The organism is Ensifer sp. (assembly GCF_031989085.1).
Taxonomy (GTDB): domain Bacteria; phylum Pseudomonadota; class Alphaproteobacteria; order Rhizobiales; family Rhizobiaceae; genus Ensifer.
In genome coordinates, this window is record NZ_DALZXU010000002.1 from 228,709 (window position 1) to 286,379 (window position 57,671).

Here is a 57,671-nt window from a genome sequence, read left to right on the forward strand (position 1 = left end):
CTACAATTACCGGGTCCACAATCAGGACCCGACCACGATGGTGGGCGTCGGCCTCGTCGTGCTCTTCGCCTATCTGATTGCCGCTCCGATCGTGCTTTTGCTTTCGGATGCGTTCTTCGTCCAGTTCGCCGATCAGGCCCGCTCCGGCCAGTCGATGGGCGAGGCGACACTCTATTATTTCAATCGCGTCTTCCTGTCGGTGATTGCGACGGACGTGTTCTGGCTGCCTCTCCTCCACACGGCGACCATCGCATTCGGCGCGATCGTCGTTGCGTTGGTGATCGGGATACCGATGGCGTGGCTGATCAGCCGTACCGACCTGCCCGGCAAGCAGTGGTTCGCCACTGTGCTGATCATTCCCTACATGCTGCCATCCTGGACCTTTGCGCTGGCGTGGCTGACGCTCTTCAAGAACAGGACCACCGGCGGACAGCCGAGCTGGATGGAAGCGCTCGGTTTTGCACCGCCGGACTGGCTCGCCTATGGTGCCGTTCCGATCACCATCATCCTGGCGCTGCACTACACGCCGTTCGTCATCCTTCTGTTCGGCAATGCGCTGCGCCAGTTCGATTCGACGCTCGAGGATTCGGCTCGCATCATCGGCGCTGGAAACGGCGTGATCGCCCGCAAGATCATCCTGCCTCTGATGCTGCCGTCGCTGGTGTCTGCCTGCACGCTGATCTTTGCAAAGTGCCTCGGGGATTTCGGCGTCGCCTATATCCTCGGCGTTCCCGTCGGCTTCGATGTGCTCGCGACCTCGCTGTTTCGTGCCATCTCGACGAGCCAGACCGGCATGGGAGCGATCATTGCGCTCACCATCGTCGTGCTCGGCACAATCTCGATCATGCTCGACATGTATCTCCTGAAGGAAGCGCGGCGCTTTGCCGTCATCGGCTCCAAGGGCTCGATGAACCGCACGACGTCGCTTCGCGGCTACCGGATGCCGGCAGCGGGCCTCGCCATGCTGGTCTTCCTCGTCAGCGCCGTCATTCCGCTTTTGGCGCTGGCGCTGACCACCGTGATGAAGTCACCGGGCGTCTTCACGCTCGACAACTTCACGCTCGCCTATTGGATCGGATCCGATGTCGGCACCACGGCGCTGAAGCAGGGCATTCTTTTGACGCCCGAATTCTGGCAGGCGACCTGGAACACGCTCTGGATCGTCGGTTCGGCCGCCCTCGGGGCAGGCTTCCTCGGCCTGCTCGTCGGCTACGCCGTCACGCGCACGTCCTCGACCATGATTTCCACGTTCCTCAGGCAGGTTACGTTTCTTCCCTATCTCGTGCCGGGCATTGCGTTTGCCGCAGCCTATCTCTCGATGTTCGCAGTTCAGCGCGGTCCGGTGCCTGCGCTTTACGGAACGCCGATCATCCTGGTGCTGGCGATCCTTGCCGACCAGATGCCCTTCGCATCGCGATCCGGCATTTCCGCGATGATGCAGCTCGGGCGTGACCCGGAAGAAGCAGCGCGCATCGCCGGTGCCGGATGGTTGCGTCGTCTGGGCTCGGTCGTCGTGCCGATCCAGAAGGGGGCGCTCGTCACCGGAATTCTGCTGCCCTTCATTTCGGGCATCAAGGGCCTGAGCCTCGTGGTGGTGCTCGCGGTACCCGGCACGGACGTATTGACGACCTACGCGCTCAGGCTCGTCGACTACGGCTACAGCCAGGCGGCCAACGCCGTGGTGTTGATGATCTGCATCATAGCTTTCGGCGGCACGCTGATCGTCCAGAAACTCACAAAAAGCAAATTGTCCGACGGTTTGGGAGGCAAATAATGTCAAGCATCAGCATCCGCGATGTCAGGAAGAGCTACGGCAACACGGCGCAGGCCGCCGTCGAACGGCTCAGCATCGAAATTCCTCAGTCCGATTTTCTCTGCCTTCTCGGCCCCTCCGGCTGCGGCAAGACCACGACGCTGCGCATGATCGCGGGCCTTGAGCATCCGACCGCTGGCCAGATCCATCTCGGCGATCGCACCATCGTGTCGGTTGAGGACGGCGTCTATGTGCCGGCCGAAAAGCGCGGTTTGGGGCTCGTTTTCCAGAACTATGCGCTCTGGCCGCACATGACGGTCGAACAGAATGTCGAGTTCGGCCTGAAACTGCGCAAGGTTCCAAAGGCCGAACGCGAGGGGATCATCGGCGAAGTCCTGGAAAAGCTTGCCATTGCCCGCTACCGGAAGCGCCTGCCGTCGCAGCTTTCCGGCGGCCAGCAGCAGCGCGTGGCGCTTGCCCGCATGCTGGCGCTGAAACCCGATGTCATCCTGCTGGACGAGCCCTTATCGAACCTCGACGCCAAACTGCGTCTCGACATGCGGGCAGAATTGAAGCGGATCCATCAGGAACTCGGCTCCACCATCGTCTTCGTCACGCATGACCAATGGGAAGCGATGACGCTCGCAACGACCATCGCGGTCATGAGCGAGGGCGAACTGCAGCAGCTCGGCACCCCTGACGATATCTACGAGCGCCCCGCCAACCGCTTCGTCGCCGAGTTCGTCGGCAACCTGCCGATCAACATCATCGAGGTCGGCAAGGAGCGATCCGGCGCGCTGGTCGACTGGATGCGCGACACCCTGGCTCGAATGTCGTTGCCGCAGCCGGCGACGTCCGTGGGCATCCGCCCGGAATCCGTGCGCCTGTCGCGCACAAGCGTGGAAGGCAGCCGCAAGGCGCGGATCGTCGAGGTGGTGCCGACGGGCGGAAGCTGGATCGTCGAGCTTTCGGTGGAGGGCGAGCGCTTCTTCGCCATCGCCGGCGAGCTGCCGGACGCAGCCCAGGGTGAAAGCGTGTTCTTTCACGTCGAACCGCGGCACCTGCACATCTTCGACGTCGAAGGCAGGCGAATTGCCGCCTGACGTCATCCAACCCGTTACCGACAAAGCAATTGACCATAAGGAGGAAAAAATGCTGTCAATACATGAAGGTAGTTTGTCCAAGAGCGCTCGCCGCGCCATTCTGGCGGGCGTATCGCTGGTGGCGCTGGCCGCGCCCGCTACGGCGCAGGACGCAGCCGAAATCGGCATCGCCGATGCCGACTATTCGCTGGAGGCCTTGATCGAGGCGGCCAAGAAGGAAGGGCCGATCACCGTCGTCGACGCGACCGGCAAGATCGTCTCGATGGCCGAGAATTTCACCGCGAAATACGGCATTCAGGCGACCGGCGTGAAGCTGAGTGGCCAGGACCAGCAGCAGGTGATCCTGCGCGAAGCCACCGCCGGCAGCGTTCGCTCCGACGTCTTCAACATGAGCAACCTTCCCGCCGTCACCTCCCAGATCATCGAGCAGGGTGCTGGCGTCAGCTGGATGCCGCCGGATCTGAAGACCGTGGTGCCGGCGCAGTACCAGACGCCAGCCATCACCAGCCTCAATCCCTGGGTCTGGGCCTACAACACCGATGTGCACGGCGACAAATGCCCGATCGACAATGTCTGGGCGCTGACGACGGAAGAGTGGAAGGGTCGTGTCGCTATTCCGGATCCGTTGCTGCGCAACGAGACGATGTTCTGGTTCAACCAGATCGAGACCCACGACGACGAAGCGATGCGCAAGGCCTACGAGGCTTATTTCGGCAAGCCGCTGGAGACCAAGGAGGCAAGCGCCACTGCCGAATGGGTCAAGGGTCTCGCCAAGAACCGGCCAAGCGTCACGCGTAGCGACACGGATGTCGGCCCGATCGTCGGCGCTGCCGGCCAGGCAAAGCCGTTCATGGGCTTCCTGAGCTCGGCCATCTTCCGCGATGCCAAGAAGAACAACTACGGCATGGGCATCTGCGCAGATCTGAAGCCTTGGGTCGGTCAGCTGACGCCGCGTGTCGCGGTGATTGCGTCCGGCACGAAGCACCCGAATGCGGCCAAGCTCTTCGTTCACTTCATGATGACGGAAGAGGGCATGGCTCCGCAGCTCGCCGACGGCAAGATCTCTTCCAACCAGGAGGCAAAAATGCCGAAGGAAGAAGCTTCCGGTGTGATCGACGTCCTGCACCAGTTGCATGTCCCGCACTCCGAGACATCCCAGAGCGATTTTGCCAAGCTGCAGGATTGGCAGGATTTCTGGATCGTCAATTCGCGATAAGGTCAGACAAGGTGAAGGCCCGGCTCGCAGGCGTGCCGGGCCTTCATGTCGAGATGACAGCAGGGATGGCGCGCTGCTTCTGCACGCGTTTGATCCCGCCATGGCTCCGGCCGGGCCGAGGTTGATCACCGATCTCGGCCCACGTGCTGCCTCCTGCGCCGACACCGGCTGCAAAACGCCGGATGTCCCGCGACAGAGCCCTGACAGCATTCCCCTTATGCTGACGTGTAAGCCGTCTTGACGGTTGTGTAGAATTCGGCGGCATAGCGGCCCTGCTCGCGCGAGCCGTGCGAGGAGCCCTTGCGGCCGCCGAAGGGCACGTGGAAATCGACGCCGGCGGTCGGCAGGTTGACCATCACCATGCCGGCCTCGGCGTTGCGCTTGAAATGCGTCGCATGTTTCAGGCTGGTGGTGGCGATGCCCGACGACAGTCCGAACGGCGTGTCGTTGGCCACGCTGAGCGCCTCGTCATAGTCCTTCACCCGGATCACCGCGGCGACCGGTCCGAAGATCTCTTCTTGGCTGATGCGCATGGCGTTGCTCGCCTCGGTAAACAGCGCCGGCTGCAGGTAGAAGCCGGGCGTGTCGCGCTGCACGCGTTCGCCGCCAAAGGCGAGTTTTGCGCCTTCCTGTCTGCCAATGGCGATGTAGTCGGTGTCCTGGTTGAGCTGGCTCTGGTCGACCACCGGGCCAATGTGAGTACCGGCCTTCAGCGCGTCGTCGATAACAAGACCCTTCATGCGCTCGCCCATCGCGGCAACGAAGCGGTCGTGAATGCCTTCGGTCACGATGATGCGCGACGACGCGGTGCAGCGCTGGCCGGTGGAGAAGAAGGCGGAGTTGACGGCCGCTTCGACGGCGACGGTCAGATCGGCATCGTCGAGCACCACGAACGGGTTCTTGCCGCCCATTTCCAGCTGGTACTTGCGATTGTGCTCGACCGAGGCGAGCGCCACGCGCTTGCCGGTTCCGGTCGAACCGGTGAAGGTGATCGCCTGAATATCGGGGCTGTCGAGCATCGCCTGGCCGACGACCGAACCCTTGCCCATCACCAGGTTCAACACGCCCTTCGGCAACCCGGCGCGATGGAGAATGTCGACGATCGCCCAGGATGAGCCCGGCACCAGTTCGGCCGGCTTGAAGACGACGGTGTTGCCGTAGCACAGCGCCGGCGCGATCTTCCAGGCGGGGATGGCGATCGGGAAATTCCACGGCGTGATGATGCCGACGACACCGACCGGCTCGCGGGTGATCTCGACGCCAATACCAGGGCGCACCGAGGGGATGACCTCGCCGGCCAGCCTGAGCGCCTCGCCGGCGAAGAAATCGAAGATCTGGCCGGCGCGCACGGTCTCGCCGATGCCTTCGGCCAATGTCTTGCCTTCCTCGCGCGACAGAAGCCGCCCGAGCTCGTCCTTGCGCGCCAGGATCTCGTCGGCGGTCTTCCTGAGGATCGCATGGCGCTCGAGAATGCCCGAGCGCGACCAGGCAGGAAAGGCGGCCTTGGCGGCAGCAATCGCAGCCTTGGCATCCTCGGCAGAGGCGCGGGCATACTCCCCGATTACGTCGTTGGTGTCGGAGGGGTTGATGTTGCGGACGGTGTCCTGGCCGTTAATCCATTCCCCATCGATCAGGTTGCTGTGCATCATATCTGTCCTCCACGACGATCGCGCTTGAAATGTCCGTTCGCTTATCCGACGGGGGAGGGCCTCTACAAAGAACAATCTTTCGAGCCCGCCGTTGCCGAAAAGGCAAAGCCGCTAGAACTCTGTGTGTTGCCGTATCGGCAATGCTTACCGCTAAAAATTGTGCTTTATGAGATGCCAAATTCCATCATCATCGCTCCCATAACAAGCCAGGGGAACGATATGTCTCATTTCATGATGAACCGCCGGGGTTTCCTTTCCAATGCCGCCGCAGTCGGCGCGATTGCCGCAACCCACAGCCTGATCAACGTTTCGCCCGGCCGGGCGGCAGACCCGGCCACGATCCGCATGCAACTCGGCTGGCTGCCCTCGAACGGCCTTCTGGGAGAGCTGGTCGCGCGCAAGAAGGGCTATTACGCCGAAAGCGGCGTTGAGCTTGAGATCGTGCCCGGTGGCCCGAATGTCGATGGTGTGGCCGGCGTCGCGGTCGGCCAGTCGACGATCGGCCAGATTTCGTCGAGCCCCTCGGTGATGCTCGCCCGTTCGGCCGGTGCGCCGATCAAGGCATTCGCGGCCGGCTACCAGAAGCATCCCTTCGCCTACTTCTCCCGCAAGGCAAACCCGATCGCCAAGCCGCAGGATATGATCGGCAAGACGATCGCTGCGATCCCGACCTCGGTCATCCTGTTGCGCGCACTTCTTGCCAAGAACGGCATCTCGGAAGATCAGGTCAAGATCGTCAACATGGGCTCCGACATGAACCAGTTGGTGACCGGCCAGGCCGATGCCGTCTGTGGGTGGCTGACCAACGTCAACGCGCTGAAGGTCCTGGGCGACGACCGCGTCGACCTGACACTCTGGGACGGTGGCATCCGTCTATACGCCAACGTCTACTATACGACCGACGACCAGCTGGAAAACCACGCCGATCATCTCTCGGCCTTCGTGTCGGGCGCGGCACGCGGATGGAAATATGCGCGCGACAATCAGGCGGAGGCGGTCGACATCCTGCTCGAGTCCTATCCGAACCTGGACAAGGCGAGCGAACTCGAAGCCATCGGGCCGCTGATGAAGTTCGTATTCAACGAGACCACAGCGAATGTCGGCTGGGGCGGCATGGAGCGCGCAAACTGGGAAGAACAGATCAAGACCTATGCTGACCTCGGCCAGTTCACCGGTCCGGTTCCGAAGGCCGAGGACGTCTACACGATGGCTATCCTCGATGCCACCGCCGACGTGCGCAAGAGCGTAGGATAAGGCGATGCTGGAAACGCTTAACAGACCCAAGGCCGTCACGGCCGGCGCAGCCTCCGGCTCGGCGGTATCGGTGCAGAACCTGCATATCCGCTTCGGTGCGGATGATTCCAGCTTCACCGCGCTGTCGGATGTTTCGGTCGAAATACCGGCCGGTTCTCTGGTGACCATGCTCGGTCCGTCCGGTTGCGGCAAGTCGACGTTGCTGCGCACGGTCGCAGACCTCGTGCATATCAGCGACGGTTCGGTGTCCGTGCACGGCCAGACGCCACGCAAGGCACGCGAAGGGCGCGATTTTGCCTTCGTCTTCCAGGAGGCGACCTTGTTGCCCTGGCGCAACGTGATCGACAACGTGCGCCTGCCGCTGCTGGTGGGAAAGCGCGAGGCGGGTGCGACCTATGCCGACCCGGAGGAACTCATCGCTCTCGTCGGGCTCAAGGGACGCGAAAAGGCGATGCCGCACGAATTGTCGGGCGGTCAACGCCAGCGCGTTGCGATCGCCCGCGCACTGGTCACCCGTCCGCGCATCCTGTTGATGGACGAACCGTTCGGCGCGCTCGACGAGATCACCCGCGACAAGCTGAACGAGGAGTTGCTGCGGCTCTGGCAGGAAACTGGGACAACGATCCTGTTCGTCACCCACTCGATCCCCGAGGCGGTCTTTCTCGGTCAACACGTCCTGATGCTCGCGGCCCATCCCGGCCGGGTCAAGGAGTTCATGAAGGTCGACTTGCCCTATCCGCGAACGCTCGCGATGCGTGACACGGTCGAGTTCATCCGCGTGACCGCCCACCTGCGTACACTTTTGGGAGAATGTTGATGGCTAATGCCCTTCCTTCGCCGGCGGAAGGCCGCGTTTTGGTCGATGGCCAAAGGTTCAGGATGCTGGACACCATTGCAGCGGCTGGCCTGCGTCACCTGCCGGCAACGCTCGCGATCCTCGGCTGCATCCTCTTGTGGCAGCTCGTCGTCTGGGGCTTCTCTGTGCCAACCTTCATGGCGCCAGGGCCGGTCGACGTGATCAAGGCATTCGGCGAGAATGCCGGTATCCTCTGGTCGAACTTCCTGCCGACGCTGATGGAAACCGTGCTCGGTTTCATATTCGGCAATGTCGTTGCCGTCCTGCTGGCGGTCTGGTTCGTCTACAGCCCGCTCGCGGAGCGCGCATTCTATCCGATCGCTGTTATCATCAAGTCGATCCCGATCATCGCACTCGCGCCGATCCTGGTGCTTCTCGTCGGCAACGGCATTGCGCCCAAGATCATCATCGCCGGGCTGATCTGCTTCTTCCCGACGCTCGTCAACATGGTGCAGGGCCTGAAATCGGCGAGCCCGGCAATGCTCGATCTCATGCGCATCCTGTCGGCCAGCAACGCCGAAATCTTCTGGAAGGTTCGGCTTCCAAGCTCGCTGCCTTTCCTTTTCGCAGCGCTGAAGATCGCTGCGACGAGCAGCGTGATGGGAGCCATCGTCGCGGAGTGGATCGGATCGAGCTACGGCCTTGGCGCCCTCATCATCGAGGCGACCTATAATTTCCGTTCGCCGCTGCTCTATGCGACCGTCGTGATCGCCGCCTCGCTTGCCGTGGTTCTCTTCTTCGCGGTCTCATTCGCGGAATCGAAGATCGTCCGCTGGAAGCCGACGACGGACCACTGACCCCAAACCCCTTCCTTGCCGGACCGCTGACCCGGTCCGGCCAACCGATGATGCCACTGGCTGTGAGCCTTCTCACATTTCGCCGGACACGCCCCCTATGGAGGAAAGACAATGGAAACAATCAGGGAACCCTTGCGCAACGCCAGGATCGTCGACCGCTCGGATGTGGTCGTGGTCGGCGGTGGCCCGGCCGGTATTTCCGCCGCCGTCTCGGCGGCGCGCACCGGAGCCAGCGTCACCCTCATCGAGCGCTATCCCTATGTGGGTGGCCTTGCCGCAGGCGGTATGGTTCTGGTGCTCGACGACATGGTCAACAGCGTTGAAATCACCGTGCGCGGCATATGCATGGAGATGATCGAGCGGATGAAGACGCTCGGCCTCTGCGTCACCCCGACGGACGGCGACCGTCAACTCGATCTTCGCGATACGCCGGAAGCATGGCGCCGCTGGGCGCGCTGGGGACTGTTCGATTTCCACACGCCGTCTGCGCCGCATCCGATCTGCTACGCCGCGGCGTTTGATCCGGACGCCTTCAAGCGCGTCTCCTATGACGTCCTTCGCGAATCCGGCGTCAAGCTCAGGACACACAGCTGGTTCTCGTCGGCGATTGTCGAGGATGGCACGATCAAGGGCGTGGTCTGCCAGACCAAGGCCGGGCGCGAAGCCATCATGGGCGACGTGGTGATCGACGCATCCGGCGATCTCGACGTCGCAGCCGACGCCGGCGCCCAGCATACGGATGGCAACTTCATCCTGACGACCGTATCCCGCTGGGGCGGCATCGACACGGAGGCTGCCGAACGTTTCGAGTTCGAGGAGCCGGAACGGTTCAAGGCACTCGACCACGAGGCCAAGCGGCTGATTGGCGGTTGCTGGTCGTTCTGGTGGCTGAAGACGCCGCTGCCCGGCGTCATCTGGCTGAATTGCCCACACATGCCAAAACTCTCCGGCCTCAGCGTCGAGGATCTGACCTATGCGGAACTCGAGGGGCGCAGCCGGATCGCCCGCCTGCTCGATTTCGCCCGCGCAAATCTTCCCGGTTTCGAAAATGCCCATGTCATCGACTTCGCGCCGCAGACGGGCGTGCGCCAGTCGCGGCTGCTTCAGGGCGAATATGTCGTCACCAAGGACGACGTGATGAACCGCCGTCACTTCAGTGACACCGTCTGCCGCGGCCGGGACTATTACACCCCGTACCGGGCCATGCTGCCGAAGGAAATCGATCAGCTGATCGTGGCCGGCAGGCACTACTCCGCGACGATCCAGGCGCAGAAATCGAGCCGGGAAATCCCGCCGTGCATGGCCATGGGCGAGGCCGCCGGTGTGGCGGCCACCGTTGCGCTCAACGCCGGCGTGAAGGTGCGGGACGCCGATGTGCGAGCGATCCAGAAACAACTGCGCGCCCAGGGTGCCGACCCCGGGGACGTCCCATCCGAAAACGCAACCTATCTGGAGGCCGCAGAATGACGTCTCTTCCCCTCGACGGTATCCGCGTCGTCGATTTCACGCAGGTCATGCTTGGCCCCTGCTGCACGCAAATGCTGGCCGATTATGGCGCTGAGGTCATCAAGGTCGAGAAGGCCAAGATCGGGGATCTTTCGCGCTGGTCGCTGGGGTCTGATCCCGATGGCCTCAACAATCCGGTCTTCTCGTCGCTCAACCGCAACAAGAAGAGCCTGGCGCTCGACCTCAAGCAGGACGAGGCGCGTGCCGCGGTGCGCGCCCTGATCGACACGGCCGACGTGGTGGTCAACAACTTCCGCCCCGATGTGATGGAGCGCATGGGCTTCGGCTACGAAGAACTGAAGAAAACCAACCCGCGGCTGATCTACGCCGTCGGCACCGGTTTCGGCCTGGAAGGTCCCTATCGGCACAAGGGCGGACAGGACATTCTCGCGCAGGCGCTTTCGGGCGTCATGCGGCGGAAGTCTGATGAAAGCCACCCCTTGTCGATCTATGCGACGCCGCTTGCCGATTATTCGGCCGGCATGCATCTCGTCCAGGGTATCCTGCTGGCGTTGCTTCACCGGGGAAAAACCGGCCAGGGTCAACAGGTTGCGGTCAGTCTTTACAGTTCCATGCTCGCCATGCAGATGCAGGAGGGCACCACGCACATGATGCGGCAGAAGGATCTGAACTGGGGGGCCTTCCCGCTGACAGGCGTATTCGAAACCACCGACGGCGCCATCGTCATGGTCGGTGCCTTCAAGCCAAACCCGCTGAGGGACATCTGCGTCGCCCTGGAGATCAAGGACCTGTCCTTGCAGCCGCAGTTTGCCGATTTCGACGCCCAGATGCAGCGCCGCCCCGAGCTGCAGCGGATCTTTCGCGAGACCTTCGCGACGAACAGCAGCGCGCATTGGCTTGCCCGGCTCGAAGAGGTCGACATTCTCTGCGCGCCGGTGCGCTCGCTTCCCGAAGCGCTCGCCGACGAGCAGACGGCTATCAACGGCATGATCCTGGAGGCGGGCGAAACCAAGGCCGGTCCCGTGCGCCTGGTTGGCTCGCCGATTGCCATGTCCGCCGCGACCGTGGCCGTGCGCATCGCCCCGCCCAGGCTCGGCGAACACAACGACGACATCCTCTCGGCGCTTGCCGTCCGTCCGGGAGATGCGGCATGAGCGTCGCGTTTGTCGTGGAGGATCGCGTCGCGCGCGTCACGCTCTGCCGTCCCGACCGGATGAATGCGGTGGACGCGGCGACCGAGCGCGAACTCGAGGCGATCTGGCAGGAGATCGAAGCGCGCGACGACATCAGTTGCGTCGTGCTGACGGGTGCCGGCGAGCGGGCCTTCTGCGCCGGAGCCGATCTGAAAGGGGCCGAGACGAGCGGCCTCGACTACTGGAGCGAAAGCCGTCCGAACGGTTTCGGCGGCCTTGCCTTTCGACGCTCGCTGGATGTTCCCGTCATCGCCAGGGTCAACGGTTATGCGCTCGGTGGCGGCTTCGAGATGGTGCTCGGCTGCGATATCGTCGTCGCTTCGACGACGGCGGCGTTCGGCCTGCCGGAAGCGCGCGTCGGCCGCCTTCCGCTCGATGGCGGCATGGTGCTGCTGCAGCGGCGGATCCCGCACAATCTCGCGATGGGCGTGCTGCTGACGGGCCGGCGGTTCTCAGCCGCCGAGATGCGAGATTTCGGCATCGTCAACGAGGTGGCCGAGCCAGGCGAGCTCGACGCCGCCGTCGAGCGCTGGGTGAAAGAGATCGTCGCCTGCGCGCCGCTTTCGCTGCGAGCGATCAAGCAGACGGTCAATCGCACCGGGCATCTTTCACCCGCCGAAGCCCAGGGCCTGCGCACGCCCGCGCTCGTGAAGGCGCTCAAAAGCGAGGACGCGCTGGAAGGCGTCAGCGCGTTCCAGGAGAAGCGCGCGCCCGTTTGGAGGGGACGGTGAGCGTGCTATAGCTCGGGGCCTTAAGGGGAGGGAGGTTCCAACCGAATGCATGCCAGCATCCTGAAGTACTTCGTCGCGGTCGCGCGGTCCGGGTCCATTCGCAAGGCGTCCGAGGAGCTTCACGTGGCGTCCTCGGCGGTCAGCCGCCAGATCAAGAAGCTGGAAGACGAACTGGGAATATCCCTGTTCGAGCGGCTTTCGAACGGCCTCAAGCTGACCGTGGCCGGCGAAAACGTGCTGCGCCACGCCCGGGTCACGCTCGAGAATTTCGAGCTTCTGCGCAGTGACCTCGGCGCATTGCAGGGCAAGAAGACCGGCCGCGTGCAGATGTCCTGCCTCGACAGTCTGGCGATCCAGTTTCTTCCTGACATGGTCAACGCCTTCCACAGTATTCATCCCGGTGTGAGCTTCCATATCCATACCGCCGGTCACGGCAACATCAGCAGCCTGGTCGCGGAGGGCGATGTCGACATGGGCCTGACCTTCGATCTGGCAAGGCCCGACGACACGGAGATGCTTTTCCGCGTGCCGATGCCGCTGATGGCGTGCGTCGGGCGTGGGCACCCACTGGCAAGACAGCGGCAGGTGTCGCTTGCCGAGTGCGCGCAGTATGATCTTCTGCTGCAGCTCGACACCCAGCCGATACGGTCGCTTATCGAAATCGAGCTGTCCGTGTTCGAGCGGACCGGGCGACCGTTCGTATCCTCGAACAGCCAGATGATGCTCAAGCCCTTCATCATTTCGGGCCAGGGCGTCGCCTTCTTCACGCCGATCGGTTTCCTGGCGGAAATCAGGGCAGGCGATCTCGTCGCCATACCGCTCTCCGGCTCGCGTCTGCAAAACCTGCACGTCGGAATTCTTGTCCAGCGGCGTCGCCAGCGCACGCACGCGGCCGAGGCCGTGATCGAGTTCGTCGGCGCGGAACTGCTGAGGTTCAGCGATCAGATCATGGAGGCCATCGGCACATGAGCCCAGGTGCAGCGCCCGGACGCCTTCTCTTGCGTCCCGGTCATGAGATCGCGCGGCGCGAGACGGACCTCTTGCGCCACCTGCCGGATGGCGTCCCACAGGCGGCGATCCCGGACAATGCCCTCGTCATGCCGCCGCCGGTCAATGCCCATGACCATGGCTATGGTATCCGCACGCTCGATTTCGGCAACCTCGACGATGCCCTGGAAGTCTGGATCCCGGGCCTGCGGCTGAGGCCGCGGACCGATCCCTATCTCGAAGCGCTCGTCGCTTTCTCGCGGCTGGCCCAAACGGGCGTCGGCGCGACCATGCATTGCCACAACTCGTTGAACATCGACCGGCTGGTCGAAGAGGCCGGCGCGGTCATCCGCGCCGCGAACGACGTCGGCATAAGGCTCGCGCTTTCTTGTCCTCTGCTCGATTACGACCCTTGGGCCTATGACGGTGGGCCGCAGCGACTGCGGCCGTTCCTCGTTCCGGCAGACTGGGACGAGCTCAGCGCATCGATCCCGAACTATGCGCCACCGTCGGTCCAGATTGCCGCTGCTGACGCGGTCGCTGCCGCAAGCACCAGCGCGCTGGTCGATGTCCAGTACGGGCCGATCGGACCGCAATGGTGTTCCAACGCCCTGCTCGAAGCGATCGCCGAGGCTTCGGCTGCAAGCGGACGGCGCATTCACATGCACCTGCTCGAAAGCCCGAGACAGAGGCAGTGGCTGGACCGGCGCTTTCCGCAAGGGGTCGTGCGATACCTCGACGAAATCGGCTTCCTGTCGCCGCGACTCGCGGTTGCCCATGGCGTCCAGCTGCGCGCTGATGAACTGGAGCTGCTGGCTGGGCGCGGCGTGCAGCTCGTCTCCAATCCCTCGGCAAACTTGCGCCTGCGCTCGGGCGTGGCGCCGCTCGCCACCTTGCCGGAAAGCGGGCCGGCTTTCGCCTTCGGTCTCGACGGGACGGGGCTCGACGACGATCAGGATCTCTGGCGGGAACTGCGCCTTGCCCATCTCTTGCACGGGGGCAGGGGCCTGACACGGGCCTTTACCGCTGCCCGTGTGTTCGACGCGGCGATCGATGTCGGTGCTACGGTCGTGAACGCGCGAGGGAATGACGACCGCGTGCTCGTGGATTACGGCGCGCTGATCGCCGACAGTCTCATCGACGATCTGGACGAGGCGGAGGTCCTGCTTGCGCGGATGACAGGCGCTCACGCGAAAGGTCTCTATGTCGGTGGACAGGAAATCATGCGCGACGGCAAACTGATCCGTGTCGACGATGAGGGCGCCCGGGCCGAACTGTTGCAGCAGGCGCGCGCCGATCTTCCACGGCTGAGCGGCGAGCGTGGCCGCGTGGCCAAGCTCGCCGCAGCGACGCGGGCCTATTATTCCGGCTGGTGAAGCCGAGCCGCCAGAAGATCAAGCGACGACCGATGCTCTTCGGCGAGCAGCGGCTGTGGCGGCGCGGCATTGAGCCAGACCGGGTTTCCTGAGCGCTTCGCCACGAGATACTTGACCGACGGGATCAGCGGGTTGGCCGATATCGCCTGCCGCAGTTGAAGCACGCGATCCTGCAAGGGCGCATCGGCCTGGTCTTGCCAGAGCCTGGCCGACAGCACCGGCGCGATATTGACCGTTGCGGAAATCGTGCCGGCGTAGTTGTGAGCCCCCGCATCGGCGAGCGTCGCCTCGTTGCTGGGGAACACAGAAAAGTTGGGGATCGCCGCCAGCTGGCGAGCATAGTCGAGATCGCCGGAGCTATCCTTCGCACCCCTGATGCGGTCGGGAAACGCTTCGGCAAGTCGGGCGACGAAAGCCGGGCTGAAGGTGATGCCGGTCATCTGCGGAAAGTTGTAGAGATAGATGGCGATCGGGCTCTTGGCAGTGCTTCGGATGAGACGCTCGAACCAGGCGAAAAGTCCATCGTCGGAGGCCGGTTTGTAATAGTAGGGCGGAAGAACCAGTGCGGCGGCATAACCCAGGTGATGGGCGAGCGCCGTCAGCGCGATCGTCGTCTCAAGGTCCGGCGTCCCGGTGCCAACCATCAGGCGGCTGGTATCGAGCGCCTCGGCCGCGGCAGCCATGACTGCGCTACGCTGCTCGAAGGAGAGCGAGTTGGCCTCGCCGGTCGTGCCGAGGACATTGAGCGCGTCACAGCCATTGCTGAGGCACCAGCTGGCATGCTCGATAAAGGCTGCGGTGTCGATCCGGCCCTGATCGTCGAACGGCGTCGGCACGGCGGCAACGACGCCACCGAAATCTGTCATGGACATGTCTCGTTCCTGTTGCTGTGGTGGTGTTACGCTGCCGTGGCAGCTTTCTCGAAAGCGGCGACGAAGGGGTGATCCTGTACCGTGGAGCAATCCTTGCTCCATCCTCCCGGCGATCCCAATGCCGTGACGTCGGGGCCGAAGAACTCCCGGTTGACCGAAATGAAATGGCGCTGGTTTTCGGGGATTTCCTGATCCCAGACGATGGCATCAACGGGACAGATCGACAGACAGAGCCCGCAGTTGATGCATTCATCCGGATGGATGTAGAAAGTGCGGCCGCCCTCGTAGATGCAGTCCACCGGACAGGCCGCGGTACAGTCGCCGTCCTTTACATCGATGCAGGGCTCTGTAATGACGTAGGCCATCTTGCTTGCCTCCGGGGCGTTGCTTGATGGCAATCTCTCAGAGTTTTCCGTTGCGAAGAAGCAGAGATATTCGCCGCGACGATTGCCGAAAAGGCAACGTCAAGCGAAGGCCGGCACGACTGCGATCGCCGTCTGGCGCTGCCTTGACGATCGCGATCTCACGCTCGAACCGTTGCGCTCGGGTGCCGGCGAGGGCAGGGCGCAACGGTTCTTCAGGCAGCGCCATTCGGCTGTCGTGTTTCGGCTCGTCGCGCTCTTAATGCGCAAGGCCCATGGGCTTGAATATCATCCAGATCGCCATGGCGACCATCATCAGGTTCTCGGTGAGCGATACGAACCCGAGCGGCACATTGCTGTCGCCACCGACGCAGGCGCACTTCAGCTCGCGCCTGTCGATATAGACGGCCTTGAAGACGGAGATCGCACCGACGCCGCCGATGAAAAGCGCGACGGGGATCGACAGCCACATCAGTGCGCCAGCCATCATCAGGATGCCGGCGAGCGCCTCGGCGAAGGGGTAGATAGTGCCGTAGCGAACCCATCGCTGTGCCAGCAGGTCGTAGTTCAGGAACATGGTTGCGAAGCCCTCGACGTCCTTGAGCTTCTGCAGCGCCAGCAGACACATCGCGATGGCGACGAACCATTCCGCGGCCTGGACGGTCGCGACGTTGCCGAATGCGGCCCAGCTGGCAGCGATTGCCATCAAGGCAGCCATCGTAAAGAGCGCGATCACGGGTTTGTAGGTGACTGCGTCCTTGTCTTTGACTTTGCCGCCGAGGAACGCGACGAGATCGTCGTAGCCGCCGATACGCTTGCCGTAGATGAACGTCTGGGGCGTCGTCTTCACATTATGCCTGGCCTTGAAGGCATCGATGTCCGCGCGGGTCGTCAGCTTGCGATCGTCGACCTCGTATCCCTCGCGCTTGAGCAGGTCGAGTGCCTTCAGGCCATAGGGGCAGGTGTGTTCGGCCGTCACCATGCGATGAAGCTCGGCCCGTTTTATTGCATGTGTCGCCATGTCTGATCCTTTTGCCTTTAGGGTTTTGCCTTCTCGGAGGCCTTGAACGGTTCGTCGAACGTCCTGTGCTGACGGTCAGGGTTGCCGGATGATCGCAAAGTTCGCCTGTTGCGCGTCGTCTCCTTGTCGCCTGGCGCGCCTGCCCGGGCCGCCGGGCCATTGCCTTGCGCTTCAACCTGCAGGTACCAGATGTCGATCGGCACGCGCCGACCGGCAAGCGGTACGTCATTCTGCATCGTCCACAGCGCCAGGGGTGCAGGCTGACGCAACTGGTTGACCAGCGCCGAGGAGACGACAAGCGGCGTGCCCAAATCCTTCGTCAATGCCTCCAGTCGCTGGGCGACATTGACGGCATCGCCGATGACGGTGAATTCGCTGTGGCATCCGCTGTCGAGAATGCCGCCGACGACGGAGCCATAGTGCAGGCCGATGCCTGCGCTCATGGCGGGCAGCCCATGGATTGCACTTTGATGCTTCCACCTGCGCAGGGCATGGACGAGCTCCAGCGCGCACGCCAGGGCACGGTCCGCATCGTCCCTCAGCGGCTTGGGTTGCCCGAATACCGCCATGACGCCGTCGCCGATGAATTTGTCGACGGTTCCGCCGTGGTCGAAGATGATCCCCGAAACCAGATGGCGATATTGCGCAAGCACCGTTTCAAGCTCGCGTGCGGGTGCCGCTTCAGCAAAACGCGTGAAGTCGCGCAGATCGACAAACATGATCACGGCGTTGCGCCGTTCGAGTTCGAGGACCGCGCTTCCCTCCTGAAGATCGGCGACGACGAGCGGAGAGAAGAAGCGGGAAAGATTGAGGCGCCGCCGATTGGCGAGCAGCGCCTCCTTGCGCGTCCTGTCGTGATCCCTCGCGAGAAGGTAGGTGGCAAAGGCGGCAAGGCCGAAGCTCAGCGAGAGGCCAATCGAAGGACCGATCGGGGCGTTGGCCAACCATGCCGGGTCAGCCGGGTGACGGCCCGCCGCGGCACCCGCGAGCAATCCGAACCAGGCGACAAGAACGATGCCCGCAAAGGCGAGGACCAGCCGACGGTCGAGCGTCAGGCCAACATGACTGAGAAGGATCAACGCGACAGCGAGACTGGTGGTCGTAACACCGCCGGCACCAGGGCCGGCGAGAATGTCGCCGTGCAGGATCACGGCGACCAGCAGCGCATCGAGAAACACGAAAAGCCTCTCCAGCCAGGATGGGCCTGCGAGAAACCGCGCGCGCGCCGTCGATGCGATACTGACGGCGAGGTAGGTGACAAGGATGCCGTAACGTGACACCTCGACACTTGCGTCACCGTTGCGATGTAGGTCGGTGGCAAGGATGATGAAGCCCGCCAGCCGGAACAACATCGCGCGGATCTCCCGCTGAAAATCCCATTCGTTGTTGCGTTGACGTGTCATGTCCTTTTCCAGCTGCGCGCAGCGCTTCCGGCCTTTCGTGCTGGCCCGAGCTCGCTCGTTCCCGGTGTCATTCCATGACGATCACGCGCGCTCGGATCTGTCTTTCAGGGGCGGGCGGCTTCGCGTCGAAACGGTTGTAGGGATCGGTGTAGGGCTTCCAACGATGGTAAGGTCAAGGCCTCCATGCAAAGGTCGAAACAAAAACGGCGCGAGCAGCGGTGGTCGTGGGACGGCAATCTGCCCGCGGATTTACCAGTTCAATGACGAGGATAATGCGCGACTGCTATGGGTTGCGCGACCACGAAGGCTAAGCCACTTCAATCGTTGCTATCGACAATTGCGGGCGTTGCGTAGATGCTGGATTTCGTGCCGAGGATGCAAACCTGAAATGCCAAGATTGATTTCGAGCAAAGGGGTTAGAGCATGAGAAAGCTTATCATTGCGGTTGGATTGATTGGTACCCTGGCTTCCTGCACGCAGACGGAGCGGGGGACGGCGATTGGCGCAGGAACCGGCGCGATCATCGGTGGTGTCGTGAGCGATAGCTGGGGCGGCGCGGCGATCGGCGCCGTCGCGGGCGGCATCATGGGCAACCTTATCGGCCGCTCCCGTGAGCGCGAAGGCTATTGCATCTATCGTGATCGGTATGGCCGCCGCTTCGAAGCCCGCTGCCGATAGCGGCAACACAAGGAACCGAAGGCGCCGGTGGGCATCTGAAACGTTTCGTGAAGCGTAAGCGGCAGGATATTTCGGCCGTCATGTTTGGCGGTGGCCTTGCCACCCATCATGACGGACGGAATGCGCCCGTTCGCCCGCCAGAGACCGGCGGTGCCCGGCGCGTCTTTGTGAGTGGGCTCATAGCCAACCGCCGGTGAACCCGGCTTTTCTCAGGCCGGTGACGAGCGGCGGGCATCGGCGCATGATGTTCCACAACAGGCCCGTCCGGTAGTTCTCGATCATCAGGACCACGGGGCCCTGGTCGATCCCGAAGTGATAGGGGCTGACCCACCACCCGGTGTCGTTTCCTTCCACGACATAGGTTTGATTGAAGGACGGCCTGAAGCCGTAAAGCCGCGTCATGCCGAGGTCCATGCGAGCGAAATTCCAGATGGTCGGGATGACGATCTCCGGCGCGAAGGGCAGTGACGCCACGACGGCCCAGGGAGATACGGTTCCGTCGTCGGGACCGAAGGGCGCCCCGCGGGCGGAATAGTCGAAAAAGTGGCGCTCGAGGCCACCGATGGTGCGACTGTCCCATCCGGGGCCGTCGCAGGCCGTAAATCCCCAGCAGTGCTCGCCGTACCCGACGAAGTTCTGCGGATTGTGGATGGCGTATTGCTGCTGGACGAAGGTGGCATGCCGGCTGTTTTGAAAATAGTCGCTGTTGTGCTCGCGCATGAAAGCGTCCGTAATGCCGCGAAAATCGATCCACATGTGCGACAGCTGGTGCGTGAACAGCGGCCCCGAATAGAGCAGTTCGCGGCCATAGAGGTTTCGCCACTCGTAGCTTTCCGTATAGGCGGCATAGGATTCGGAAGGCAAAGGGTAGGTCGGCGAGCCGAGGCCGAGGATGTAAAGGAGCAGACCTTCGTCATAGCCGCGCCAGCGATAGGGAATGAAGCCATTCTCCGGGCGCCAGCCATGGGTCAGGGTCAGCCCATGATCCCGTGCCCAGTTCCAGTCGGCTCGCTCGTAGAGCGCGTTGGCCAGGCGACGAATATCGGCCTCCTCGTCTGTGCCGGCATCGAAATAGGTCGCAACCGTCAGTGCACCGGCGAACAGGAAGGCGGAGTCGATCGTCGACAGCTCGCATTCCCAAGTGCGCCGGCCGGTTTCGATGTCGAGGAAATGATAGAAGAAACCCTTGTAGCCGGAAGCGTCGGGCTCTGGTCCTTGCGGGCACTCCAGAAGAAATTGCAGCCGGCGACGCGCAATCTTTGCGGCAAACTTCCGAATGACGATGCCGCGCTCGACGAGCACCGGGATCGTGGCGAGCGCCATGCCGATCGCAGCGATGCTCGTCGGCGCATCTGCCTGGGTCTTGTCGCGCACGAGGCCGTTGTCCGGATTGGTGCAATGGAGATAGTAGAGCAGCGTCGTGAACTGCAGCCGAGCGAGATCCTGTTCGCTCGGCATCCGGTTCAGTTCTGGGTCCGTCGACAGCAGATCCGACATCCTATCCAACCCTGAGACGGTCACCTCGATCTTGCCCGTTGTCCCGAAGCACCATCATGGGGCCGGTGGCGCCGCGCCCACGCCCGCCGACTAACCAGACGATCCGTCGATCCGGACTATACGTTGTCACCTTCGGTCGACGTCGTTGCTTTTGCCCGTCCCGACGCCTTCACGCCCCATTTCCAGCCGGTGATCGACGGCATGTCGTCGCCATGCTTTTCGATGTACTCGCGGTGCTCGAACAGCTTGGCCTGAATGGCCTGCTTGAAATAGGCGGCCCGAGCACCGAGCTGCGGCAGGCGGTCAATGACGTCGCTGACAAGATGGAAGCGGTCGAGTTCATTGAGCACGACCATGTCGAACGGTGTCGTTGTCGTGCCTTCCTCCTTGTAGCCGCGCACATGCAGGTTGCCGTGGTTGGTCCGGCGATAGGTCAGCCTGTGGATCAGCCACGGATAACCGTGGAACGCAAATATGATCGGTTTGTCGCGGGTGAAGATGCCGTCGAAATCCCGATCGGAAAGCCCATGGGGGTGCTCTTCCGCCGGCTGCAGCTTCATCAAGTTGACGACATTGACGACGCGCACCTTCACGTCCGGCAGGTGCTCGCGCAGCAATTGCACCGCCGCCAATGTTTCGAGCGTCGGCACGTCGCCGCAGCAGGCCATCACGACATCCGGCTCGCTGCCCCTGTCGTTGCTCGCCCAATCCCAAATGCTGACGCCCATGGCGCAATGGCGCACGGCTTCCTCCATCGTCAGCCATTGCGGCCCAGGCTGTTTTCCGGCCACGACGACGTTGATGTAATTGCGGCTGCGCAGGCAATGATCCGTCACCGAAAGCAGCGTGTTGGCATCCGGCGGCAGATAGACGCGCACGACTTCCGCCTTCTTGTTGACCACGTGATCGATGAACCCCGGATCCTGGTGGCTGAACCCGTTGTGGTCCTGCCGCCAGACGTGCGAGCTCAGGAAGTAGTTCAACGACGCGATGGGCCGGCGCCACGGGATCTCGTTGCAGACCTTCAGCCACTTGGCATGCTGGTTGAACATGGAATCGATGATGTGGATGAAGGCCTCGTAGCAGGAGAAGAAACCATGTCGTCCGGTCAGCAGGTATCCTTCGAGCCAGCCCTGGCACTGGTGCTCGCTGAGCACCTCCATGATGCGTCCATCCGGAGAGAGGTGATCGTCCTCGGGGTAGATCTCGGCCATGTAGCAGCGGTTGGTGACTTCGAGTACGTCCTGCCAGCGGTTGGAATTGTTTTCGTCGGGGCTGAACAGGCGGAAGTTGCGGCTGTCCATGTTGGCCTTCATCACGTCGCGCAGGAATGTGCCCATGACGCGCGCGGCCTCCACCGTGGTTGCGCCCGGGTGCGGAACGTCGACGCCATAGTCGCGGAAGGCAGGCATCTTCAGATCGCGCAATAGCAGGCCGCCATTGGCATGGGGGTTGTCGCTCATCCGGCGGTGACCGGAGGGGGCAAGGGCGGCCAGCTCCGGTTTCAGTCGCCCCTCCTCGGTGAAGAGCTCCTGCGGCCGGTAGCTCTTCATCCACTGCTCCAGGATGCGGATGTGCTCCGGCTTGTCCATCTCGCCCATCGGCACCTGATGCGATCGCCAGTAGCCCTCGCATTTCTTGCCGTCGATTTCTTCCGGGCAGGTCCACCCCTTCGGCGTGCGGAAGACGATCATCGGCCAGGCGGGTCGTTTCAAATTCCCCCGCTTGCGTGCATCATCCCAGATCTGCCGGATCTCGGCCATGGCGGTGTCGAGCACGCCTGCCAGCTGCTGGTGCACGCTTGCCGGGTCGTCGCCTTCGACAAAATGCGGCTTGTAGCCCATGCCCTCGAAGAATTTCTGCAGTTCATCATGCGGGATCCGGGCGAGGAAGCACGGGTTGGCGATCTTGTAGCCGTTCAGATGCAGGATCGGCAGCACGCAGCCATCGCGCGCCGGGTTAAGGAACTTGTTGCTTTGCCAACCCGTCGCCAGCGGACCGGTCTCGGCTTCGCCGTCGCCGACGACACAGGCAACCACGAGGTCTGGATTGTCGAAGGCCGCGCCATAGGCATGGCTCAGCGCATAGCCGAGCTCGCCGCCTTCATGCAGGCTGCCCGGCGTTTCCGGCGCCACATGGCTCGGAATGCCGCCGGGAAAGCTGAACTGCTTGAACAGCCGCTGCAACCCGTCCGAATCCTCGCTGACATTGGGATAGAACTCGCTGTAGGTTCCTTCGAGATAGGCATGGGCGACGAGGGACGGTCCACCATGCCCCGGTCCGATCACATAGATCATGTTGAGGTCGTCGCGCTTGATCAGCCGGTTGAGATGCACATAGAGCATGTTGAGACCGGGCGAAGTGCCCCAGTGACCGAGCAGTCGGGGCTTTATGTGCTCGCGCTTCAGCGGCTTTCGCAGAAGTGGGTTGTCGAGCAGATAGATCTGACCGACCGAGAGATAGTTCGATGCCCGCCAATAGGCATCCATCAGGCGAAGTTCCTCTGAAGACAACGGGGCTGCCGATTGCGACTTTCCGGATGCGGTCTTCCCTTTCGAAGCTGTATCAGCAGAAATCATCGAAGCCTCCCGATCAATGAGATGTGTTGAAATCCATTGGGCTTGCCGCCAGGCAAGCCGGTGAAACGCCATGACGAGCCGCCGTCATCGTCCTTTGCATTCCATGCTCCTCGCGTTTGCATGAGTTTGAAGACGCTGTTTGCGGTCTGTGGGATCGGCTATCGCGGATGCGGATCGGGGAAATGTTCCACCACGGCCCGGACGCCGTGGACGTTCTCGGCAAGGATGCGCGCGGCTCTGCGGCAGTCGGCCGTCTCGACGTTTCCCCAGAGGTGTACGATGCCATCGGCGACGTCGACACTCACATCCAGAGCTTCAAGGCCGGTGTTCTCTCCCAGACGAATAAGAATGCTGCGTCGGATCGCTTCGTCCCCGGTGGCGGTTTCATCCGGTTTTGCCGACAGGATCGCCTGCAACAGGTCGGCGCGGCTGACGATACCGACCAGCGTGCCGTCTCGAAGAACGGGAATGCGCTTGATGCCACGCTCCTGCATGAGCGCCGCGGCGCGCGCGACAGACAAATTCTCGTCAATGGTCAAGGGATTGGCCGTCATGGCATCACCGACGCGCCAGGAGGATCGCTTCAGATAGGCGTTAGCCCTGTCTTCGGCGGCAACTGCCGCGTCGACCATCGGCGCGGCGCCGCCAAGTTCGGTGCGACGGATCAGATCGCCTTCGCTGATGAGGCCGACCAGGTGGCCCTGGTCATTGACGACGGGCAGACCGCTGACGTGGTTGTCGAGCATGACCCTGGCCGCCTGCCTGACGCTGTTGTCAGGGGAAATATTGACGATTTCAGTCGTCATCACATCTTTGACAAGCATCGCTCTAGCTCCGGTGAGAGGCATACCGTCATGAGCGTGGCGGATGTTAAACCTGTTGCCGCGGTTCGACAACCGCTCTGCAACATACGGCTGTTGCATCCGGGTGCGCTCAGCCCCAAGGCGTGCCGAGGCAGCCGGGACCGTGCCGGGTGTGCGTGTGCCGAGCATTTGGATGTCACGGTCGGCCTGTTGCGCGGTCGCTTCGGCATCGTGCGCCGGTGCGTTCCGCAGGCGGTCTCTCGGGGGCCAGGCGATCCAGCCGCGCCCTCATCCCGTGCGCCGGGCGGGCGGTCAATCCAGACGTGGCCGCGCGCCACCTTTCAGATCGGCGCGGCCAGGTCCTGTCTCAATGATATTTCTCTCGCTCGCGAACAAGGATCGTCGACGCGTTCAACCCGGCAATCGGTTGGTCGACATCCCGCGGAATGTCGCCCGCCAGTTGCAGATCGAGATACCGGGCGCAGCAGACCCTCAGGAAAGATGTGAAGTTCCCAAGGTCATGTCCGGCATCGATCGACTCGTGATGCAGCCTGGTGATCAGCTGCGTGACGTTCATGCGGTCCCGGCGCGCGATTTCCTCGAGCTTGGACCAGAAGAAGTTTTCCAGCCGGACACTCGTCACCATGCCATCGATGCGCAGAGAGCGCGTGGTGCTCTCCCAGAGCCTTGCGTCGGCCTTTATGAACAGTTCGCACATCCGGACCTCCCTTGCCCAATTCCTCAGGCGGCGTCCGTTTGTAGCAGCGCGGATGCGTCAAGCACAGCCATGAACTGGCGCAGCCACGCGGGATGTGCCGGCCAGGCCGGCGCTGTAACGAGGTTACCGTCCGCAACCGCATCGTCGATGGCGATATCCGCGTAGATGCCGCCGGCAAGTTCGACCTCCGGCCGGCAGGCGGGATAGGCAGAGCATGCGCGGCCCTTCAGGACGCCCGCGGCAGTCAGAAGCTGCGCGCCGTGGCAGATGGCCGCCACCGGTTTGCCGGTCTCGAAGAAATGCCGCACGGCCTTGAGGACATCGGGGTTGAGGCGCAGGTATTCGGGTGCGCGACCGCCCGGAATGACCAATGCGTCATAGTCCTCGGCGCGGATGCTGGCGAAGGTGGCATTGAGCGCGAAGTTGTGGCCGCGCTTTTCAGAATAGGTCTGGTCGCCTTCGAAGTCGTGAATGGCGGTTGCGATGGTTTCTCCGGCTTTCTTGCCGGGGCAGACGGCATGCACGGTGTAGCCGCAGGCGAGCAGCGTCTGAAACGGCACCATCGTCTCGTAGTCTTCGGTGAAGTCACCGGTGATCATCAGAATTTTCGAAGCTGGCATGTGTTTCCTCCCAGAACCAATGGAAGGAGCTTAGCAATGTCGGCCGGGCAGCGGGTACTAACGGAATACTACAGGGCAAATTCATTGCAACGCGCAGCGGTTGCCGCTCACGTGGCGCCGGTCATCTGCTTCTGCCTGCTCAGGCCGGCTTCGCGCACGATGTCGGCGATCCGCGCGAATTGCGCCGAAAGCGGATTGGTCTTGCGCCAAACCATGCCGATCGTCCGGGTGGGGCGGCGGCCGGCAAGCCGGGACACGCCGACGGAAGATGACCGCGTCTCTGTCTCGATGGCCATCTCGGGGATCAGCGTCACGCCGATGCCCGCGCCCACCATCTGCACCAGGGTTGAAAGCGAACTGCCCTCCATCACGTCGCGGGTCGCCGCGGCCGTGATGTTGCAGACGGACAGGGCCTGGTCGCGAAAGCAATGCCCTTCTTCCAGAAGGAGCAGGCGCATCTCGTGAAGCCGTTCGGACGCCGGCACCGGCTTTTCCGCATCCTCCAGCGGGCGCACCAGAACGAACTCTTCCTCAAAGAGCGGGACTTCTTCCAACGCGGGTTCGGAAACCGGCAGAGCGACGATCGCGATATCCAGTTTCGCCTCTGCAAGGTCCTCGATCAATCGTCCCGTGATCGCTTCGCGCGGTCGCGGATCGAGCCCGGGATAGACCTGCGCCAGCGACTTGATGATGGTTGGCAGCAGATAGGGGGCAACCGTCGGGATGATGCCAAGGCGAAGCCGGCCGGCCAGCGGCCCCTGGGCGGCCCGCCCGAGGTCCTCCAATTCGTCAACGGCGCGCAGGATCGCGCGGGCTCGGCCAACGAACTCCTCGCCGAGCGTGGTCAGCCGTATGCTGCGCCCGCCTCTTTCCACCAGTGGCGCGCCGAGCAGCTCCTCCAGCTCTCTGATCTGCACGGACAGGGCGGGTTGCGAGATGGCGCAGCTTTCCGCGGCACGGCCGAAATGGCCGATCCGGGCAAGGGCGTCGAAGTAGCGGAGGTGTTTCATTGTCAGGCCATTCATAACCTGAGCATATCGCAGCCTTTAGAATATACAATTGGAGTTTATGGAATCGGCTTGTTACTCATGGGTCACTTGGAAGACGCCTTGCGGCGGCGCTGACCCTATGAGGCGTGCCCGCGCGGTGCTTCCGGTGTCCGTAGATTGAAGAAAATCCGTTGGAGGACCAAAAATGGATACGAAAACAACCCCGGCCGGCAAATGTCCGGTCATGCACGGTGGTGCCACGTCTCTCGGCAACTCCGTCGTGGAATGGTGGCCCAACGCGCTCAACCTCGACATCCTGCACCAGCACGACAGCAAGACCAATCCGCTGGGACAGGGCTTCAACTACCGCGAAGAACTCAAGAAGCTCGACGTCGAGGCGCTGAAGGCGGACCTTCGCGCTCTGATGAACGACAGCCAGGAATGGTGGCCGGCGGACTGGGGCAGCTATGTCGGCATGATGGCACGCGTCACCTGGCATGCGGCCGGCTCCTATCGTGCCGCCGACGGTCGCGGCGGTGCCAACACCGGCAACCAGCGCTTCGCGCCGCTCAATTCCTGGCCTGACAACGTCAACACCGACAAGGGCCGTCGCCTGCTTTGGCCGATCAAGAAGAAGTACGGCAACAAGATCTCCTGGGCCGACCTGATCGCTCTCGCCGGCACCATGGCCTACGACGTCGCGGGCCTGAAGACCTTCGGCTTTGCCTTCGGCCGCGAGGATATCTGGGCGCCGGAAAAGGACGTGTACTGGGGTGACGAGAAGCAGTGGCTCGCACCGAGCGATGGCCGCTATGGTGACGTCTCCAAGCCGGAAACACTGGAAAATCCGCTCGCCGCCGTGCAGATGGGCCTCATCTACGTCAACCCCGAAGGCGTGAACGGCAAGTCCGATCCTCTGGCGACCGCCGCGCAGATGCGCGAGACCTTCGCACGCATGGGCATGGACGACGAGGAAACCGTGGCACTCACCGCCGGTGGCCATACCATCGGCAAGTCGCACGGCAACGGCAACCCCAGCGACCTCAGCCCCGATCCGGAAGCCGCAGGGCCGGAATTCCAGGGTCTCGGCTGGGTGAACACCAAGGGACGCGGCATCGGCCGCAACACGGTCGTCTCGGGTATCGAAGGCGCCTGGACCGCCGAGCCGACGAAGTGGGACAACGGCTTCTTCGAAATGCTGTTCAAGCATGAATGGACGCTGACACACAGCCCGGCCGGTGCCTCGCAATGGGCGCCGATCACCATCGCCGAGGAAGACAAGCCCGTCGACGTCGAGGATCCCACGATCCGCACCATCCCGATGATGACCGATGCCGACATGGCGCTGAAGGTGGACCCGATCTACCGCGAAATTTCGCTGCGGTTCCGCAACGATTTCGAGGCGTTCTCCGATGCCTTCGCCCGCGCTTGGTTCAAGCTGACGCACCGCGACATGGGTCCGAAGTCCCGTTATCTCGGCCCCGATGTCCCGGCCGAAGATCTCGTCTGGCAGGATCCGATCCCGGCCGGCCGCAAGGACTATGATATCGGTGGCGTGAAGGCCAAGATCGCGGCATCGGGTCTTTCTGTCTCCGATCTGGTTGCCACGGCCTGGGACAGCGCCCGCACCTTCCGCGGTTCGGATTTCCGCGGCGGCGCGAACGGCGCCCGCATCCGCCTTGCGCCGCAGAAGGACTGGGAAGGCAATGAGCCGGCGCGCCTGGCCCGTGTCCTTTCCGTTCTGGAGCCGATCGCCCAGGCATCGGGCGCAAGCCTTGCCGACGTCATCGTGCTGGCCGGCAACTACGGCGTCGAGCAGGCGGCGAAGGCTGCAGGCTTCGATATCGCCGTGCCCTTTGCTGCTGGTCGTGGTGATGCGACCGCCGAGCAGACCGATGCGGACGGCTTCGCTCCGCTCGAGCCGCTCGCGGACGGTTTCCGCAACTGGAAGAAGAAGGACTATGTCGTGAGCGCCGAGGAGCTTCTGCTCGATCGCGCCCAGCTCATGGGCCTGACCGCGCCGGAAATGACGGCACTTGTCGGTGGTCTGCGCGTTATCGGCACGAACCATGGGGGGACGGCGCATGGCGTGTTCACCAGCCATGTCGGCGCACTGACGACGGACTTCTTCGCCACGCTGACCGACATGCGCTACTCGTGGGTTCCGACCGGCAGCAACCTCTACGAAATCCGCGATCGCAAGACCGGCGAGTCCAAGTACACGGCGACGCGCGTCGACCTCGTCTTCGGCTCGAATTCGGTTCTGCGCGCCTATGCGGAGGTCTATGCCCAGGATGACAACAAGGAGAAGTTCGTCAGGGACTTCGTTGCTGCCTGGACCAAGGTCATGAACGCCGATCGCTTCGATCTGGTGGCCTGATCTCAACGGCTTCGCCAACTTCGCCTTCCCCCGTCAATCGGGGGGAGGCTTTCTGACCCTAAGCCCCTGACGACAGTTCATCCAGACGCATGTGGGATATCAGGGGCGACTTGTCGACTTCTTCGCCGGCGCCTTTTCCTTGGCGCTGCTTCCCGCTGGCATCTTTCCGGCCGATTCCCGCGCGTGGGCCTCCGGCCCCGCGACGATCGTTCCGGGTTTGGTGCTGTCCCGCTGCTTGCCCTGCTTCGATTTGTTCGCTTCAGCCTCGTTGGCCATGGCTGTGGTGCCTCCGTTGAACGACGCAAGACTTAACGGCATCGCCGGCCGATGGTTCCGTAGCGCCGGAAAAAGCGCCAATGTCTCCTCACTCGACAATCATACGCGAGCGCCTGCTGCCTCTGTCCGTTTTGTGTTGATCGCCACATTGGGGCTTGACGTCGATGCGACGAGGGAAGGACACCTGAGACGCGTCGGACGATGGGCGAGGGGACCGGACCGTGAGCAAGCCGAACTATAGTGATATCGCCCGCCTTGCCGGTGTGGGCACGGCGACCGTCGAGCGCGTCCTCAACGGGCGCGGCGGCGTCCGGGCTGAACTGGTCGAAAAGGTTGTGATCGCCGCCCGTTCGTTGAACTATCCCCGGTTGCCGGCCGAAACCCATCGTGGCTTGCTACGGATCGAGGTGTTGATGGTGCGCCCGGAAACGACGTTCTACAGGCGGCTTTCCAGGGCATTCGAGAGGATTTCCGAGACGCTCGATCCGCTGGTCGTCGTCCACCGCACCTTCGTCGACGAGATGAAACCTGCGGAGATCGCAAAGCGGATCCTGTCCACCGACGGAGCACGTGTCGGCCTGATCCTGGCGGTGCCGAGCAATCCAGCGATCAGCGCGGCGGTGGAGACGATTGTCGGGCGGGGCCTTCCCGTCGTCCACGTGGTCACCCGCGCCTCGGAAACCAAGGGCGAGTTCGTCGGCATCGACAACTACGCGGCCGGACGGACGGCGGCGCACTTCATCGATCGCATGAGCCGGACTGGCGGCCCGGTCGTTGCGCTCTGCCATCCGGTCTACCAGGTCCATCGCGAGCGCATCCGCGGCTTCTCCGATTATCTCGGCGACCGGCCAGGCCCTCTCGCCTTCGAGTGGCTGGGGTTCACCCGGGACGACGAACTCTACAGTGCCGAGACGCTCGCCAACGCGCTCGAGATGTATCCCGATCTTGTCGGGCTCTATAATGCCGGCGGCGGGAACGCCGCGCTCATCGACGTGTTGCGCCGCCATCGGCGCGGCCGGGATCTGGTGTTCGTTGGGCATGAGTTGACCGACTATACCCGCGCTGCCCTCAAGGAGGGGATCATGGACGTGGTGCTGGACCAGGCGCCCGAGGCGCAGGCGCAGCGCGCGCTCGACATCGTCCTGCGTCGTATCGGCCTGACGACGATCGAAACCGATCGTGCCCCCATCCGCTTCATCACCATCACGCCGGAAGGGCTTTGATCTAATCTGATCAAAGCAGCTTTCGCCGTTCAGCGTACCTCCTGCTAGATTCTTATCAAGACGGAGGCCGGCTTTCCGAGAGGAGGGGGGCCGGATCGCGGCGCCCCGGGCGCGCGCCTCCGATCGCCAGCTTGCGCGGGCACGTGCCGCCCGCCGGAGGAGAGCGTGATGGACGACCTGAAGTATGGAACGCGCAACAAGCGCGGGGACTGGGCCCCGAATGAGCCGATCGAAACCGCGCCGCTATTTTCCTTTCCGCCGAGACTGCTGGCGCTTGTGAAGTGGTTGCCGCACTACTTCTTTCCCTGGAACGCGATCTTCGCCGCTTCGGCTGTGGCCTACTGGGCCTGGGTAATCCCGCCGATGGCGACGATGCAAAGCTTGGCCATCGGATGGATCGCCTGGCTTTATGCCGTCAATGCCATCTGCGTCCTCTTGTTTTACGGCGCCTTCGAACTGCAGCTCTACGTCCTGAAGCGCCAGGAAAACCGCTTCAAGTACAATGGCAAATTCCCCGCCGATCAGAAGAGCAAGGCCTTCTGGTTCGAAAGCCAGAACGTCGACAACATCCTGCGCACGTTCCTGTCAGGCGTGACGATCTGGACGGCGATCGAGGTGATGATGCTGTGGGCATACGCCAATGGCTATGCGCCCTGGCTGACTTTTGCGGACAATCCTTGGACGCTGGCGCTCGTCGCACTCGCCGTTCCGGTGATCCATGAATTTCACTTCTTCTGCGTGCACAGGCTGATCCACACACCGTTTCTCTACAAGTGGGTCCATTCCGTCCACCACAACTCGGTCAATCCGTCTCCGTGGTCGTCGCTTTCGATGCACCCCATCGAGCACCTGCTCTATTTCGCAACAGCCTTCTACCATCTTGTCCTGCCATCCAACCCGATCATCATGCTCTATCAGCTGCACTATGCCGGTTTCGGAGCGATCCCGGGGCATGTGGGCTTCGACAAGGTCGAGGTCGGCGAAGACAGGCTGGTCGATAGCCATGCCTATGCGCACTACCTGCACCACAAGTATTTCGAGGTGAATTATGGCGACGCGCTGATCCCGCTCGATCGCTGGTTCGGTACCTGGCACGACGGTTCGCCCGAAGGCGAAGCGCGGATGCAGGAGCGCTATCGCAAGCGCAAGGAAAAGCTCGCAGCCCGCAAGACAAGCAACACGATCGGGGAGGCCGCCGAATGAGCGATCTTATGACCTGGGTTTCCGCCTGCAAACTCGACGACATCGAACAGGAAGGCGCGCTGCGCTTCGACCATTCCGGCCGTACTTACGCGATCTACCGAGGCCCGGATGATAGCGTCTACTGCACGGCTGGCCTGTGCACCCATGAGGCGATCCATCTCGCCGACGGCCTCGTCATCGACTTCGAAGTGGAATGTCCCAAGCATTCCGGCGCCTTCGATTATCGCACCGGCGAAGCGCTTCGGCTGCCCGCCTGCGAGAACCTCAGGACCTATCCGACTGAAGTGATCGACGGAGAGGTGCGCGTCGCCCTCGACTAGAGGCGCCGCGACTGAACAGGCCCGTTGGGCCTCCGGAATGCGATCGGGTGATCCGGCACCCATTGGGAGGATGAGATGAAACATGTGTGCCTGGCGGCCGTACTGGCCGCCTTGATGGGAAGTGCTGCGTCGGCGGAGACGATCGGCGTCTCCATGCAGAGCTTCGACAACAACTTCCAGACCCTGCTTCGCCAGGGGCTCGACGCCAGAGCCGCCGAGGTCAGCGGCGTCAGCCTGCAGATCGAGGACGCACAGACCGACATTTCCAAGCAACGCAGCCAGGTGGACAATTTCATCGCGTCGGGCGTCGACGCGATCATCATGACGCTGGCCGACACGTCGGCCGCGCCCGGCATCAGCCAGGCGGCCGAAAAGGCCGGCATTCCGCTCGTCTATCTCAATCTCCAGCCTGACAACGTCGACAAGCTGCCGGCAAAACAGGCCTATGTCGGCTCGAAGGAAACGGATTCCGGCAGGCTGGGGGCCGAGGCTGCCTGCGAACTGCTGAAAGCCAAGGGAAAAGCGAGCGACGCCCAGGTCTATATCCTGATGGGCGACCTTGCGCATCAGGCGTCTCGGGATCGCACATCGTCGGTGAAAGAGACGCTGGCGGCGGGCGATTGCAAGGGTGTGACGATTGCCGACGAACAGTCGGCGGCCTGGACGCGCACGACCGCGATGGACCTGACCACGAACTGGATCACCGCCGGTCGACCCATCGATGTCATCTTCGCCAACAATGACGAGATGGCGATCGGCGCCATCCAGGCGCTGAAGGCGGCCGGCATTTCGATGGACGACGTGATCATCGTCGGTATCGATGCGACCCAGGACGCGCTGGCGGCGATGGCTGCGGGCGATCTCGACGTGACGGTGTTCCAGAATGCCAAGGGCCAATCGGCAAGTGCCGTGGATGCGGCCGCCGCGCTGGCGCAGGGCAAGAGCATCGAGAAGGCCGTCTGGGTTCCCTTCGAACTCGTCACCCCGAAGAACATGGCCGAATACGCCCACCAGAACTGACCAACGCACGACCGGCGCAGCCTTCGCGCCGGTCCATTTTCTGAGGGAGATCGACATGGGCGGTATCGTCATTATCGGCGCCGGCGAATGCGGCACGCGGGCTGCCTTTGCGCTGCGCGAAGCCGGGTTTTCGGGGACTGTCACGCTTGTCGGTTCGGAGCCGCATGTTCCCTATGAACGTCCGCCGTTATCGAAGCCCGTCGACGGTGCGGTTCAGTTGAAAGCGATCTGCAGCGCGCAAGCGCTTGAGGCGTCCCGCGTCGATTATCTGCAGGGTGTGTCGGCGTCGCGGCTCGATGCGCAAGAGCGCACCGTGACCCTCGGCGACGGGCGCACCTTACCTTACGAAAAGCTGCTGCTGGCGACCGGCGCGCGCACGCGACCTCTCACCTGTCCGGGCGCACAATACGCGCTTTCCTTCCGCACCTATGCGGATGCGGCTGCAATCTTTTCCCGTGCCGGCGATGGCCGGCGCGTCGCGATCATCGGCGGCGGTCTGATCGGCATGGAACTGGCCGCAGTCCTGCGCAGCAAGGGTGTTGCCGTCAGCATCATCGAAGCGGCCCCGGCGCCGCTCGGGCGCGCCGTTCCCGCACGTTTCGCCGCAAGGCTTCACGCGAGACACAGAGGTGAGGGCGTGCAGTTTCACCTTGGGCAGGGCGTCGCTGAAATCACCGACTGCGCCGTGCATCTGGCCGACGGCACGGTCGTGCCGGCCGAGCTTGTCGTTGCGGCAATCGGGGTGCAGCCGGACGTCGCGCTGGCCGAACAGGCGGGTCTTTCGATCGGCAATGGGGTTCTGGTCGACGATCTTCTTCGCACCAGCGCTGCCGACATTTTCGCCGCCGGCGATTGCGCGGCGGTTCGCCAGCCGGGCGGCGGGCATCTGCGGTTCGAGAGTTGGCGCAATGCGCGCAGCCAGGCTGAAACGGCCGCCCGCAACATGGCGGGCGGCACCGAGGCGTTCCTGGCCGTGCCCTGGTTCTGGTCCGACCAGTACGAGTTGGGTTTGCAGGTTGCAGGCTTGCCCGCCCCCACTCATCAGACCGTCTTGCGCGGCCGCGACGACGGCGAGGTGGAATTCTACCTCGAGGACGGGCAGCTTGTTGCCGCAGCGGGGCTGGGCATCGGCAACGCGGTCGCCAAGGATATCAAGCTGGCCGAGATGTTGATCGCGGCCGGTGTCCGTGTCGATGCGGCAGCGTTGGCAGACCCGGATTTCAATCTGAAAACACTTCTGAAAAGCGCCCGGGCGGCGTGAACAATCCGGCCAGCGTGTCAGTCTATCGGGGAAGCCATGCAATCTCTTCTGGTGTTTCAGTCCCTTTGGGCGATGGAGCTGCGCAGCAAGCATAGCCCGGAATTCACCCTCGCACAGAATGTCGAGCGCATCGCCGAAGCGGGCTTCGACGGCGTCAGCGCCCACTGGCACGATCGATCCTATGTGAAACACCTGCACGCGCTTTTGAGCGAGCGCGGCCTTCAAGCGGAAGGTCAGTGTTTTCCAAGGACGATCGACGACCTGAAACCCGTCCTCGACAATGCGTGCGAATTCGGCGTCCATCATATCTGCCTGCAGCCGGATGTGCGTCTGCGCCGAATTGAAGACTGCCTGCCGTTGCTCGAAGGCTGGCACCGGCTCGGCGAGGAAGCCAATATACCGGTCTTCATCGAGACCCATCGCGATCGGATGACCACCGACCTGTTCTTTACTCTGGATCTGCTCGACCGGATGCCGGAGCTGAGGTTGCTTGGAGATCTGTCGCACTATCTGGTCGGGCGTGAATTTTCGTGGCCGATCTCAGATGAAGATCACCGGCTGATGGAGGCGATCCTCGACAGTTCCTGGGCATTCCACGGGCGCGTGGCGTCCCGCGAGCAGGTTCAGATCGAGATCTCCTTCCCGCATCATCGCCCCTGGGTCGATCTTTTCCTGAGGTGGTGGGAGTTCGGTTTTCGCAATTGGCAGAAGCGGGCAGGGGCGAACGATAGCCTCGCCTTCGTTTGCGAGTTGGGCCCGAAGCCCTATGCGATCACCGACCGCTACGGCGAAGACACCACCGACCGCTGGGCGGAAGCGCTGACGCTGAAACAACATGCGCGCGACCTGTGGTCGAAGCTTTCTACAGAACACCATCCCACCTAACCACCGGAGACTTATTCATGGATGTACGCGCCGCCGTTGCCGTTCAGGCAGGCAAGCCGCTGGAAGTGATGACCGTTCAGCTCGAAGGCCCGCGGGCCGGCGAGGTGCTGATCGAGGTCAAGGCGACCGGCATCTGCCACACCGACGATTTCACGCTGTCGGGTGCCGATCCCGAAGGCCTGTTCCCGGCGATCCTCGGCCATGAGGGTGCCGGTATCGTCGTCGATGTCGGCCCAGGCGTCACGTCGGTGAAGAAGGGCGATCATGTCATTCCGCTCTACACGCCGGAATGCCGCTCCTGCCCGTCGTGCCTGTCGCGCAAGACGAACCTGTGCACCGCGATCCGCTCGACGCAAGGGCAAGGCCTGATGCCGGATGGCACCTCGCGCTTCTCGATCGGCAAGGACAAGATCCATCACTACATGGGCTGCTCCACCTTCGCCAATTACACGGTTCTGCCGGAGATCGCGGTTGCTAAGGTCAATCCGGACGCGCCGTTCGACAAGATCTGCTACATCGGCTGTGGCGTCACCACCGGCATCGGCGCCGTCATCAACACGGCCAAGGTCGAGATGGGTGCAACGGCGATCGTCTTCGGTCTCGGCGGCATCGGCCTCAACGTCATCCAGGGCCTGCGGCTTGCCGGCGCCGACATGATCATCGGCGTCGATCTCAACAACGACAAGAAGGCCTGGGGCGAACGCTTCGGCATGACCCATTTCGTCAACCCGAAGGAAGTCGGCGACGATATCGTGGCTTACCTCGTCAACATGACGAAGCGTGGCGCCGACCAGATCGGCGGGGCCGACTACACCTTCGACTGCACGGGCAACACCAAGGTGATGCGCCAGGCGCTCGAAGCCTCGCATCGCGGCTGGGGCAAGTCTGTCGTCATCGGCGTTGCCGGCGCCGGCCAGGAGATCTCGACCCGTCCGTTCCAGCTTGTCACCGGCCGCAGCTGGATGGGCACGGCCTTCGGCGGCGCGCGTGGCCGCACCGACGTGCCGAAGATCGTCGACTGGTACATGGAGGGCAAGATCGAGATCGATCCGATGATCACCCACACCATGCCGCTCGAAGACATCAACAAGGGTTTCGAGTTGATGCATTCGGGTGAAAGCATCCGCTCGGTCGTTCTCTATTGATGCGGTGAAGGCAATCAAATCCCGAGGCTTGCGGGCGGCGAGGGAATGCGAAGGTGGCGCCGACGTGGCCGACGCCATGTCGGTGGGCGCTGTCCTGCAGTGTCACGCCTGCAGAGGTCGAAAGGACTGGCTTTGGGCCGAAAAGCGTCGACGGCGATGTTGCCGCCGACGCTTGCTTGCGGGTTAGAAGTTTCTCTGGAAGCGCACGACGCCGCCGAAGGCGTCTTCGTGTCCGCGGAAACCGCGGAAGGCCGTGTAGTCGAGTTCCGGGGTGATCTTGAAACCGGGTACGACCTCATAGGCGACGTTCAGCGCGGTATTCCATGTGCCGTCTTCCTCGACCGAGATCTGGCTGTTTATCGTGGCCTTCTCGCTGACCTTTGCTGAAAAACCGCCCCACATCGCCCAATCGCCATACCAGCTGCCGTAATAGTTCGGGCGGGTCGGGTCGGACTGGTAGGCGCCCATGACGAACAGCGAGAGCGCGTCTGTAACGTCGAAATTGGCACGGGCCTTGAGAGCCCAGGCATCGTAGCGGGTGTCGTAGGCGACCATGCCGAAGAGCGTGCTCCGGTCCTGCTCGTATTTGACGCCGCCAAGGACGTGCGGTACGCGGTCGGCCCTGAGGTCGAACCACTCGCGCCGCGCGACGCCCGAGGCATCGACAGCCTCCAGCTCCCACGAACCGTTGCCTTCCTCGGCCCCAACCATGGCGGAGAAGCCGTTTCCAAAGTCGTGGGTGTAACTTGCCTGCATCGTGCGGTCACCGGAGTAGTAGATGACGTCGTCATAGATGACGTTGCCGGCACCCCAGGTCCAGTTGGCAAAGAGGGAATCGGCAATGCCGACGGAGAAGCCGGCAAGCTCGATGACGGCTTCCGAAATATAGACGCGCTCTCCGGACGCCTTGTGCTCGAAACGGGTCTCCAGATAGGAGCGCAGCGTTCCCAATTCGGTTTCGTTGCGGGCGTCGAAACGCAGCGTGGCCCGCGCCTTGCCGGGCAGGCCGTCGAGCGAGCCACCCCAGTAGACATCATCGCCGGCAGCCACCTCGTGGCGCAGGTAGCCACTGATCTTCAGGCAGGTTTCGGTCCCCGGGACAAAGAAGAAGCCGGTACCATAGGCATCGCAGACGCGCACATATTCGACGGGGTCGGCATCCGCTGCCGCCGCCGGCGAAATGCCGGCAATCACGCAGAGTGCCGTTACGGCACTTTTGATAAGGATCGGCGACGCTGCGCTGGTTTGTTTGTTCATATCGCGTTGGTTCTCTCGTTGTTTGAAAATTGGAAATGCTTCGCCGGCCCTGTCCGCGGCGCGCGGGACAGGCAGATCCTGATCGGGACTGATGGGGTGGCGAAGGAAGGGCCGGCGTCGCTTGCGATACCGGCCCGGTCGGGTCTTACCCGCGCGGCGGCCAGACGTCGGCGGCAAGGCCGGTCTTCGGTTCGCCGAGCAGAGGTGTCTTCAGGGCGCGGATGCCGTCGATGCTGATCAGCCAGATGATGTTGCGGTCATACTCCGTGAAGACCGCGAAGCTGGCGTTGTCATAGGTGTATTCCGGCATTTCCTCCGGCTTGGGGAAGCGCGGGACGTAGTAGCCGGCGATCTTCGGGTCCTTCGGGTCCTTGACGTCGAAGATCTGCAGGCCGGCATTGTAGAAGGCATAGGGCAGGATACCGTCGCGGCCGTGGCCCGGCTGGTGGGTCGTGCCGGAGCGCTTCGGACCGAAGCTGCCGCGACGCTGGCAATAGTCGGTGAACTCAGCCTCTGCCGGCGGGGTCGGACGCGGGAAGGTGGCAACGACCTTCGGGTCCTTCGGATCCTTGGCGTCGATGACCAGTACGTCCTTGTAGGGCTCATAGCAGTTGGAGTTCATCGGATAGCCGTTGGCAAAGACATAGCCGGTGCGCTCGTACTGGCTGGTGTCGGCGTTGTCGAATTCCGTGCCGGCAAAGCTCGGCGGAATGCTCAGATGGCCCATCATCTCCGGCGTACCGGGCTTCGAGAGGTCGAAGGTGTAGAAGCCGAGGCCGCCCATGGCGCCGAAGCCGATCATCCCGCCCTTCTCCACCGGTTTCGGCAGGAACAGCGGCATGCGTGAGCCCATCCAGGACGTGCGGTTGCCCGCGCGCGGGTTCATCAGGTAGGCGTCTTCGCTCGTCTTGTCGCCGACGACCTGGCCCGGTACGGTGACCTGGCTGACGAAAAGCGGATTGGCCGGGTCCGTCATGTCCCAGGCCTGGTAGCCTGGCGAATGCAGGTAGTCCGGATATTCGGTCAGTGCGTAGCTGTCGTCAGGCGCCGCCGAAAGATACATGTACTTGCCGCCGAACCAGGCGGGCGCGTCGAGCGAGCCCGAGCCCTTTTGCTTGCCAACCGGCGCATCGGGGTTGTCGATATCGGTCGTGCGGGTGGCGATCAGCTTCCAGTCGCTCGGCAGCGGACCGTTCATCTCGTAGACCTTGAAGCCCTTGAGCGAATTGTACTTACGCAGCGTTTCGACGATGTCCGGCTGCGTGCGCTTGTTGTCGAGAATGCCGAAACGGCCGATCTCGTAGGAGGCAACCACGACGTTCTTCTGCAGCTTTTCGCTCCAGGCTATGGTCATGCCGCCGAAATAATCCTGGACGGTCTTGGCGTCCCAGTCCTCGCTTGAACCTTCAGGTCCCCAGACCCCGCCCTTCGAATAGACGACCTTTGCCTTGGCCGGGTCGGTGATGTCGAGCACGCGCATGTAGTCGCGGTCATGCAGATACATGTAGCGCTTGCCGTCAAAATCCGCGACATCGGGCCAGGCATGCCAGGGCGACGTGATGTGCGGGTAGAAGGCGATTTCCTCGACATTGCTCTTGTAGGTCTTGCCGTCCCAATGGCCGAGCTGGCCCGGAAAATTGGGCGATGCGCCGAGGGCGGTCGCCCGTGGCGCAATGAATTTGCCCGTCGCCGCGTCCATGCCGTAGTCCTTGCCTGGCGTCAGTTCCGGGGGCTGCTTGTCATAGGTCAGCTCCGACCAGCGCTTGAGGTGCGGATCCTGGATATTAATCTCTGTCGGCACCTCTTTTTCCCAGCCGGCCCCAAGGGCAGTGCCTGCCGCCAGACACAAAATCGAGCATGTCATCATCAGCCTTTTCGGCATGTCCGTCTCCTCCTGCAATATTGGTGACTGCCCGCGTCCGGGGTTGGCAGCGGCGCAAGGCAAACGGCAGCACTGCGGCGGACGCCTCGCGGCGTTGCTTTCCCTGTGCCTTCATTGTGAATGTGAAATGCGCAGGCGCCCTCACGCCTGCGGAAGTCACGCCGCTCCCGTTTGCTGGACGGTATGAAACAGAACCGCTTTCCCCATAACAATCGCCTTAATCGGCATTAATTCATGCGGTATCTTTATGAATACGTCCGCGCGCACCCTTCTTGCGGGCTGCAATTGCCGCCGCTTCCCCTTCCTCGATGGCGTAGACTTCCAGCGGGTAGCCGAAATGCTCGGCCATCAGCAGACGCGCTCGCTCGGCGTTGCGATCGAGCACCGCCTCCATCAATTCGGTATGCGGGCCGATCGATTGCGCCTTGTGCAGCGCGGCCATGGCCTCCTCGTATCCGGCAGTCTCGCCGGCGGCCGCCCGCAGCGCCGGCGCGAAAGCCAGGAAGCGGTAGTGGCGCTGGAGCTGGTCGGAGATGGTGGCGCGGAAACGCATCAGCCAGCTCGATTGCGCCGCACTCAGCAAGGCTGCGTGAAAGGCCTCGTGTCGCTCCATCCAGGCGTCGACGGCCAGATCGGACGAATCTTCGAGGATCGTCTTGCAGCGCGACAGACGGTAATGGGCCGTGACGATCGCCGATTCCCATTCGGCGCCGCCGCGCTGCATGGCTTCCAGCAGCAGTGGGATTTCGACGACTGTGCGCGCCTTCGTCAGATCTTCCAGTCCGGCCCTCGATACCGGCGCGACGGTGAAGCCGCGATTGGAGATCGCCACGACCAGCCGTTCGGCCTCCAGCCGTGACAGAGCCTCGCGCAACGGTGTCCGCCCGACGTCGTAGGTCTTGCTCAGGAGGTCGACGCGCAATGGTGCGCCAGGTTGCAGCCGGGTCATGAGGATGCCCGTCCGCAAAATCCGGTAGGCGATCTCAGTCTTCGTGCCGTTCTCTTGTTCTTCCGTCACTTTCACTCCCCTGAAGGCCACCGTTATCCACGGTGCCACTTATTCGAAAAGAATATATGATAATCTCAAAACGAGATAATTGTATACTATTTCGTTGACTTTGCCGCGCGGCTGCGCTTCCTCATCCCTCGTCGTGCTGTCAATGCGACACTGGAGGAGGAACACATGGTGACCACGAAATCTAAACTTATCACAAGCCTGATGGCCGTCGGTCTGATGCTGGCCGCGACCGGTTCGGCCGCTGCCGATCCGATCCGCATCGGCATTGCCAATTTCGGCGAACACCCGCCGCTCAATGCCGCCATCGCCGGCTTCAAGCAGGCGCTTGCCGAAAACGGTTTCGTCGAGGGCAAGGACGTGGTCTACACCGAAAGCCACACCAATTTCGACGCTTCGCTGGTGCCGCAGATGATCGCGAAGCTGCAGGCCGAACAGCCGAAGCTCGTCTACACCGTGACGACGCCGGTTTCGCAGATCGCCAAGAAGGCGCTGGCCGGTTCCGGCATTCCGGTGATTTTCACGGCCGTCACCGATCCGGTTGCCGCCAACCTCGTGCCATCCTCTGAAAGCGGCGACGACGGCATCACCGGTGCGACCGACAGCCAGGACATGGCGGCGGTGCTTGCCTTCACCAAGAAGCTTCTGCCGAACGCCAAGCGCCTCGGTCTTCCCTACAATCCGGGCGAGGCCAATGACGTGGCGTTGCTCGAAACCGTACGCAAGATCGCGCCGGAACAGGGCTTCGAAGTCGTCGAAGTCGGCGTCGACAATCTCAACGACATCCAACAGCGCATCACCTCGCTCGCCGGCAAGGTGGACGTCATCTACGGACCGACCTCCAACATGATCCAGCCGGCCATCGCGGCCGTCGCATCGGCCGCCCGCCAGTCGGGCATCCCGGTCGTCAATGCGGTCGATACCGCGGTGCTGGAAGGCTTCGTGCCGGCGAGCTTCGCCGTCAACTACCAGCAGGTCGGCAAGAATGCCGGCAAGATCGCTGCCGAAGTATTGAAGGGCAAGGACCCGAAGTCCATCGCCCCGGTCCGCCCTGCCGTTGCAGATCACCAGGCGCTGATCTCGAAGAAGGCCATGGCAGCCTTCGGCATTGAGATCCCGGCTTCGCTCGCAGACTGCAACTGCATCGTCGAGTGACCTGACGCCGTCGGCGGACGGTACGCTGAGCACCGTCCGCCTGAGCGCCCAGAGCGCTCTACCCTTTTGTTTTTTTCGCAATTCCGGATGCAAAGCCGCCCACATGCTTGCGCTGGAATTGCTCTAAGGAGGAACGGATGCTCGAAATCCGATCTGCACGTAAGGTCTTCTACAGGGGGCAGCCCGACGAGAAGATCGCCCTCAACGATCTCAGTCTCACGCTTCCGACCGGCAACTTTGCCATCGTCATCGGATCGAACGGGGCGGGCAAAAGCAGTATGCTGAACGCGATTTCCGGCGCACTGATGCTCGATTCCGGAAAGATCCTGATCAACGGAGACGATGTCACGTCGATGCCGGTGCACAAGCGCGCAAGCCGCGTCGCCCGGGTGTTCCAGGATCCGATGAAGGGCACCGCTGCCTCGATGACGGTGGCGGAAAACATGCTGCTTGCCGAATTGCGCGGCAAGAAACTCGGCCTCAGCCGGGGCCTGAACGCCAAACGGCTCGCCAGCTATCGCGAGCGCCTTGCCGCGCTCAATCTCGGGCTGGAAAACCGGCTGGAAACGCGTGTCGAGTTGCTTTCGGGCGGCCAGCGGCAATCGCTATCGCTGATCATGGCGACGTGCGATCAACCGGACTTGCTGCTGCTCGACGAGCATACGGCGGCCCTTGACCCGCGCACCGCCGACATCGTCATGCAAGCGACGGTCCGCGCTGTCGAGGCCTTCAATCTCACCACGCTGATGGTGACACACAACATGCAGCACGCTGTCGATTTCGGCCATAGCGTCGTGATGCTCGACGCCGGCAGGACGCGGCTCGAGATCACCGGTGCGGAAAAGGCCGAAGTTACAATCCCGAAACTCATCGGTCACTTCGGATTGAAGACCGATCGAATGCTGCTGGCGAGCTGAGACGGACATGGACACGGTTTACACTGTTATTTCGAACTTCATCGCCCTCGTGCCGGTCACGCTGGCGCAAAGCCTCATCCTATCCTTCATCGTGCTCGGCATCATGTTGCCGTTCCGCATGCTGAACTTTCCCGACCTGACCAGCGAGGGCGCATTCCCGCTCGGTGGCTGTGTCTGCGCGCTGTCGCTTGCTGGCGGTGCCCCGGGCTGGCTCGCCATTCTCGCGGCGATGGCCGCCGGGTTTCTTGCTGGAAGCTGCACGGCCTTCGTGCATCTGCGGTTCCGGATCCATACATTGCTCGCCGGCATTTTGATGATGACCATGCTCTACAGCATCAATCTGCGGCTCATGGGAAAATCCAACCTCTCGGTCTACGGCACGCCAACCATCTTCGATGGCGTCCCCTTCGCTGAGCCAGGATTCCCCGTCAGCAAGATTGTCGTCGCCGGGCTGCTCGGCTTGGCCGTCTATTGCCTGCTGAACCTCTACTTCCGCACCGAGCGCGGCACCGCCATGCGCGCAGTCGGCTCCAATCCTGATATGGCCGAAGCGCAGGGGATCAGCATCTGGGCTGCCACGATCGGTGGCGTCGGCCTTGCCGGTGCTTTCTCGGCGACCAGTGGCGCCCTCATGGTGCAATCGCAGGGTTTCGCCGACGTCAACATGGGCATCGGCACCCTGATCAACGGCCTTGCCGCCCTGATGATCGGCGAGGCGATTGTCGGCAAGCAGACACTCCGCCGCCAGCTTGCAGCCCCCTTCGTCGGCGCCATCGTCTACTACCAGCTCGTCTCGCTCTGCCTTGCTGCCGGCATGCCGCCGACAGACCTGAAACTTGCGACCGGCCTCTTCGTGCTCGCCATGCTGGCGTTGCCGACCCTCAAGCGCGCGCGCGGCCCCATGCCTGCCCGTGAAACCATACGTGAATAGAAGGACTGCCCCTATGAACATCGATATCCATGCCGTCGAGGCGCTGGACCGCGATGACCCGCTCGCGGGCTTCAAGAGCCGCTTCGATTTGCCCGAGGGCGTTACCTATCTCGATGGCAATTCGCTCGGCGCAGCGCTTCACGCCTCCTATGCCGAGATCGAAAAGGCGGCGAAGCTCGAGTGGGGCCGGGACCTCATCCGCAGCTGGAACAAGGCCGGCTGGTTCGCCCTGCCTTTGACCCTCGGAGACCGCGTCGGCCGGCTCATCGGCGCTGCACCCGGCCAGACGGCCGTCACCGATCACACCTCGGCAAACGTCTACAAGGCTTTGCATGCGGCCCTGGGCCTCAATGCGCAGCGAACGGTCATCGTGGCGGAAAGCGGCAGCTTCCCAACCGACCTCTACATGGCCGAGGGCGTGATGGCGACGCGTCCCGGCACGACCATGCGACTGGAGGGCGTTGACGCACCCCGGATCGAGGATCTGATCGACGATAGCGTCGCCGTGGTGCTCGTCAATCACGTCAACTATAAAACCGGTGCGCTGCGCGACATGGAGGCGCTGACCAGGCGCGCCCATGCGGCCGGCGCACTCGTCGTCTGGGATCTCTGCCATTCGGCCGGCGCGTTGCCGGTGGAACTCGACCGCTGCAACGTCGATTTCGCCGTCGGCTGCACCTACAAGTACCTCAACGGCGGGCCCGGTGCGCCGGCCTTTATCTATGTGGCCGAGCGGCATCAGGAAAAGGTCAGCCAACCGCTCAGCGGCTGGTGGGGCCATGCGCGACCGTTCGGTTTCGAGCGCGACTACGACGGTGGCCCGGGTATCCTGCGCTTCCTATCCGGCACGCAGCCGATCCTGTCATTGCGGGCGCTGTCGGCAGCCCTCGACCTCTGGGACGAGGTGGACATGGCAGCGGTCCGCAAGAAGAGCATTGCGCTCACCGATCTCTTCATCAAGCTCGTCGAGACGCGCTGCGGCAGGCATGGCCTGACGCTGGGCGGGCCGCGGGATGGCACGGCACGCGGCAGCCAGGTCTCCTTCGAACATGAGGGGGCCTATCAGATCATGCAGGCCCTGATCGAGCGCGGCGTCATCGGCGACTTCCGCGCTCCGGCGACCATCCGCTTCGGCTTCACACCGCTCTATACGAGCTACAGGGATGTGTGGGACGCCGTAGACGTGCTGCAGGACGTGATGGAAACCGGTGCGTGGAACGATGCCCGCCATGCGGTGCGCAGCGCCGTAACCTGATCGTCAGCGAGATTGAATGCAGAACAGGCGCTCTCCCGGCCGGGAGAGCGCCTGTTCGCGTTTGCGCGTGGCGTGAACACTTATCACATTTCGACATCAATTCATTCAACCTATGTGGATTGTTATATTAGACCGCTGATTGCATCCATTGCTGCAAAGGAAGGCCAGCCTTCCAAGGAATGGTGAAAAGGCAATCTCATGGCTCAGGAAACGCATGCTCAGCTCTATATCGGCGGCAAATGGAGGGCGACCTCCGAGACACTCGCCGTCATCAACCCCGCCAATGAGGATGTCATCGGCAAGGTCGCGGTCGCGCGCGCGACGGATCTCGCCGACGCGACCGATGCGGCCTGGCAGGGATTTCAGATCTGGAGCCGGACATCGCCCGCAGCGCGCGCGGCAATCATCCTGAAGGCGGCGCAGTTGCTGCGCGAGCGCTCCGAAGAGATTGCCCGCTCGATCACCCTGGAAAACGGCAAGCCGATTTCCGAAGCGCGCTCGGAGGTCATTCGCGGTTGTGAGTTCTTCGAATGGGACGCCGGCGAATGCGTGCGCCTCTATGGCCGGATCATCCCCAGCGCGCCGGGCATCCGCTACATCGTACTGCATGAACCGATCGGCCCGGTCGCGGCCTTCTCGCCCTGGAACTTCCCGATGAGCCAGCCGGCGCGCAAGATCGGTGGGGCGCTCGCGGCCGGCTGCTCCATCATCATGAAGGCCTCCGAGGAGACGCCGACCGGTGTGGTGCACATCGCCCGCGCGTTCCATGATGCCGGCCTGCCGGCCGGCGTGCTCAACCTCGTCTTCGGTCATCCTGCCGAAATTTCCGAATATCTCATCCCGCAGGACCGCATCCGCATGGTTGCCTTCACCGGTTCTACCGCCGTTGGAAAGCATCTGACGACGCTCGCCTCTCAGGTGATGAAACCGGCACTGATGGAGCTCGGTGGTCATGCACCGGTCATCGTCTGCGAGGACGCCGATCCGGTGGCGGCCGGTATTGCCTGCGCGACCCGCAAGTACCGCAATTCCGGTCAGGTCTGCACCTCGCCGACGCGGTTCTTCGTGCACGAGACACTCTATGATCGCTTCATCGCGGCCTTTGTTGAGAAGGCGCGGTCCATCAAGGTCGGCGACGGCCTCGATGCCTCGACCCAAATGGGGCCGGTCGCCAATGATCGTCGCATTGCTGCCCTCCAGGAGCTCGTCGACGACGCGCGCGCCAAGGGCGCACGCATCCTGTGTGGTGGTGGACGCCTCGACGGCAAGGGCTATTTCTTCGCGCCGACAGCGATCGCCGATCTGCCTGACGATGCCCGCGCGCTTTCGGAAGAGCCCTTCGGCCCGCTCGCCCTGATCAATCCGGTTTCTTCGGTGGAGGAGGCAATCGGCAAGGCCAACGCGCTGCCCTTCGGCCTCGCCGCCTATGGCTTCACCAATTCGACTGCCAATGTCGATCGACTCATGCAGGGCATCGAAGCCGGCAACCTCTCGATCAATACGCTGGAGGCCTCGGTGGCTGAAACGCCGTTCGGTGGCGTCAAGGAAAGCGGTCTCGGCCGCGAGGGCGGGGCCGAAGGCCTGCACCACTATACCGTCATCAAGAACGTTTCACTGCAGATCGCCTGACGACTGCTCCGATCGCCGCCTGAAATCGAGGCCGAAACCGTTGTTCAGACGGCTTCGGCCTCGTGCTTTTCGTCAACCGACAACCGGAACCATGTCACGCAATACCTTGCGCAGAACGGTGCGTACCGCGACCGTTGCCGGGGAGGGGGTGCGCTCCCGCGCGGTGATGATCGCCACGTCCCGGGCGATGGATGGCTCGACCAGTGGTCGCGCGACGACCTTTCGGCCGTGCAGACCGGCAAAGGCATAGGTCGGCAGGATGGCAAGTCCCGCTTCCCGTTCGACGAGGGAAAGCGCGGTGTTGATCTGGTGCACTTCAAGCGAGGGGCGCAGCGGCACGCCCGCGCTTTCGAACCCGACCTCGGTCAAGAGCCGGATGTTGCTTTCACGCGTCAGTGTGATGATCGGCTGGTCGGCCAGCGCTGACCAGGCGACTTCCGCCTTGGAGCAGATGGCGTGACCCTCCGGGGCAAAAACCATCAGCTGGTCGCGCAGGACGCGTTGCATCTCAAGCCCGTCCTCGTCGCTGGCGAAGGTTCCGACACCGAGGTCGCAAAGGCCGCTGCGCACGCGGGGGGCGATGAGGTCGGTTACCACGTCCTCGATCCTCAGCTTGAGGCTGGGGTGGGTCGCGGCGACCTCCTGCAACAGACGTGGTAGTACCGTCGCGCCGAGGAAGGGCGGGGCGGCGATGCGCACCAGGCCAGTCCGCAGTTGCCCGAGATCGTGAACCGCATCGACGGCTCGCTCGATTTCCGCAAGCCCCGGCAAAGCCCCGGCGGCGAAGACGCGACCGGCTTCCGTCAGTTCGACGCGCCGGGTCGTGCGGTCGAAAAGCCGTGCGCCGAGCAGGGCTTCAAGGTCCCGGATCGCATGCGAGATGCCGGCCTGGCTGGTGCGCAAGCGCTCGGCGGCGCGGGAGAAGTTGCCGAGTTCGACCACGGCCTGGAAACATTTGATCTGACGGAGATTGAGCATCGGGCGATCCATACTGATTTCAGCATGAATATATACGAACTATGCGCCTTTATGAATAAAATTTTCCAGCGCTATATGGCGACAACAGAGACCGGGACGGCCTGCTTCACGCGCCGCCGGGAGCACATGCGACAGGGAGCGTCATGAAATACCAGCGTAAAGATGCAAAGGCCCATTCCCGCGCGACGATGCGCGGCATCTGGGCGGCGGCGAACACGCCGTTCAAGGCCGATGGCACGATCGACGAGGAGGGATACCGTCGGAATGTCGAGCATTGGATCTCCGACCTTGGCATCGACGGTCTCTTTATCGCCGGAAAGCAGGGCGAGTTCTTCTCCATGTCGCTCGACGAGCGCAAACGCATGTTCGATCTGTCCGTGGACGCGGCCGGTGGCCGGGCGCAGACCATTATGTCCTGCTCGGACCAGAACATGGACGTGGTGATCGATCTTGCCCGCCACGCCCAGGCCAGTGGCGCCGACTACATCGTCGTGCATGCGCCGGTCCTCAACTTCTTCAAGCAGCAGGACGAGACGCTGCTGCGCTACTACGAAACCATCGCTTCGAAGGTGGATATCGGCATGGCGCTGTGGTCGCATCCCGACAGCGGCTACCTGATGAGCCCTGAGCTGTGCAACCGGCTCGCCGATATCGAGACGGTGGTGGCGATCAAGTATTCCGTGCCCCGCGACATGTACAAGACGCTGACCGCTCTTGCCGGCGACCGCATCCTTGTCTCCACCGCTTCGGAAGAAGAATGGCTTGATAACGTGCTGGAGCTCGGCTGGCAGCTTTATCTCTGCTCCTCGCCGCCCTACACGCTGCAGACCAAGTCAGACCGGCGGATGGCCGAATACACAGCACTTGCCTTTGCCGGGAAGGCAGAGGATGCGCGCGCCGTCAGCGCCAGCCTGCAGAACGTTCGCGACGCTTTCCGCAAGACGAAGCCGGCGGAAAAGCCCCATGCGCACCAGAAGTATTGGCAGGAATTGCTCGGCCAGGTGGGCGGCGCAGTTCGACGCCCGCTGCTGGAGCTGACGGACGAGGAAAAGAGACTGACCCGAGCCGCCTTTGAGGAGTGCGGCTTGAAATTGCGTTAAACGGGAGAGGGAGGAAAACCATGACCAAACTGAAAGCCTTCAACCTGCAGAAGTGGATCGACGAGCACAAGCACCTGCTGAAGCCGCCGGTCGGCAACCAGCAGATCTGGAAGGATGCCGATTTGATGGTGACGATCGTCGGTGGTCCCAACAAGCGCACCGACTATCATGACGATCCCGTCGAGGAGTTCTTCTACCAGCTCAAGGGCGACATGGTGCTGAAGCTCTATGACGGCAAGGACTTCTACGACGTGCCGATCCGCGAGGGCGACATCTTCCTGCTACCGCCGCATGTGCGCCATTCGCCGCAGCGGCCGATGGAAGGTTCGATCGGTCTCGTCATCGAGCCGACGCGGCCGGAAGGCCTGCTCGACGCGGTCGAGTGGTACTGCTTCGAATGCACGGATCTGGTGCACCGCGCGGAGGTGGATCTCGAATCCATCGTCGACGACCTGCCGCCGATCTACCAGGCCTTCTACGCCGACGAAAAGCTGCGCACCTGCCCGAAATGCGGCACCGTGCACCCGGGCAAGACCCCGCCAGAGGGCTGGGTGACGCTCTGAACCGATAGCGAGACAGCGGAGGATCGCATGTCCACAGTCGAAACCATTTGCCTCGTCGGCTGGGGCGCCATTGGTCAGCGGGTTGCGGCGCTTCTGAAGGCGCGCGGCGCCGGCGCCCGGATCGCCGGGATCGCGGTGCGCGATCCGAAGGAAGTCGAAGGGACCATGCCGGACGGTGCGGTTCACCTCGCCAGCCCCGAAGCGTTGGCAGCGACGGGGGCGACACTGGTCGTCGAGGCAGCGAGCCGGGAAAGCGTGTTGCCATATGCCCGTGCCGCACTGGCTGCGGGCATGGATTTCGCTGTCACCTCCACCTCGGCGCTTGTGGATGTCTCCGTCCTTGACGAGTTGGTCGAGCTGGCGCGGCGCAACGGTCGCAAACTCATCATTCCGCCGGGCGCGCTCGGCGGCATCGATGCGCTCTCGGCGGCCTCGCGGCTGGGACTGGACAGCGTCGAGCACGTCATCACCAAGCCCGCCAGGGCTTGGATTGGGACGCAGGCAGAGCAGCTCTGTCGCCTGACGGAACTGCAGGAGGCGGAAACCTTCTTCGAGGGGACGGCGGCGGAAGCGGCCACGGCTTTCCCGCAAAACGCCAATGTGGCGGCGACCACCTCGCTTGCCGGCATTGGCATGCAACGGACGCGCGTGCGCCTCGTCGCCGATCCGAGGGCCGTGGAAAACATGCACTGTATTCAGGCCAAAGGTCCCTTCGGCACGTTCGAAATCCGGCTTCAGAACCGTCCGCTCGCCACCAACCCGAAATCCTCGGAAATGACGGCGCTCAACCTTGTACGCCTGATCGAAAACAGGAGCAGCGCGCTCGTCGTCTAGCATCGGCGTTGCGTCCCGGGCTGCGAAGAGCGGACGATTGCCAGGGGACTGTCGGTCTAAGTCTCCGATGGTTCGTTCACGGTGATTGTCGGACCCAATCCACGTTCCTGCGCGCCTAGTCGCGCCTTCTGGCACCATCTTCAAGTCAGGCGGTGCGCCTGGCGATGCCGTGAAACCTCCGCCGACATTCGGTCAACGATCCGGTGCGTCGTGAAGGCTGCTTGCGGCCGTCGCACGCCTCGCCGTGTGTCGTCGCAATTGCGGCAGACACCTCCGCCGCGGCAACGTCCGGCGGGGTTTTCGCACGCGGAGATATTTATCCAAGCCTTTGACTGGAAAAAGCATTGGTCGGCCCTATCTGCGGCGATGCTACAGGGCTAGTTGTGAGCTGAACGTGGCATCGGCTCGGGGATATTGAGTGATATGACGACTGCATCGGCGGAAAAATCCGCTCCATGGATTTATGCTCTCCTCGCGATCCTGATCGTGTTGCCATTCATCGCCGATCTCATGTTGCCTCTCGGCACTGCCGTCTGGGTCGTTTATATCCTGGCAGCCGCCGTGTCGTTCTTTGCCTGGCGACAGGAGACCCCCATCATCGTGGCGGTCTTGTCGACCATCCTCATCGTGATCGGGTATTTTCTCGCACCAAGTGGTGTTTCCGAGAGCCTCGCCCAGATCAACCGCTCGCTTTGCGTCGCCACCATATGGGTCCTCGCGGCGACAGGCTTTGCGTTCATCCGCAACAAGACCGAGGTTCGTCGCCAGGAATGGCTGCAGGAAGGCCAGGTCGGCCTCGCGCATCGCATCGCCGGAGAGCAGACGATTGAGCAGCTTTCCGACAATGTTCTGGGCTATCTGACATCTTTCCTTGGGGCTGAAAGCGCTGCGATCTTTATCCGCAACGGCGCCAACTTCTGCCGCAAGGCCTCTTTCGGCGTGCCGGACGACGCGCCGGTCCCGCAGACGGTTTCGATCGGTGACGGTCTCATCGGTCAGGTGGCGAAGGATGGTAAACCCATCACGCTCTCGGCCGTCCCGGAGAAGTATCTCTATGTTGGCTCGGCGCTCGGCCGCACGGTTCCGCGCAGTCTCCTGATGTTTGCAGCCGAGGACAACGGCGTCGTCAACGCCGTACTGGAATTCGGTTTCCTCAACCAAAAGGAGCCAGCCGGCGCAGAGCTGGTCGAACGTCTGTCGCCGATGATCGGCATCGCGATCCGTTCGGTCGAATATCGCGACAGCTTGCGCGATCTTCTCGAGGAGACGCGGGAACAGGCGGCCGAACTTCAGGCACAGAGCGACGAGATGCGCGCCGCCAACGATGAGCTTGAGGCCCAGAGCCGCTCCCTGCAGGAATCGCAATCGCGCCTGGAACTTCAGCAGACGGAGCTCGAGCAGAACAACGCCCAGCTCGAACGGCAGGCGCGCGAGCTCGAAGGACAGCGCGATGACCTTGCAGGTGCCAAGCTCGTGCTGCAGCAGCAGGCTCGCGATCTGGAAAAGGGAAGCCGGTACAAGTCCGAGTTCCTCTCCAACATGTCGCACGAATTGCGCACGCCGCTGAACTCGTTGCTCATCCTTGCGCAACTGCTGGCTGACAACAAAGCCGGCAATCTGAGCGCAGAACAGGTCAAGTTTGCCAATACGATCAAGTCGTCGGGCAACGATCTTCTGCTGCTGATCAACGATATCCTCGACATTTCCAAGATCGAGGCCGGTCAGGTCGAGATACAGCCCCAATCGGTTGCCGTGGCCGATATCGTCGGCAAGCTGAAGGGAATGTTCGAAACGACGGCCACACAGAAGGGGCTGACGCTACGCTCGGAGATTCTATCCGAAACGCCGGCGACCGTCGTGACCGACCCGCTGCGCCTGGAGCAGATCCTCAAGAATTTCCTCAGCAACGCAATCAAGTTCACCCACAGCGGTGAAGTCGCGCTGGTGATCGGAAAGAGCGGCGGACGCCATATCTCGTTCAGCGTTCGAGACACCGGCATCGGCATATCGGAAGAACACCAGCAGGCGATCTTCGAACCGTTCAGGCAGGCCGACGGCACGATCAGCCGCAGATATGGCGGGACCGGGCTCGGACTTTCGATTTCGCGCGAGCTTGGGACCATGCTCGCCGGCCGGATCGAGGTCGAGAGCCAAGAAGGCAAGGGCAGTACCTTCAGGCTCGTGCTGCCACTCGAGCTGGAAGCGGCTGTACCTGCGCTGACGCGGGCGACCGCTGGCGGCCCGCCGGCCGCCATCAAGGCGGCCGCGTTGGAGGCGCGCGCCACCGAAGACGGATCTGCCGGCGAAGGCTCGGTCAGACTAATTCCGGACGATCGCGGACGACTGACCGCCGGAGGCCGCATCATGCTGGCAGTTGAGGACGATGCGACCTTCGCCGAGATCCTCTACGATCTCGCCCACGAGCTCGGTTTCCAGTGCATCGTTGCCGGCACGGCCGAAGACGGCATCATTCTTGCCCGCCAGTACCTGCCACATGCCATCATACTCGATATCGGCCTTCCCGATCATACCGGCCTGTTTGTTCTCGACAGGCTGAAGCATGACCTCAGGACCCGGCACATCCCGGTGCACGTCGTTTCCGCGTCCGACTACGTTCGCCGCGCACGCGCACTGGGCGCGGCCGGATATACGCTGAAGCCGGTCAAGCGCGAGGAGTTGGTCCAGGCGCTCGAGGGCCTCGAACACAAGTTGCTCGAACCCGTCCGCCGCGTGCTTGTCGTCGAGGACGATGCAACACAGCTCGAAAGCGTGCAGCTGCTGCTGAACTCCCGCAACGTCAACACGGTCGGCGCCAAGACGGCAGCCGAGTGCCTGGAAAAGCTGAGAGGCGAGGCATTCGACTGCATGGTGCTGGATCTGACCTTGCCGGATGCGTCGGGCCTGGATGTGCTCGACGAGCTCAGCCAGGATGCCTCGATCGCGTTCCCGCCTGTTATCGTCTACACCGGTCGCGACATAACCGCAGACGACGAGCTCCGCCTCAGGCGATATGCGAAATCGATTATCATCAAGGGCGCAAAATCGCCCGAGCGTCTGCTCGACGAAGTCACGCTTTTCCTGCATCAGGTCGTTTCCACGCTTCCAAACCAGCAGCAGGAAATGCTGGCGAAATCGCTCAATCGCGATGAAGCGGTGCAAGGCAGGCGGATCCTCATCGTCGAGGATGACGTGCGCAACGTCTACGCCTTGACCAGCATTTTCGAAACGCACGGCGCCAGCGTCACGATCGCCAGAAACGGGCTGGAGGCCTTGAAAGCGATCGACGAAGGCCAGCGGCAGGGGGCCGGTTCGCCTTTCGACCTCGTGCTCATGGACGTGATGATGCCCGAAATGGATGGATTGACCGCCGTGCGCGAAATTCGCAGCCGTCCGGGCCTGAAGGGCCTGCCGATCATCATGTTGACCGCCAAGGCCATGCCACAGGACCAGCAGCAATCGATCGACGCCGGTGCCAACGATTACCTGGCCAAGCCGCTCGACGTCGACAAGCTTTTATCCCTGGCACGGGTGTGGATTTCAAGATGACCGACATTGCCCTGTCCGCAAGCAGGATCGACGAGATCGAGCTCTCCTTGCTGCTCGAGGCGATCTACCAGAAGAGCCACTACGACTTCCGTGGCTACTCCCAGGCATCGCTGGCGCGACGGATGGAGCAGGCGAAGGTGCATTTCGGGTGCAGCAGCCTCTCCATGCTTCAGCACCTCGTGCTTCATCAGCCATCGGTCTTTCGTGAGCTGCTCAACTTCCTCACCGTGCAGGTGAGCGAGCTGTTCCGCGATCCGGAATACTACCGGATGCTGCGGGAGAAGGTGATACCGCATCTGAAGACCTACCCGTCGCTCAAGATCTGGGTTGCCGGCTGCAGCGACGGGGAAGAGCTCTATTCGCTATCCATCCTCTTCCGTGAAGAGGGCCTTGAGAACCGCACGATGTTCTATGCGACGGACATCAATCCCGCGGCACTGAAGAAGGCCGAGGCTGGAATCTACGCCCTCGACCGGATGGCGCGCTTCACCGAGAACCACCGGCTGTCCGGTGGCCGGTCGTCACTGTCCGACTATTACACCGCGGCCTATGGCTCTGCCGTCTTCGACAAGTCGCTGCGGGCGCGCACCGTCTTTTCCGAGCATAGCCTGGTCAGCGACGAGGTGTTCTCCGAGGTCCACCTGGTCTCCTGCAGGAACGTCCTCATCTATTTCGACAAGGCGTTGCAGGATCGTGCGATTGCCGTGTTCGATCAGTCGCTCGTGCATGGTGGGTTCCTGGGTCTCGGCATGCAGGAGACCTTGAGTTTTTCCGCCTATGCCGACCGGTTCGATGTCTTCGGCCGAACCGAGAAAATCTACCGCAAGCACATGCGGCACCATACCAATGAAGGAATGCGTCATGGCCGACCGTGACATCGTCAAGTTTCTGATCGTCGACGATCTCGAAGAAAACCTCGTTGCACTTGAAGCATTGCTTCGCCGTGACGGGCTGGAACTCATCAGGGCCAGGTCCGGCGCGGAGGCCCTGGAATTGCTCCTCATTCACGATATCTGTCTGGCGCTTCTCGATGTGCAGATGCCCGGTATGGACGGTTTCGAGCTGGCCGAAGTCATGCGCGGGCCGGAGCGCACGCGCAGCATTCCGATTATCTTCCTGACAGCCTTGCCCGCCGATGAAACACGGCGTTTCCGCGGATACGAGGCGGGCGCCGTCGATTACCTGCAAAAGCCGATCGACCCGATCGTTCTACACAACAAGACCGGCGTCTTCTTCGAACTGGCACGCCAGCGCAATTCGCTTCGCGCCCAAACCGTCAAGCTTAACCAGGCACTCAACCTGATCAAGGCGCATACGGACAACTCGCCGATGGCGTTCATACAGCTGGACTGCCAGTTTCGCGTGACGTCGTGGTCGAAAGGGGCTGAACGCATGCTCGGCTGGCCGGCCAAGGACGCAATCGGCCGCACATTTGCCGAACTCGAAGTGTTCCGCCAAAGGGACGAAGAGCAGTTTGCCTCGCTCGCCGCGACGCTTGTCGAAGATGACGCGAGCGGAAGGGGTGTTTGCGAGCTGGTGGCGCGCGACCGCAAGGGTACGCTGTTTACAGGTGAGTGGTATTTGTCCGCACTTTACGATGCGCAGGGCCGTTTGTCTTCGATGAGTGTCCAGGTGCTCGATGTCACCGGCCGCAAACGCGCCGAGGAAACACAGCGCCTCCTGATCGGCGAACTCAACCATCGCGTCAAGAACACGCTGGCAACCGTTCAGGCAATGGCGGCTCACACGCTCCGGTTCAGCACCGATCCTGCCTCTTTCGCGGAGACCTTCGGTGGTCGCATCCAGTCGATGTCCAGAGCGCATTCGATGCTAAGTGCCGCGACCTGGCGCGGGGCAAAGCTGCATGAGATCGTTGCAGATCAGCTCAGGCTCGGTCTGATCGACGAGGACCGCTTCACCTATGAGGGCCCCGCCGTCTATCTCAAACCCCAGGAAGCGCTGCATATCGCGATGATCGTGCACGAGCTCACGACCAATGCTGTCAAATATGGTGCCTTTGCGGTTCCCGACGGGCGCGTGCGGCTCGATTGGCGGCTCGAGGGCAGGATGCTCAATCTGCTATGGGTGGAGGACGGGAAGGACGGCATTGAACCGAATGCTGCAAAGGGTTTCGGTACGACATTGATCGAGCAAAGCGCGCGCTCCGGGGGCGGATCCGCCCAGATGACATTCACCGCCAAAGGGATCGTGTGGCATATCGAACTCCTGATCGAAGACATGCCTGAAAGCGCAGACCCTCAATCGGCACTCGCCGCGGCGAACGAAGCGGCGCGGATCGAAGCCATGCGAAATGCGCTGCCGTCAGAGAGATTGCGCCGGGCACTGATCATCGAGGACGAACCGCTTGTGGCACTCGATATCGCGACGCTGCTGGAAGCCGATGGTTTCGAGGTCGCCGGCATTGCCGCAAGCATCGACGAGGCACTGACCATCATCAGCCATGCCGAGGTCGACGTCGCGCTGCTCGATGGGAATCTGCGCGGGCAGGCTGTCGATGCCGTAGCTTCGGCGCTGCAGGAAAAGAACATTCCCTTCGTATTTGTGAGCGGGTACGGGCGGGAGAACCTTCCGGCGAGATTTTCCGGCGTTCCCGTAGTGGCCAAGCCATTCAGCGACCAGCAGCTTATCGAGGCGACAAAAAGCGCGATGGCTTCCGCCTTGATTGCCTAGGATACGATGGCGGCTGGCACCCGTGGCGGTGCGATGACCGCCGCGTGCGGCGATCCTTCTCTCCACGCGCACGCTTTGCTTGCTTCTTGCCGCGTTCTGTCGAGCTTGCCGGAAGCGTTCGCTTCGTTGGCCGCCGGCAGGTCTGCCCGGCCTAGGATGGCGGGCAGGCAGCGCCCGTATCCACCCATGCCTGGATAAGCGCGCCGAACTCTTGCTGCGTGCCGGGAACGGGCTCGCGGCCGTCACCCGGCTGCCATCCCCATCCAACCAGCTCGTCGTGCGCCATGTGCTCGACCATTTCCGCCATGGTCTTGTCGCCGTTGCGCTTCGGATCCTTCAATTGTTCGCAGATCTGTCCGAGCGTCTTGCCCTCCCAGGCCATCTCGATTGGTGCGAGGTGCCAGGCCGGATTGCCGGGAATGCTCTTCAGCGTGTCCGCCTGGCCGACCACCGGCGTGTTCTTTTCGCTGTGGCAGGTGTTGCACTGCATGCCGATCAGGCCCATGCCAGCGTCGCCGCGGAAGACCGGCGGTTGGTGGGGGTGCATTGTCATGCCCTGCAGCGGGCGCTCTGTTGCCGGGTGACAGTTGACGCAACGCGGATGCTGGATGACCTTGCCCGCCTCCTCGAACAGAGCCAGCGAACGCGCGCGCGTGTCGGATATCGACTGGAAGGATTCTGCCGGGCGCAGCGATTGCACGTTCTGGGCTACGGACGCCGGCGCGAGCAGGATGCCCGCGCCGACGATCAGACAGTTCGCGGCAATGCCGGAAAACAGCAGTGTGATCTTCATCTGGTGGACTCCCTCAGGACGACATGATGCTGACGATCGGCAACTGGCGCACCGGGGCGTTCGTCAGCTTTCGCCACGCGTTGGCAACGGCAGGGCCGATCGGCGGCACGCCCGGTTCTCCCACACCCGTCGGTTTTTCTGTCGACCTGATGATTTCCACCGCGACATCGGGCATCTCGTTGATGCGGATCGAGCGATAGTCGTGGAAATTCGACTGCATGATCCGGCCGCCCTTGCCGAGGGTGACGGCATCGAACAGCACGGCGCCAAGCCCATAGCCGATGCCGCCCTCCATCTGCGCCTTGATGATGTTGGGATTGACGGCGACGCCGCAATCGACCGCACACCAGACCTTGTGCACGCGCGGTGCACCATCGGGACCGACGGACACTTCGGCGACCTGCGCGACGAACGAGCCGAAACTCTCGACCACAGCCACGCCGCGCGCACGTCCTTCCGTGGGCGTCGCGCCCCAGTCCGACATCTCGGCGGCCTTGCGCAGGACACCGGCATGGCGCGATGCCGGGTCGAGCAGGGCAAGCCTGCCGTCCACCGGATCGCGCCCGACGCGGGTCAGAAGTTCATCGACGAAGGTCTCGACGGCGAACCCGGTATGGGTGTGGCCGACCGACCGCCACCACAGAGGCGGGATCGGCAGCGTGACGTTGTGCGAGGTCACCTTGAGATTGGGGATGCGGTAGGGCAGGTTCGAGGCCCCTTCGACCGACGTCGAATCCAGATCCGCCTTGGCCATGATCGATTGCCCGACGATGATCTGCTCCCATGCGGTGATCCGGCCATCGGCGTCGATTGCACCGCGCATCATGTGCGCGTACATCGGTCGGTAGAATCCGCCCTGGATGTCGTCCTCGCGGGTCCACATATGCTTGAGCGGTCGGTCGCCGCCGATGGCAGCATAGACGGAAGCCGCTTCCTGCATGTAGGGCGAGCCGAATTGCGCCTTGCGGCCGAAGCTGCCGCCGGCAAGCTGCGTGTTGACGCGCACCTTCGTCTCGTCGAGCGACAGGATCTTTGCCGCGACCTGCTGATCGAAGCCCGGAAACTGCGCGCCGTTGTAGATATCGACGGAGCCATCGGCGGCCTTGATGAATACCGCGTCGAGCGGCTCCATGGGAGCGTGTGCGAGGAAGGGGAAGACGATCTGGGCTTCCACGGTCTGCAGCCCCTGCTGCCGGAAGGCTGCAGCGACATCTCCTGTGTTCGTCGCCTCGAGGCCCGGCTCGTCGAAGTGCCGGACATATTCGGCCGCCAGTTCCGCTGAAGAGCGGGTCTCCGCCTTGGAAAGATCCCATTCGATCCGGAGCGCATCGCGGCCTTTCAAGGCGGCGAAGGTATTTTCGCCATAGACTGCAATGCCTTGCGCGATTTTCTTCACGTCGACCACGCCCATCACTTTGCGGGCATCCGTGTCGTCGAAGGATTTGACGACTGCACCGAAATGTTTCGGGTGGGCGACGACCGCCGTGA

At 62.7% G+C, this 57,671-nt stretch carries 49 protein-coding genes (2 of these 49 only partly in view); 31 read left to right on the top strand and 18 right to left on the bottom strand.

Annotated features, from left to right (window positions below; all coding sequences use genetic code 11):
- The 3 genes in view from RTP54_RS14005 to RTP54_RS14015 are tightly spaced (at most 49 nt apart) and all read left to right on the top strand, a layout consistent with a single transcriptional unit that may run on beyond the window.
- Window positions 1-1,774, top strand: the 3' portion of a protein-coding gene (locus RTP54_RS14005) for an ABC transporter permease (protein ID WP_112816980.1). 23 nt of this gene lie to the left of the window's left edge; 1,774 of the gene's 1,797 nt are visible here — the last part of the coding sequence; its start codon lies beyond the left edge, outside the window; it ends in the stop codon at window positions 1,772-1,774.
- Window positions 1,774-2,856 (top strand): ABC transporter ATP-binding protein, encoded by a 1,083-nt coding sequence (locus tag RTP54_RS14010; protein ID WP_312363533.1) that lies wholly within the window; start codon window positions 1,774-1,776, stop codon window positions 2,854-2,856. Before RTP54_RS14005 ends, RTP54_RS14010 begins: the two co-directional genes overlap by 1 nt.
- A 49-nt stretch (window positions 2,857-2,905) precedes the next feature.
- Window positions 2,906-4,072 carry an ABC transporter substrate-binding protein gene (locus RTP54_RS14015; RefSeq protein WP_312363535.1) on the top strand — a complete coding sequence of 389 codons (1,167 nt, stop codon included), beginning with the start codon at window positions 2,906-2,908 and terminating at the stop codon, window positions 4,070-4,072.
- A gap of 215 nt (window positions 4,073-4,287) precedes the next feature.
- On the opposite strand, the gene RTP54_RS14020 is transcribed toward RTP54_RS14015, so the two are convergent.
- Entirely contained in the window at window positions 4,288-5,721 is a 1,434-nt protein-coding gene (locus tag RTP54_RS14020) for an aldehyde dehydrogenase family protein (RefSeq protein ID WP_312363536.1), read from the bottom strand.
- A 219-nt stretch (window positions 5,722-5,940) separates the two neighbouring features.
- On the opposite strand from RTP54_RS14020, the gene RTP54_RS14025 reads away from it, so the two are divergent.
- The 8 genes from RTP54_RS14025 (at window position 5,941) to RTP54_RS14060 (ending at window position 14,382) form a co-directional block, all read left to right on the top strand.
- A complete protein-coding gene (locus tag RTP54_RS14025) occupies window positions 5,941-6,975 on the top strand; it encodes an ABC transporter substrate-binding protein (protein WP_112811855.1) in 1,035 nt (344 codons plus the stop codon).
- 4 nt (window positions 6,976-6,979) lie between these two features.
- Window positions 6,980-7,792 carry an ABC transporter ATP-binding protein gene (locus RTP54_RS14030; RefSeq protein WP_312363541.1) on the top strand — a complete coding sequence of 271 codons (813 nt, stop codon included), beginning with the start codon at window positions 6,980-6,982 and terminating at the stop codon, window positions 7,790-7,792.
- A 62-nt stretch (window positions 7,793-7,854) separates the two neighbouring features.
- Window positions 7,855-8,628, top strand: coding sequence for an ABC transporter permease (locus tag RTP54_RS14035; RefSeq protein ID WP_312364401.1), 774 nt, complete (start codon window positions 7,855-7,857; stop codon window positions 8,626-8,628).
- A gap of 111 nt (window positions 8,629-8,739) precedes the next feature.
- Complete coding sequence (locus RTP54_RS14040; RefSeq protein ID WP_312363543.1) at window positions 8,740-10,095, top strand: FAD-dependent oxidoreductase; 1,356 nt, start codon at window positions 8,740-8,742, stop codon at window positions 10,093-10,095.
- Window positions 10,092-11,249: a CoA transferase gene (locus RTP54_RS14045; RefSeq protein WP_312363544.1), complete on the top strand. Its 1,158-nt coding sequence runs from the start codon at window positions 10,092-10,094 to the stop codon at window positions 11,247-11,249. Before RTP54_RS14040 ends, RTP54_RS14045 begins: the two co-directional genes overlap by 4 nt.
- Window positions 11,246-12,019, top strand: coding sequence for an enoyl-CoA hydratase-related protein (locus tag RTP54_RS14050; RefSeq protein ID WP_112834243.1), 774 nt, complete (start codon window positions 11,246-11,248; stop codon window positions 12,017-12,019). The genes RTP54_RS14045 and RTP54_RS14050 overlap by 4 nt, the downstream gene beginning before the upstream one ends.
- Before the next feature lie 45 nt (window positions 12,020-12,064).
- The gene (locus RTP54_RS14055; RefSeq protein WP_112811849.1) at window positions 12,065-12,988 is read left to right on the top strand and encodes a LysR family transcriptional regulator; all 924 of its coding nucleotides are present in this window, start codon (window positions 12,065-12,067) and stop codon (window positions 12,986-12,988) included.
- Window positions 12,985-14,382, top strand: a complete 1,398-nt coding sequence (locus RTP54_RS14060; protein ID WP_312363547.1) for an amidohydrolase family protein — start codon at window positions 12,985-12,987, stop codon at window positions 14,380-14,382. Before RTP54_RS14055 ends, RTP54_RS14060 begins: the two co-directional genes overlap by 4 nt.
- On the opposite strand, the gene RTP54_RS14065 is transcribed toward RTP54_RS14060, so the two are convergent.
- The 4 genes from RTP54_RS14065 to RTP54_RS14080 all read right to left on the bottom strand — a co-directional run bounded on the left by RTP54_RS14065 (window position 14,367) and on the right by RTP54_RS14080 (window position 18,040).
- Window positions 14,367-15,254, bottom strand: coding sequence for a dihydrodipicolinate synthase family protein (locus tag RTP54_RS14065; RefSeq protein ID WP_312363549.1), 888 nt, complete (start codon window positions 15,252-15,254; stop codon window positions 14,367-14,369). The genes RTP54_RS14060 and RTP54_RS14065 overlap by 16 nt on opposite strands.
- 26 nt (window positions 15,255-15,280) lie before the next feature.
- Window positions 15,281-15,619 carry a ferredoxin gene (gene fdxA, locus RTP54_RS14070; RefSeq protein WP_112818593.1) on the bottom strand — a complete coding sequence of 113 codons (339 nt, stop codon included), beginning with the start codon at window positions 15,617-15,619 and terminating at the stop codon, window positions 15,281-15,283.
- Between the two features lie 256 nt (window positions 15,620-15,875).
- Window positions 15,876-16,637 carry a glutaredoxin gene (locus tag RTP54_RS14075; RefSeq protein ID WP_312363552.1) on the bottom strand — a complete coding sequence of 254 codons (762 nt, stop codon included), beginning with the start codon at window positions 16,635-16,637 and terminating at the stop codon, window positions 15,876-15,878.
- Between the two features lie 17 nt (window positions 16,638-16,654).
- Window positions 16,655-18,040, bottom strand: a complete 1,386-nt coding sequence (locus RTP54_RS14080) for an adenylate/guanylate cyclase domain-containing protein (RefSeq protein WP_312363554.1) — start codon at window positions 18,038-18,040, stop codon at window positions 16,655-16,657.
- A gap of 423 nt (window positions 18,041-18,463) precedes the next feature.
- On the opposite strand from RTP54_RS14080, the gene RTP54_RS14085 reads away from it, so the two are divergent.
- On the top strand, window positions 18,464-18,718 hold the full coding sequence (locus RTP54_RS14085) for a YMGG-like glycine zipper-containing protein (protein ID WP_112811843.1): 255 nt from the start codon (window positions 18,464-18,466) through the stop codon (window positions 18,716-18,718).
- Between the two features lie 177 nt (window positions 18,719-18,895).
- Here the strand turns inward: RTP54_RS14085 and RTP54_RS14090 are convergent, their stop codons facing one another.
- The 6 genes from RTP54_RS14090 to RTP54_RS14115 all read right to left on the bottom strand — a co-directional run bounded on the left by RTP54_RS14090 (window position 18,896) and on the right by RTP54_RS14115 (window position 25,960).
- Window positions 18,896-20,215, bottom strand: coding sequence for a glucoamylase family protein (locus RTP54_RS14090; protein ID WP_312363558.1), 1,320 nt, complete (start codon window positions 20,213-20,215; stop codon window positions 18,896-18,898).
- A 116-nt stretch (window positions 20,216-20,331) separates the two neighbouring features.
- Complete coding sequence (locus RTP54_RS14095) at window positions 20,332-22,794, bottom strand: phosphoketolase family protein (protein ID WP_312363559.1); 2,463 nt, start codon at window positions 22,792-22,794, stop codon at window positions 20,332-20,334.
- 158 nt (window positions 22,795-22,952) lie between these two features.
- On the bottom strand, window positions 22,953-23,618 hold the full coding sequence (locus RTP54_RS14100) for a CBS domain-containing protein (protein ID WP_312364403.1): 666 nt from the start codon (window positions 23,616-23,618) through the stop codon (window positions 22,953-22,955).
- Between the two features lie 346 nt (window positions 23,619-23,964).
- A complete protein-coding gene (locus tag RTP54_RS14105; protein WP_312363560.1) occupies window positions 23,965-24,315 on the bottom strand; it encodes a ribbon-helix-helix domain-containing protein in 351 nt (116 codons plus the stop codon).
- A gap of 23 nt (window positions 24,316-24,338) precedes the next feature.
- Window positions 24,339-24,935 (bottom strand): DJ-1/PfpI family protein, encoded by a 597-nt coding sequence (locus RTP54_RS14110; RefSeq protein WP_312363562.1) that lies wholly within the window; start codon window positions 24,933-24,935, stop codon window positions 24,339-24,341.
- A 107-nt stretch (window positions 24,936-25,042) separates the two neighbouring features.
- The gene (locus tag RTP54_RS14115) at window positions 25,043-25,960 is read right to left on the bottom strand and encodes a hydrogen peroxide-inducible genes activator (RefSeq protein ID WP_312363564.1); all 918 of its coding nucleotides are present in this window, start codon (window positions 25,958-25,960) and stop codon (window positions 25,043-25,045) included.
- 169 nt (window positions 25,961-26,129) lie between these two features.
- On the opposite strand from RTP54_RS14115, the gene katG reads away from it, so the two are divergent.
- The gene (gene katG, locus RTP54_RS14120; RefSeq protein ID WP_312363566.1) at window positions 26,130-28,304 is read left to right on the top strand and encodes a catalase/peroxidase HPI; all 2,175 of its coding nucleotides are present in this window, start codon (window positions 26,130-26,132) and stop codon (window positions 28,302-28,304) included.
- A 99-nt stretch (window positions 28,305-28,403) separates the two neighbouring features.
- Here katG and RTP54_RS14125 read toward each other — a convergent pair whose 3' ends face one another.
- Complete coding sequence (locus RTP54_RS14125) at window positions 28,404-28,580, bottom strand: hypothetical protein (RefSeq protein WP_312363568.1); 177 nt, start codon at window positions 28,578-28,580, stop codon at window positions 28,404-28,406.
- 221 nt (window positions 28,581-28,801) lie between these two features.
- On the opposite strand from RTP54_RS14125, the gene RTP54_RS14130 reads away from it, so the two are divergent.
- From RTP54_RS14130 to RTP54_RS14160, 7 genes are all read left to right on the top strand, one after another.
- On the top strand, window positions 28,802-29,803 hold the full coding sequence (locus tag RTP54_RS14130; RefSeq protein WP_312363569.1) for a LacI family DNA-binding transcriptional regulator: 1,002 nt from the start codon (window positions 28,802-28,804) through the stop codon (window positions 29,801-29,803).
- Window positions 29,804-29,971: 168 nt separating this feature from the next.
- Window positions 29,972-31,006, top strand: a complete 1,035-nt coding sequence (locus tag RTP54_RS14135) for a sterol desaturase family protein (RefSeq protein ID WP_312363571.1) — start codon at window positions 29,972-29,974, stop codon at window positions 31,004-31,006.
- A gap of 8 nt (window positions 31,007-31,014) precedes the next feature.
- Window positions 31,015-31,326: a MocE family 2Fe-2S type ferredoxin gene (locus RTP54_RS14140; protein WP_112811856.1), complete on the top strand. Its 312-nt coding sequence runs from the start codon at window positions 31,015-31,017 to the stop codon at window positions 31,324-31,326.
- Between the two features lie 75 nt (window positions 31,327-31,401).
- The gene (locus tag RTP54_RS14145; RefSeq protein WP_312363573.1) at window positions 31,402-32,346 is read left to right on the top strand and encodes a substrate-binding domain-containing protein; all 945 of its coding nucleotides are present in this window, start codon (window positions 31,402-31,404) and stop codon (window positions 32,344-32,346) included.
- A 55-nt stretch (window positions 32,347-32,401) separates the two neighbouring features.
- A complete protein-coding gene (locus RTP54_RS14150; RefSeq protein WP_312363575.1) occupies window positions 32,402-33,607 on the top strand; it encodes an FAD-dependent oxidoreductase in 1,206 nt (401 codons plus the stop codon).
- Window positions 33,608-33,643: 36 nt separating this feature from the next.
- Entirely contained in the window at window positions 33,644-34,492 is an 849-nt protein-coding gene (locus RTP54_RS14155; protein WP_312363577.1) for a sugar phosphate isomerase/epimerase, read from the top strand.
- A 17-nt stretch (window positions 34,493-34,509) separates the two neighbouring features.
- Window positions 34,510-35,637: an S-(hydroxymethyl)glutathione dehydrogenase/class III alcohol dehydrogenase gene (locus RTP54_RS14160; protein ID WP_312361687.1), complete on the top strand. Its 1,128-nt coding sequence runs from the start codon at window positions 34,510-34,512 to the stop codon at window positions 35,635-35,637.
- Window positions 35,638-35,820: 183 nt separating this feature from the next.
- Here the strand turns inward: RTP54_RS14160 and RTP54_RS14165 are convergent, their stop codons facing one another.
- The 3 genes from RTP54_RS14165 to RTP54_RS14175 form a co-directional block, all read right to left on the bottom strand.
- Window positions 35,821-36,894, bottom strand: a complete 1,074-nt coding sequence (locus tag RTP54_RS14165) for a porin (RefSeq protein ID WP_312363579.1) — start codon at window positions 36,892-36,894, stop codon at window positions 35,821-35,823.
- Between the two features lie 145 nt (window positions 36,895-37,039).
- Complete coding sequence (locus RTP54_RS14170) at window positions 37,040-38,695, bottom strand: hypothetical protein (protein ID WP_312363582.1); 1,656 nt, start codon at window positions 38,693-38,695, stop codon at window positions 37,040-37,042.
- A 313-nt stretch (window positions 38,696-39,008) separates the two neighbouring features.
- Complete coding sequence (locus RTP54_RS14175) at window positions 39,009-39,794, bottom strand: GntR family transcriptional regulator (RefSeq protein ID WP_312363584.1); 786 nt, start codon at window positions 39,792-39,794, stop codon at window positions 39,009-39,011.
- Window positions 39,795-39,959: 165 nt separating this feature from the next.
- On the opposite strand from RTP54_RS14175, the gene RTP54_RS14180 reads away from it, so the two are divergent.
- The 5 genes from RTP54_RS14180 to RTP54_RS14200 all read left to right on the top strand — a co-directional run bounded on the left by RTP54_RS14180 (window position 39,960) and on the right by RTP54_RS14200 (window position 45,678).
- On the top strand, window positions 39,960-40,946 hold the full coding sequence (locus tag RTP54_RS14180; protein WP_312363585.1) for an ABC transporter substrate-binding protein: 987 nt from the start codon (window positions 39,960-39,962) through the stop codon (window positions 40,944-40,946).
- Between the two features lie 137 nt (window positions 40,947-41,083).
- Entirely contained in the window at window positions 41,084-41,863 is a 780-nt protein-coding gene (locus RTP54_RS14185; protein ID WP_112811457.1) for an ABC transporter ATP-binding protein, read from the top strand.
- 7 nt (window positions 41,864-41,870) lie between these two features.
- On the top strand, window positions 41,871-42,794 hold the full coding sequence (locus tag RTP54_RS14190; RefSeq protein WP_112818115.1) for an ABC transporter permease: 924 nt from the start codon (window positions 41,871-41,873) through the stop codon (window positions 42,792-42,794).
- 13 nt (window positions 42,795-42,807) lie between these two features.
- Window positions 42,808-44,049, top strand: coding sequence for a kynureninase (gene kynU / locus RTP54_RS14195; protein WP_312363591.1), 1,242 nt, complete (start codon window positions 42,808-42,810; stop codon window positions 44,047-44,049).
- 198 nt (window positions 44,050-44,247) lie between these two features.
- Window positions 44,248-45,678 (top strand): NAD-dependent succinate-semialdehyde dehydrogenase, encoded by a 1,431-nt coding sequence (locus tag RTP54_RS14200; RefSeq protein ID WP_312363593.1) that lies wholly within the window; start codon window positions 44,248-44,250, stop codon window positions 45,676-45,678.
- Window positions 45,679-45,750: 72 nt separating this feature from the next.
- Here the strand turns inward: RTP54_RS14200 and RTP54_RS14205 are convergent, their stop codons facing one another.
- The gene (locus tag RTP54_RS14205; protein WP_312363594.1) at window positions 45,751-46,656 is read right to left on the bottom strand and encodes a LysR family transcriptional regulator; all 906 of its coding nucleotides are present in this window, start codon (window positions 46,654-46,656) and stop codon (window positions 45,751-45,753) included.
- Window positions 46,657-46,799: 143 nt separating this feature from the next.
- On the opposite strand from RTP54_RS14205, the gene RTP54_RS14210 reads away from it, so the two are divergent.
- From RTP54_RS14210 to RTP54_RS14235, 6 genes are all read left to right on the top strand, one after another.
- Window positions 46,800-47,756, top strand: coding sequence for a dihydrodipicolinate synthase family protein (locus RTP54_RS14210; RefSeq protein ID WP_312363596.1), 957 nt, complete (start codon window positions 46,800-46,802; stop codon window positions 47,754-47,756).
- Window positions 47,757-47,776: 20 nt separating this feature from the next.
- Complete coding sequence (locus tag RTP54_RS14215; protein WP_312363598.1) at window positions 47,777-48,319, top strand: 3-hydroxyanthranilate 3,4-dioxygenase; 543 nt, start codon at window positions 47,777-47,779, stop codon at window positions 48,317-48,319.
- A 27-nt stretch (window positions 48,320-48,346) separates the two neighbouring features.
- Entirely contained in the window at window positions 48,347-49,153 is an 807-nt protein-coding gene (locus RTP54_RS14220) for an aspartate dehydrogenase (RefSeq protein WP_112811462.1), read from the top strand.
- Window positions 49,154-49,576: 423 nt separating this feature from the next.
- Window positions 49,577-52,699, top strand: a complete 3,123-nt coding sequence (locus RTP54_RS14225) for a response regulator (protein ID WP_312363599.1) — start codon at window positions 49,577-49,579, stop codon at window positions 52,697-52,699.
- Complete coding sequence (locus tag RTP54_RS14230; protein WP_112811484.1) at window positions 52,696-53,574, top strand: CheR family methyltransferase; 879 nt, start codon at window positions 52,696-52,698, stop codon at window positions 53,572-53,574. The genes RTP54_RS14225 and RTP54_RS14230 overlap by 4 nt, the downstream gene beginning before the upstream one ends.
- Entirely contained in the window at window positions 53,561-55,390 is a 1,830-nt protein-coding gene (locus RTP54_RS14235; protein ID WP_312363602.1) for a response regulator, read from the top strand. The genes RTP54_RS14230 and RTP54_RS14235 overlap by 14 nt, the downstream gene beginning before the upstream one ends.
- 151 nt (window positions 55,391-55,541) lie before the next feature.
- Here RTP54_RS14235 and RTP54_RS14240 read toward each other — a convergent pair whose 3' ends face one another.
- Window positions 55,542-56,183 carry an Isoquinoline 1-oxidoreductase subunit gene (locus RTP54_RS14240; protein ID WP_112818108.1) on the bottom strand — a complete coding sequence of 214 codons (642 nt, stop codon included), beginning with the start codon at window positions 56,181-56,183 and terminating at the stop codon, window positions 55,542-55,544.
- 13 nt (window positions 56,184-56,196) lie between these two features.
- A protein-coding gene (locus RTP54_RS14245; RefSeq protein WP_312363605.1) for a xanthine dehydrogenase family protein molybdopterin-binding subunit crosses the window boundary here: on the bottom strand, window positions 56,197-57,671 show its 3' portion. It continues 679 nt past the right edge of the window; only the last 1,475 of its 2,154 coding nucleotides appear in the window; the start codon falls outside the window, past its right edge; it ends in the stop codon at window positions 56,197-56,199.

Coding starts and splice junctions, on each gene's coding strand:
- RTP54_RS14010 (WP_312363533.1), top strand. CDS start 1,774: ATGTCAAGCATCAGCATCCGCGATGTCAGGAAGAGCTACGGCAACACG.
- RTP54_RS14015 (WP_312363535.1), top strand. CDS start 2,906: ATGCTGTCAATACATGAAGGTAGTTTGTCCAAGAGCGCTCGCCGCGCC.
- RTP54_RS14020 (WP_312363536.1), bottom strand. CDS start 5,721: ATGATGCACAGCAACCTGATCGATGGGGAATGGATTAACGGCCAGGAC.
- RTP54_RS14025 (WP_112811855.1), top strand. CDS start 5,941: ATGTCTCATTTCATGATGAACCGCCGGGGTTTCCTTTCCAATGCCGCC.
- RTP54_RS14030 (WP_312363541.1), top strand. CDS start 6,980: ATGCTGGAAACGCTTAACAGACCCAAGGCCGTCACGGCCGGCGCAGCC.
- RTP54_RS14035 (WP_312364401.1), top strand. CDS start 7,855: ATGCTGGACACCATTGCAGCGGCTGGCCTGCGTCACCTGCCGGCAACG.
- RTP54_RS14040 (WP_312363543.1), top strand. CDS start 8,740: ATGGAAACAATCAGGGAACCCTTGCGCAACGCCAGGATCGTCGACCGC.
- RTP54_RS14045 (WP_312363544.1), top strand. CDS start 10,092: ATGACGTCTCTTCCCCTCGACGGTATCCGCGTCGTCGATTTCACGCAG.
- RTP54_RS14050 (WP_112834243.1), top strand. CDS start 11,246: ATGAGCGTCGCGTTTGTCGTGGAGGATCGCGTCGCGCGCGTCACGCTC.
- RTP54_RS14055 (WP_112811849.1), top strand. CDS start 12,065: ATGCATGCCAGCATCCTGAAGTACTTCGTCGCGGTCGCGCGGTCCGGG.
- RTP54_RS14060 (WP_312363547.1), top strand. CDS start 12,985: ATGAGCCCAGGTGCAGCGCCCGGACGCCTTCTCTTGCGTCCCGGTCAT.
- RTP54_RS14065 (WP_312363549.1), bottom strand. CDS start 15,254: ATGTCCATGACAGATTTCGGTGGCGTCGTTGCCGCCGTGCCGACGCCG.
- fdxA (WP_112818593.1), bottom strand. CDS start 15,619: ATGGCCTACGTCATTACAGAGCCCTGCATCGATGTAAAGGACGGCGAC.
- RTP54_RS14075 (WP_312363552.1), bottom strand. CDS start 16,637: ATGGCGACACATGCAATAAAACGGGCCGAGCTTCATCGCATGGTGACG.
- RTP54_RS14080 (WP_312363554.1), bottom strand. CDS start 18,040: ATGACACGTCAACGCAACAACGAATGGGATTTTCAGCGGGAGATCCGC.
- RTP54_RS14085 (WP_112811843.1), top strand. CDS start 18,464: ATGAGAAAGCTTATCATTGCGGTTGGATTGATTGGTACCCTGGCTTCC.
- RTP54_RS14090 (WP_312363558.1), bottom strand. CDS start 20,215: ATGTCGGATCTGCTGTCGACGGACCCAGAACTGAACCGGATGCCGAGC.
- RTP54_RS14095 (WP_312363559.1), bottom strand. CDS start 22,794: ATGATTTCTGCTGATACAGCTTCGAAAGGGAAGACCGCATCCGGAAAG.
- RTP54_RS14100 (WP_312364403.1), bottom strand. CDS start 23,618: ATGCTTGTCAAAGATGTGATGACGACTGAAATCGTCAATATTTCCCCT.
- RTP54_RS14105 (WP_312363560.1), bottom strand. CDS start 24,315: ATGTGCGAACTGTTCATAAAGGCCGACGCAAGGCTCTGGGAGAGCACC.
- RTP54_RS14110 (WP_312363562.1), bottom strand. CDS start 24,935: ATGCCAGCTTCGAAAATTCTGATGATCACCGGTGACTTCACCGAAGAC.
- RTP54_RS14115 (WP_312363564.1), bottom strand. CDS start 25,960: ATGAATGGCCTGACAATGAAACACCTCCGCTACTTCGACGCCCTTGCC.
- katG (WP_312363566.1), top strand. CDS start 26,130: ATGGATACGAAAACAACCCCGGCCGGCAAATGTCCGGTCATGCACGGT.
- RTP54_RS14125 (WP_312363568.1), bottom strand. CDS start 28,580: ATGGCCAACGAGGCTGAAGCGAACAAATCGAAGCAGGGCAAGCAGCGG.
- RTP54_RS14135 (WP_312363571.1), top strand. CDS start 29,972: ATGGACGACCTGAAGTATGGAACGCGCAACAAGCGCGGGGACTGGGCC.
- RTP54_RS14140 (WP_112811856.1), top strand. CDS start 31,015: ATGACCTGGGTTTCCGCCTGCAAACTCGACGACATCGAACAGGAAGGC.
- RTP54_RS14145 (WP_312363573.1), top strand. CDS start 31,402: ATGAAACATGTGTGCCTGGCGGCCGTACTGGCCGCCTTGATGGGAAGT.
- RTP54_RS14150 (WP_312363575.1), top strand. CDS start 32,402: ATGGGCGGTATCGTCATTATCGGCGCCGGCGAATGCGGCACGCGGGCT.
- RTP54_RS14155 (WP_312363577.1), top strand. CDS start 33,644: ATGCAATCTCTTCTGGTGTTTCAGTCCCTTTGGGCGATGGAGCTGCGC.
- RTP54_RS14160 (WP_312361687.1), top strand. CDS start 34,510: ATGGATGTACGCGCCGCCGTTGCCGTTCAGGCAGGCAAGCCGCTGGAA.
- RTP54_RS14165 (WP_312363579.1), bottom strand. CDS start 36,894: ATGAACAAACAAACCAGCGCAGCGTCGCCGATCCTTATCAAAAGTGCC.
- RTP54_RS14180 (WP_312363585.1), top strand. CDS start 39,960: ATGGTGACCACGAAATCTAAACTTATCACAAGCCTGATGGCCGTCGGT.
- RTP54_RS14185 (WP_112811457.1), top strand. CDS start 41,084: ATGCTCGAAATCCGATCTGCACGTAAGGTCTTCTACAGGGGGCAGCCC.
- RTP54_RS14190 (WP_112818115.1), top strand. CDS start 41,871: ATGGACACGGTTTACACTGTTATTTCGAACTTCATCGCCCTCGTGCCG.
- kynU (WP_312363591.1), top strand. CDS start 42,808: ATGAACATCGATATCCATGCCGTCGAGGCGCTGGACCGCGATGACCCG.
- RTP54_RS14200 (WP_312363593.1), top strand. CDS start 44,248: ATGGCTCAGGAAACGCATGCTCAGCTCTATATCGGCGGCAAATGGAGG.
- RTP54_RS14205 (WP_312363594.1), bottom strand. CDS start 46,656: ATGCTCAATCTCCGTCAGATCAAATGTTTCCAGGCCGTGGTCGAACTC.
- RTP54_RS14210 (WP_312363596.1), top strand. CDS start 46,800: ATGAAATACCAGCGTAAAGATGCAAAGGCCCATTCCCGCGCGACGATG.
- RTP54_RS14215 (WP_312363598.1), top strand. CDS start 47,777: ATGACCAAACTGAAAGCCTTCAACCTGCAGAAGTGGATCGACGAGCAC.
- RTP54_RS14220 (WP_112811462.1), top strand. CDS start 48,347: ATGTCCACAGTCGAAACCATTTGCCTCGTCGGCTGGGGCGCCATTGGT.
- RTP54_RS14225 (WP_312363599.1), top strand. CDS start 49,577: ATGACGACTGCATCGGCGGAAAAATCCGCTCCATGGATTTATGCTCTC.
- RTP54_RS14230 (WP_112811484.1), top strand. CDS start 52,696: ATGACCGACATTGCCCTGTCCGCAAGCAGGATCGACGAGATCGAGCTC.
- RTP54_RS14235 (WP_312363602.1), top strand. CDS start 53,561: ATGGCCGACCGTGACATCGTCAAGTTTCTGATCGTCGACGATCTCGAA.
- RTP54_RS14240 (WP_112818108.1), bottom strand. CDS start 56,183: ATGAAGATCACACTGCTGTTTTCCGGCATTGCCGCGAACTGTCTGATC.